General features: G+C 63.0%; 68 protein-coding genes (2 of these 68 cut by a window edge). 29 read left to right on the top strand and 39 right to left on the bottom strand.

The annotated features are described in order from the left end of the window. The 3 genes from ACR0CU_RS17635 to ACR0CU_RS17625 all read left to right on the top strand — a co-directional run. Positions 1–926, top strand: the 3' portion of a protein-coding gene (locus ACR0CU_RS17635; protein WP_480643551.1) for a phosphoenolpyruvate carboxykinase. The gene continues 673 nt to the left of window position 1, outside the view; only the last 926 of its 1,599 coding nucleotides appear in the window; the start codon falls outside the window, past its left edge; it ends in the stop codon at positions 924–926. 348 nt (positions 927–1,274) lie between these two features. Continuing rightward, positions 1,275–1,592, top strand: a complete 318-nt coding sequence (locus ACR0CU_RS17630; protein WP_480643549.1) for a hypothetical protein — start codon at positions 1,275–1,277, stop codon at positions 1,590–1,592. A 32-nt stretch (positions 1,593–1,624) separates the two neighbouring features. Then, a complete protein-coding gene (locus tag ACR0CU_RS17625; RefSeq protein ID WP_254430024.1) occupies positions 1,625–2,167 on the top strand; it encodes a hypothetical protein in 543 nt (180 codons plus the stop codon). 4 nt (positions 2,168–2,171) lie between these two features. Here ACR0CU_RS17625 and ACR0CU_RS17620 read toward each other — a convergent pair whose 3' ends face one another. Beyond that, positions 2,172–2,936 (bottom strand): sulfite exporter TauE/SafE family protein, encoded by a 765-nt coding sequence (locus tag ACR0CU_RS17620; protein ID WP_480643547.1) that lies wholly within the window; start codon positions 2,934–2,936, stop codon positions 2,172–2,174. A gap of 144 nt (positions 2,937–3,080) precedes the next feature. Between ACR0CU_RS17620 and ACR0CU_RS17615 the strand changes: the two genes are divergently transcribed. The 3 genes from ACR0CU_RS17615 (at position 3,081) to ACR0CU_RS17605 (ending at position 5,962) form a co-directional block, all read left to right on the top strand. Next, positions 3,081–4,772: an acyl-CoA dehydrogenase family protein gene (locus ACR0CU_RS17615; RefSeq protein WP_480643545.1), complete on the top strand. Its 1,692-nt coding sequence runs from the start codon at positions 3,081–3,083 to the stop codon at positions 4,770–4,772. A 244-nt stretch (positions 4,773–5,016) separates the two neighbouring features. Beyond that, positions 5,017–5,544 (top strand): hypothetical protein, encoded by a 528-nt coding sequence (locus tag ACR0CU_RS17610; RefSeq protein WP_170448897.1) that lies wholly within the window; start codon positions 5,017–5,019, stop codon positions 5,542–5,544. Positions 5,545–5,569: 25 nt separating this feature from the next. Further along, on the top strand, positions 5,570–5,962 hold the full coding sequence (locus ACR0CU_RS17605; protein ID WP_170448895.1) for an META domain-containing protein: 393 nt from the start codon (positions 5,570–5,572) through the stop codon (positions 5,960–5,962). Here the strand turns inward: ACR0CU_RS17605 and recO are convergent. Beyond that, positions 5,946–6,671 (bottom strand): DNA repair protein RecO, encoded by a 726-nt coding sequence (recO, locus tag ACR0CU_RS17600; RefSeq protein ID WP_170448893.1) that lies wholly within the window; start codon positions 6,669–6,671, stop codon positions 5,946–5,948. The genes ACR0CU_RS17605 and recO overlap by 17 nt on opposite strands. 159 nt (positions 6,672–6,830) lie before the next feature. Between recO and trhA the strand changes: the two genes are divergently transcribed. After that, positions 6,831–7,478 carry a PAQR family membrane homeostasis protein TrhA gene (trhA, locus tag ACR0CU_RS17595; RefSeq protein ID WP_170448891.1) on the top strand — a complete coding sequence of 216 codons (648 nt, stop codon included), beginning with the start codon at positions 6,831–6,833 and terminating at the stop codon, positions 7,476–7,478. 7 nt (positions 7,479–7,485) lie between these two features. On the opposite strand, the gene ACR0CU_RS17590 is transcribed toward trhA, so the two are convergent. Then, on the bottom strand, positions 7,486–7,815 hold the full coding sequence (locus ACR0CU_RS17590; RefSeq protein ID WP_170448889.1) for a DUF1491 family protein: 330 nt from the start codon (positions 7,813–7,815) through the stop codon (positions 7,486–7,488). Further along, positions 7,812–8,720 carry a GTPase Era gene (gene era / locus ACR0CU_RS17585; RefSeq protein WP_170448887.1) on the bottom strand — a complete coding sequence of 303 codons (909 nt, stop codon included), beginning with the start codon at positions 8,718–8,720 and terminating at the stop codon, positions 7,812–7,814. The genes ACR0CU_RS17590 and era overlap by 4 nt, the downstream gene beginning before the upstream one ends. Positions 8,721–8,880: 160 nt before the next feature. On the opposite strand from era, the gene ACR0CU_RS17580 reads away from it, so the two are divergent. Beyond that, the gene (locus tag ACR0CU_RS17580; RefSeq protein ID WP_480643542.1) at positions 8,881–10,263 is read left to right on the top strand and encodes a multicopper oxidase family protein; all 1,383 of its coding nucleotides are present in this window, start codon (positions 8,881–8,883) and stop codon (positions 10,261–10,263) included. A 102-nt stretch (positions 10,264–10,365) separates the two neighbouring features. Here ACR0CU_RS17580 and rnc read toward each other — a convergent pair whose 3' ends face one another. The 9 genes from rnc to folK form a co-directional block, all read right to left on the bottom strand. After that, the gene (gene rnc, locus ACR0CU_RS17575) at positions 10,366–11,046 is read right to left on the bottom strand and encodes a ribonuclease III (RefSeq protein WP_170373281.1); all 681 of its coding nucleotides are present in this window, start codon (positions 11,044–11,046) and stop codon (positions 10,366–10,368) included. Further along, the gene (lepB, locus tag ACR0CU_RS17570) at positions 11,043–11,879 is read right to left on the bottom strand and encodes a signal peptidase I (RefSeq protein ID WP_170342658.1); all 837 of its coding nucleotides are present in this window, start codon (positions 11,877–11,879) and stop codon (positions 11,043–11,045) included. The genes rnc and lepB overlap by 4 nt, the downstream gene beginning before the upstream one ends. Positions 11,880–11,911: 32 nt before the next feature. Then, positions 11,912–12,358, bottom strand: coding sequence for a holo-ACP synthase (gene acpS / locus ACR0CU_RS17565; protein ID WP_093965271.1), 447 nt, complete (start codon positions 12,356–12,358; stop codon positions 11,912–11,914). Continuing rightward, positions 12,355–12,801: an ABZJ_00895 family protein gene (locus ACR0CU_RS17560; RefSeq protein WP_480643539.1), complete on the bottom strand. Its 447-nt coding sequence runs from the start codon at positions 12,799–12,801 to the stop codon at positions 12,355–12,357. Before ACR0CU_RS17560 ends, acpS begins: the two co-directional genes overlap by 4 nt. Before the next feature lie 37 nt (positions 12,802–12,838). After that, positions 12,839–13,585, bottom strand: a complete 747-nt coding sequence (locus tag ACR0CU_RS17555) for a pyridoxine 5'-phosphate synthase (protein WP_170372727.1) — start codon at positions 13,583–13,585, stop codon at positions 12,839–12,841. Beyond that, positions 13,578–14,276, bottom strand: coding sequence for a DUF2062 domain-containing protein (locus tag ACR0CU_RS17550; protein WP_170372725.1), 699 nt, complete (start codon positions 14,274–14,276; stop codon positions 13,578–13,580). The genes ACR0CU_RS17555 and ACR0CU_RS17550 overlap by 8 nt, the downstream gene beginning before the upstream one ends. 16 nt (positions 14,277–14,292) lie before the next feature. Continuing rightward, positions 14,293–16,425 (bottom strand): RelA/SpoT family protein, encoded by a 2,133-nt coding sequence (locus tag ACR0CU_RS17545; RefSeq protein WP_170343420.1) that lies wholly within the window; start codon positions 16,423–16,425, stop codon positions 14,293–14,295. Between the two features lie 26 nt (positions 16,426–16,451). Beyond that, entirely contained in the window at positions 16,452–16,805 is a 354-nt protein-coding gene (gene rpoZ, locus ACR0CU_RS17540; protein ID WP_170343419.1) for a DNA-directed RNA polymerase subunit omega, read from the bottom strand. Between the two features lie 94 nt (positions 16,806–16,899). Beyond that, positions 16,900–17,457, bottom strand: coding sequence for a 2-amino-4-hydroxy-6-hydroxymethyldihydropteridine diphosphokinase (gene folK, locus ACR0CU_RS17535; RefSeq protein ID WP_170342677.1), 558 nt, complete (start codon positions 17,455–17,457; stop codon positions 16,900–16,902). 149 nt (positions 17,458–17,606) lie between these two features. On the opposite strand from folK, the gene ACR0CU_RS17530 reads away from it, so the two are divergent. The 6 genes from ACR0CU_RS17530 (at position 17,607) to ACR0CU_RS17505 (ending at position 21,440) form a co-directional block, all read left to right on the top strand. Further along, positions 17,607–18,179: a LabA-like NYN domain-containing protein gene (locus ACR0CU_RS17530; RefSeq protein ID WP_093965260.1), complete on the top strand. Its 573-nt coding sequence runs from the start codon at positions 17,607–17,609 to the stop codon at positions 18,177–18,179. A gap of 200 nt (positions 18,180–18,379) precedes the next feature. Then, complete coding sequence (ispH, locus tag ACR0CU_RS17525; protein ID WP_170441980.1) at positions 18,380–19,330, top strand: 4-hydroxy-3-methylbut-2-enyl diphosphate reductase; 951 nt, start codon at positions 18,380–18,382, stop codon at positions 19,328–19,330. After that, positions 19,327–19,779 carry a DUF3429 domain-containing protein gene (locus tag ACR0CU_RS17520; protein WP_170370052.1) on the top strand — a complete coding sequence of 151 codons (453 nt, stop codon included), beginning with the start codon at positions 19,327–19,329 and terminating at the stop codon, positions 19,777–19,779. The genes ispH and ACR0CU_RS17520 overlap by 4 nt, the downstream gene beginning before the upstream one ends. Next, positions 19,776–20,360, top strand: coding sequence for a class I SAM-dependent methyltransferase (locus ACR0CU_RS17515; protein WP_170370054.1), 585 nt, complete (start codon positions 19,776–19,778; stop codon positions 20,358–20,360). The genes ACR0CU_RS17520 and ACR0CU_RS17515 overlap by 4 nt, the downstream gene beginning before the upstream one ends. Then, positions 20,353–20,820 (top strand): ribonuclease HI, encoded by a 468-nt coding sequence (gene rnhA / locus ACR0CU_RS17510; RefSeq protein WP_170370056.1) that lies wholly within the window; start codon positions 20,353–20,355, stop codon positions 20,818–20,820. The genes ACR0CU_RS17515 and rnhA overlap by 8 nt, the downstream gene beginning before the upstream one ends. Continuing rightward, a complete protein-coding gene (locus ACR0CU_RS17505) occupies positions 20,817–21,440 on the top strand; it encodes a trimeric intracellular cation channel family protein (protein WP_170370058.1) in 624 nt (207 codons plus the stop codon). Before rnhA ends, ACR0CU_RS17505 begins: the two co-directional genes overlap by 4 nt. On the opposite strand, the gene ACR0CU_RS17500 is transcribed toward ACR0CU_RS17505, so the two are convergent. From ACR0CU_RS17500 to def (ACR0CU_RS17475), 6 genes are read right to left on the bottom strand one after another with little or no spacing between them, the layout of a single operon-like run. Continuing rightward, the gene (locus ACR0CU_RS17500) at positions 21,437–21,997 is read right to left on the bottom strand and encodes a DinB family protein (protein WP_170448883.1); all 561 of its coding nucleotides are present in this window, start codon (positions 21,995–21,997) and stop codon (positions 21,437–21,439) included. The two genes, ACR0CU_RS17505 and ACR0CU_RS17500, sit on opposite strands and share 4 nt — an antisense overlap. A gap of 57 nt (positions 21,998–22,054) precedes the next feature. Then, positions 22,055–22,291 (bottom strand): GlsB/YeaQ/YmgE family stress response membrane protein, encoded by a 237-nt coding sequence (locus ACR0CU_RS17495; protein ID WP_149776373.1) that lies wholly within the window; start codon positions 22,289–22,291, stop codon positions 22,055–22,057. 1 nt (position 22,292) lies between these two features. After that, a complete protein-coding gene (locus tag ACR0CU_RS17490; RefSeq protein ID WP_005981317.1) occupies positions 22,293–22,529 on the bottom strand; it encodes a hypothetical protein in 237 nt (78 codons plus the stop codon). Then, the gene (gene fmt / locus ACR0CU_RS17485) at positions 22,529–23,449 is read right to left on the bottom strand and encodes a methionyl-tRNA formyltransferase (protein ID WP_170448881.1); all 921 of its coding nucleotides are present in this window, start codon (positions 23,447–23,449) and stop codon (positions 22,529–22,531) included. Before fmt ends, ACR0CU_RS17490 begins: the two co-directional genes overlap by 1 nt. Positions 23,450–23,455: 6 nt before the next feature. Beyond that, a complete protein-coding gene (def, locus tag ACR0CU_RS17480) occupies positions 23,456–23,950 on the bottom strand; it encodes a peptide deformylase (protein ID WP_170343410.1) in 495 nt (164 codons plus the stop codon). Next, positions 23,947–24,465 (bottom strand): peptide deformylase, encoded by a 519-nt coding sequence (gene def, locus ACR0CU_RS17475; protein ID WP_005981311.1) that lies wholly within the window; start codon positions 24,463–24,465, stop codon positions 23,947–23,949. Before def (ACR0CU_RS17475) ends, def (ACR0CU_RS17480) begins: the two co-directional genes overlap by 4 nt. A 94-nt stretch (positions 24,466–24,559) precedes the next feature. On the opposite strand from def (ACR0CU_RS17475), the gene ACR0CU_RS17470 reads away from it, so the two are divergent. After that, positions 24,560–25,732 carry a MalY/PatB family protein gene (locus ACR0CU_RS17470; protein WP_480643534.1) on the top strand — a complete coding sequence of 391 codons (1,173 nt, stop codon included), beginning with the start codon at positions 24,560–24,562 and terminating at the stop codon, positions 25,730–25,732. Between the two features lie 20 nt (positions 25,733–25,752). Here the strand turns inward: ACR0CU_RS17470 and ACR0CU_RS17465 are convergent, their stop codons facing one another. Next, positions 25,753–26,106, bottom strand: coding sequence for a hypothetical protein (locus tag ACR0CU_RS17465; RefSeq protein WP_093965240.1), 354 nt, complete (start codon positions 26,104–26,106; stop codon positions 25,753–25,755). 214 nt (positions 26,107–26,320) lie between these two features. Here ACR0CU_RS17465 and ACR0CU_RS17460 point away from each other — a divergent pair, with 214 nt between their 5' ends. Next, positions 26,321–27,310, top strand: coding sequence for a glutathione S-transferase family protein (locus ACR0CU_RS17460; RefSeq protein ID WP_170448876.1), 990 nt, complete (start codon positions 26,321–26,323; stop codon positions 27,308–27,310). Here ACR0CU_RS17460 and ACR0CU_RS17455 read toward each other — a convergent pair. Continuing rightward, a complete protein-coding gene (locus ACR0CU_RS17455; RefSeq protein ID WP_170342693.1) occupies positions 27,292–27,654 on the bottom strand; it encodes a response regulator transcription factor in 363 nt (120 codons plus the stop codon). The genes ACR0CU_RS17460 and ACR0CU_RS17455 overlap by 19 nt on opposite strands. A gap of 182 nt (positions 27,655–27,836) precedes the next feature. Between ACR0CU_RS17455 and cobD the strand changes: the two genes are divergently transcribed. From cobD to ACR0CU_RS17440, 3 genes are read left to right on the top strand one after another with little or no spacing between them, the layout of a single operon-like run. Beyond that, positions 27,837–28,802, top strand: coding sequence for a threonine-phosphate decarboxylase CobD (cobD, locus tag ACR0CU_RS17450; protein ID WP_170448875.1), 966 nt, complete (start codon positions 27,837–27,839; stop codon positions 28,800–28,802). Next, the gene (gene cbiB, locus ACR0CU_RS17445; protein WP_170448873.1) at positions 28,799–29,719 is read left to right on the top strand and encodes an adenosylcobinamide-phosphate synthase CbiB; all 921 of its coding nucleotides are present in this window, start codon (positions 28,799–28,801) and stop codon (positions 29,717–29,719) included. Before cobD ends, cbiB begins: the two co-directional genes overlap by 4 nt. A gap of 14 nt (positions 29,720–29,733) precedes the next feature. Continuing rightward, positions 29,734–30,897, top strand: a complete 1,164-nt coding sequence (locus tag ACR0CU_RS17440; protein WP_170448871.1) for a lytic murein transglycosylase — start codon at positions 29,734–29,736, stop codon at positions 30,895–30,897. Positions 30,898–30,901: 4 nt separating this feature from the next. Here the strand turns inward: ACR0CU_RS17440 and ACR0CU_RS17435 are convergent, their stop codons facing one another. The 5 genes from ACR0CU_RS17435 to ACR0CU_RS17415 form a co-directional block, all read right to left on the bottom strand. Then, positions 30,902–31,399, bottom strand: a complete 498-nt coding sequence (locus ACR0CU_RS17435) for a P-loop nucleotide/nucleoside kinase family protein (RefSeq protein WP_170448869.1) — start codon at positions 31,397–31,399, stop codon at positions 30,902–30,904. A 45-nt stretch (positions 31,400–31,444) separates the two neighbouring features. Further along, positions 31,445–31,807 carry a hypothetical protein gene (locus tag ACR0CU_RS17430; RefSeq protein ID WP_170445888.1) on the bottom strand — a complete coding sequence of 121 codons (363 nt, stop codon included), beginning with the start codon at positions 31,805–31,807 and terminating at the stop codon, positions 31,445–31,447. Positions 31,808–31,861: 54 nt separating this feature from the next. Further along, on the bottom strand, positions 31,862–35,317 hold the full coding sequence (locus ACR0CU_RS17425) for a chromosome segregation SMC family protein (RefSeq protein ID WP_480643531.1): 3,456 nt from the start codon (positions 35,315–35,317) through the stop codon (positions 31,862–31,864). Positions 35,318–35,454: 137 nt separating this feature from the next. Beyond that, positions 35,455–35,859: a hypothetical protein gene (locus ACR0CU_RS17420; protein WP_170448864.1), complete on the bottom strand. Its 405-nt coding sequence runs from the start codon at positions 35,857–35,859 to the stop codon at positions 35,455–35,457. Between the two features lie 44 nt (positions 35,860–35,903). Next, positions 35,904–37,097: an aminotransferase-like domain-containing protein gene (locus ACR0CU_RS17415; RefSeq protein ID WP_170448862.1), complete on the bottom strand. Its 1,194-nt coding sequence runs from the start codon at positions 37,095–37,097 to the stop codon at positions 35,904–35,906. Positions 37,098–37,256: 159 nt separating this feature from the next. Here ACR0CU_RS17415 and ACR0CU_RS17410 point away from each other — a divergent pair, with 159 nt between their 5' ends. Beyond that, the gene (locus tag ACR0CU_RS17410) at positions 37,257–38,033 is read left to right on the top strand and encodes an FCD domain-containing protein (protein WP_170448860.1); all 777 of its coding nucleotides are present in this window, start codon (positions 37,257–37,259) and stop codon (positions 38,031–38,033) included. A 13-nt stretch (positions 38,034–38,046) separates the two neighbouring features. Here the strand turns inward: ACR0CU_RS17410 and ACR0CU_RS17405 are convergent, their stop codons facing one another. From ACR0CU_RS17405 to ACR0CU_RS17370, 8 genes are all read right to left on the bottom strand, one after another. Continuing rightward, a complete protein-coding gene (locus tag ACR0CU_RS17405; RefSeq protein ID WP_480643528.1) occupies positions 38,047–39,285 on the bottom strand; it encodes a glycosyltransferase in 1,239 nt (412 codons plus the stop codon). 102 nt (positions 39,286–39,387) lie between these two features. Further along, a complete protein-coding gene (locus ACR0CU_RS17400) occupies positions 39,388–40,188 on the bottom strand; it encodes an FkbM family methyltransferase (protein ID WP_480643527.1) in 801 nt (266 codons plus the stop codon). Continuing rightward, positions 40,185–41,132 carry a glycosyltransferase family protein gene (locus ACR0CU_RS17395; protein ID WP_170448855.1) on the bottom strand — a complete coding sequence of 316 codons (948 nt, stop codon included), beginning with the start codon at positions 41,130–41,132 and terminating at the stop codon, positions 40,185–40,187. The genes ACR0CU_RS17400 and ACR0CU_RS17395 overlap by 4 nt, the downstream gene beginning before the upstream one ends. A gap of 129 nt (positions 41,133–41,261) precedes the next feature. Then, positions 41,262–41,822: a F0F1 ATP synthase subunit B gene (locus tag ACR0CU_RS17390; protein WP_093965218.1), complete on the bottom strand. Its 561-nt coding sequence runs from the start codon at positions 41,820–41,822 to the stop codon at positions 41,262–41,264. A 5-nt stretch (positions 41,823–41,827) separates the two neighbouring features. Then, positions 41,828–42,379: a F0F1 ATP synthase subunit B' gene (locus tag ACR0CU_RS17385; protein WP_170343394.1), complete on the bottom strand. Its 552-nt coding sequence runs from the start codon at positions 42,377–42,379 to the stop codon at positions 41,828–41,830. Between the two features lie 86 nt (positions 42,380–42,465). Continuing rightward, entirely contained in the window at positions 42,466–42,690 is a 225-nt protein-coding gene (locus tag ACR0CU_RS17380; RefSeq protein WP_005981269.1) for a F0F1 ATP synthase subunit C, read from the bottom strand. Between the two features lie 69 nt (positions 42,691–42,759). Next, on the bottom strand, positions 42,760–43,515 hold the full coding sequence (locus tag ACR0CU_RS17375) for a F0F1 ATP synthase subunit A (RefSeq protein ID WP_093965215.1): 756 nt from the start codon (positions 43,513–43,515) through the stop codon (positions 42,760–42,762). A 2-nt stretch (positions 43,516–43,517) separates the two neighbouring features. Further along, positions 43,518–43,850 (bottom strand): AtpZ/AtpI family protein, encoded by a 333-nt coding sequence (locus tag ACR0CU_RS17370; protein WP_093965213.1) that lies wholly within the window; start codon positions 43,848–43,850, stop codon positions 43,518–43,520. 231 nt (positions 43,851–44,081) lie between these two features. Here ACR0CU_RS17370 and ACR0CU_RS17365 point away from each other — a divergent pair, with 231 nt between their 5' ends. Then, complete coding sequence (locus ACR0CU_RS17365) at positions 44,082–44,417, top strand: ArsR/SmtB family transcription factor (protein WP_170448918.1); 336 nt, start codon at positions 44,082–44,084, stop codon at positions 44,415–44,417. On the opposite strand, the gene ACR0CU_RS17360 is transcribed toward ACR0CU_RS17365, so the two are convergent. From ACR0CU_RS17360 to ACR0CU_RS17345, 4 genes are all read right to left on the bottom strand, one after another. Next, on the bottom strand, positions 44,414–44,827 hold the full coding sequence (locus ACR0CU_RS17360; protein ID WP_170361483.1) for a universal stress protein: 414 nt from the start codon (positions 44,825–44,827) through the stop codon (positions 44,414–44,416). The genes ACR0CU_RS17365 and ACR0CU_RS17360 overlap by 4 nt on opposite strands. A 74-nt stretch (positions 44,828–44,901) precedes the next feature. Next, positions 44,902–45,171: a hypothetical protein gene (locus ACR0CU_RS17355; RefSeq protein ID WP_170448852.1), complete on the bottom strand. Its 270-nt coding sequence runs from the start codon at positions 45,169–45,171 to the stop codon at positions 44,902–44,904. A 57-nt stretch (positions 45,172–45,228) separates the two neighbouring features. Continuing rightward, positions 45,229–46,143 (bottom strand): DMT family transporter, encoded by a 915-nt coding sequence (locus ACR0CU_RS17350; RefSeq protein ID WP_170372685.1) that lies wholly within the window; start codon positions 46,141–46,143, stop codon positions 45,229–45,231. After that, the gene (locus ACR0CU_RS17345; RefSeq protein WP_170367906.1) at positions 46,140–47,018 is read right to left on the bottom strand and encodes a LysR family transcriptional regulator; all 879 of its coding nucleotides are present in this window, start codon (positions 47,016–47,018) and stop codon (positions 46,140–46,142) included. Before ACR0CU_RS17345 ends, ACR0CU_RS17350 begins: the two co-directional genes overlap by 4 nt. 121 nt (positions 47,019–47,139) lie before the next feature. On the opposite strand from ACR0CU_RS17345, the gene ACR0CU_RS17340 reads away from it, so the two are divergent. After that, the gene (locus ACR0CU_RS17340) at positions 47,140–47,721 is read left to right on the top strand and encodes an FMN-dependent NADH-azoreductase (protein WP_170366227.1); all 582 of its coding nucleotides are present in this window, start codon (positions 47,140–47,142) and stop codon (positions 47,719–47,721) included. Positions 47,722–47,794: 73 nt separating this feature from the next. Beyond that, positions 47,795–48,535, top strand: a complete 741-nt coding sequence (locus ACR0CU_RS17335; RefSeq protein WP_170448850.1) for an aspartate/glutamate racemase family protein — start codon at positions 47,795–47,797, stop codon at positions 48,533–48,535. Here ACR0CU_RS17335 and ACR0CU_RS17330 read toward each other — a convergent pair whose 3' ends face one another. Continuing rightward, complete coding sequence (locus tag ACR0CU_RS17330; protein WP_170448848.1) at positions 48,536–49,066, bottom strand: prolyl-tRNA synthetase associated domain-containing protein; 531 nt, start codon at positions 49,064–49,066, stop codon at positions 48,536–48,538. Positions 49,067–49,324: 258 nt separating this feature from the next. Between ACR0CU_RS17330 and ffh the strand changes: the two genes are divergently transcribed. From ffh to bluB, 6 genes are all read left to right on the top strand, one after another. After that, positions 49,325–50,833, top strand: coding sequence for a signal recognition particle protein (gene ffh, locus ACR0CU_RS17325; protein ID WP_170448846.1), 1,509 nt, complete (start codon positions 49,325–49,327; stop codon positions 50,831–50,833). After that, the gene (locus ACR0CU_RS17320) at positions 50,834–51,442 is read left to right on the top strand and encodes a GNAT family N-acetyltransferase (RefSeq protein WP_367647610.1); all 609 of its coding nucleotides are present in this window, start codon (positions 50,834–50,836) and stop codon (positions 51,440–51,442) included. Then, a complete protein-coding gene (locus tag ACR0CU_RS17315; protein ID WP_480643522.1) occupies positions 51,439–51,990 on the top strand; it encodes a GNAT family N-acetyltransferase in 552 nt (183 codons plus the stop codon). The genes ACR0CU_RS17320 and ACR0CU_RS17315 overlap by 4 nt, the downstream gene beginning before the upstream one ends. Beyond that, entirely contained in the window at positions 51,987–52,283 is a 297-nt protein-coding gene (locus ACR0CU_RS17310) for a chorismate mutase (RefSeq protein WP_170448842.1), read from the top strand. Before ACR0CU_RS17315 ends, ACR0CU_RS17310 begins: the two co-directional genes overlap by 4 nt. 70 nt (positions 52,284–52,353) lie before the next feature. Continuing rightward, entirely contained in the window at positions 52,354–52,749 is a 396-nt protein-coding gene (rpsP, locus tag ACR0CU_RS17305) for a 30S ribosomal protein S16 (RefSeq protein WP_093965193.1), read from the top strand. A gap of 12 nt (positions 52,750–52,761) precedes the next feature. Further along, a protein-coding gene (gene bluB / locus ACR0CU_RS17300; RefSeq protein ID WP_170448840.1) for a 5,6-dimethylbenzimidazole synthase crosses the window boundary here: on the top strand, positions 52,762–53,050 show its beginning. It continues 347 nt past the right edge of the window; 289 of the gene's 636 nt are visible here — the first part of the coding sequence; its start codon is at positions 52,762–52,764; its stop codon lies beyond the right edge, outside the window.

Below are 53,050 nucleotides of genomic sequence, written 5' to 3'. Positions count from 1 at the left end.
CGGTGGGCAACCCCGTCGACACCGCCGTTTTCTTCGGCCTGTCCGGCACCGGAAAGACCACGCTTTCGGCTGATCCGGCACGTGTTCTGATCGGCGACGACGAGCACGGCTGGTCGGATCGCGGGACCTTCAACTTCGAAGGCGGATGCTATGCCAAGACCATCAATCTGAGCGCCGAAGCGGAACCCGAGATCTACGCGACCACGTCGAAGTTCGGCACGGTGATCGAGAACATGGTCTTCGATCCCGAGACCCTGAAACTGGATTTCAACGATGACAGCCTGACCGCGAACATGCGGTGCGCCTACCCGCTGGAATACATTTCGAACGCCTCCAAGACGGCGCTGGGCGGGCACCCGAAAAACATCATCATGCTGACCTGTGATGCCTTCGGCGTGCTGCCGCCAATCGCGCGGCTGACCCCGGCGCAGGCGATGTACCACTTCCTGTCGGGCTTCACCTCGAAGGTTGCCGGAACCGAACGCGGCGTGACCGAGCCGCAACCCACCTTCTCGACCTGTTTCGGCGCCCCGTTCATGCCGCGCCGCCCCGAGGAATACGGCAAGCTGCTGCGCGACAAGATCGCCCAGCACGGCGCAACCTGCTGGCTGGTCAATACCGGCTGGACCGGCGGCGCATACGGCGTTGGCAGCCGGATGCCGATCAAGGCCACGCGTGCCCTGCTGACGGCCGCACTGGACGGGTCGCTGGCCGATGCCGAGTATCGCAAGGACGCCAATTTCGGCTTCGACGTTCCGGTGACGGTCCCCGGCGTGCCCGAAGTTCTGTTGGATCCGCGTCGCACATGGGACGATCAGGCCGCTTTCGACAAACAGGCGGAAAAGCTGGTGCACATGTTTGCCGAGAACTTTGAACAGTATTTGCCGTTCATCGACGAAGACATCAAAGCCGTCGCAATCGGCTGAACCGACATGCAGGGGCGCGGTTGCGTGCCCCTGCGCGCACAATAACGGGTCCTTGCAGTTATTTGTTCTTCCTGCAGTTGTAATGTGACATTGGCATGAACAAATTCGTTGCCCGCCTAAAAATCATGCAGTAAATCAAGGACCCATTACAAGGAAATAGCCCGGCGCAAAATGCACCGGGCCGAGACTGAAAAAACCTTTGGGCAGCTCGCGCGCGGACACTCACACTCGCAAGATGAGCAGCCTAATCAAGGCGGTAGTGTATTATCAAGGGGATGAGTGTCAACATGAGATATGCCGTGTGATAGGCGACTATCATGGGTCATTTGACCAAGCGGATATCAACTGGTGGCACTGGTAAAATCAGGAATGGAAATGACCGAGATCTCGAAACTGGCGGAACTGCGCAAGTTGATGCAGAGCATGGAACGCACGTTGGGGCTCGAAGAGCTTTCTCCGGTAGAGCGTGACATTTATTACGCGGCCGACGAATTGTCGAAAGACTCGCGCGAAGTCCGGACCTATGGCCTGATCGAGCACACTTTGGTGCAAAGCATTTCGCGCCCGACCTTCTTCCGCGCCCTCAAGTCGCTGGTACAGAAGGGCTACTTGTCCCAAAGCGGGAACGCCAACCGGGGACGGTATGTCGTCAACGCCCCGCGTTGACCGCTGAGCAATCCTGAAAGAAGCATGACGTGATGCGATCGTGGGCCTCTGACACGTTTTACGCTTCTTTGGCCTATATCGGCGCATCGTTTCTGACATTTTGGGTTTTGATGCCCATGCAGAACGTGTTCTTTCCAGAGTACCCCAGCCGCGCCAGCCTGTTGTTTCTTCCGCACGGCGTGCGGGTCCTTGCGGCGTGGCTCTTGGGGTGGCGTGCGATACTGGCCATGCTGCCCGGTGTCTTTCTGGTTTTCGCGACACTCGGTGGCTCGGACGTTTTTTTGACAAGCCGCCTGCTGGCCATCTTGATTGCGGTCACGACGGCGCCGGCCGTATTCTATTTGTTGAAATGGCTGGGATGGGATCTGTTTCCCGCCGCTGATCGCGCGCCCTGCTGGGCCTGCATCATGGGGGTCGGGGTCATCACGTCAATCCTGGTGTCCGGCCTGACCAACCTGGCTTTTGGCAGCGCGACGGCCGAGTATTTTGCCTTTTTGATCGGCGATCTGTCGGGACTGCTGTTCCTGATGTTCGGACTGTTTTTTGCCTTCCGCTACTTTGAGCGTAAAGGTTGAGCGTTCAACCGAACACCCCCCTGCGCAGCAAGTTCGCACCTGCGATCATCAGAACCAACAAAGTCGCCTTGCGGAACGTGGCCTGATCGATCCGATTATGCATCCGCAAACCCAGCCACATGCCGGCCAAAGCCGGAAGGGTCAGCGCAGCCGAAAACGGCACGGTTTCAGCCCGCAACACGCCTGATCCAATATGCGCCACGACCAGAGCCAAGGCTCCCAAGCCATAGATCACACCCTGAATGCGCAATTGTTCAGATTTGGGGGTATTCAGCGCAGTCAGATAGGCAACGGTCGGAGGTCCCCAAACGCCTGATATGCCGCCAATGAACCCGGTAACCGCACCGACTGCGGCCTCGATCTTCGGCGATTGTTCAGACAGGCTCAGTTTCACGCCCAGCAGTTGGATCGTGGCAAAGAACGTGACGGGAATTCCGATCATCAGAAGGAAAGCCTGCGATGGAACTAGGCTGATCAGTTGAGCGCTCCCCAACAGAAAAACCAGCCCGACGGAAAGAAAGATCCGGAACTGCCGGATCGAAGACATCGCTGCCGCGCGTCCTTCTCTCAAGGCCTGGATCCCGTTCGTCACAACCGTTGGCAGGATCAACCCGGCCAGCGCAAGCTGGGGCGGCAGCATCATGCTGAGCCCCGAAATCAGGACCATCGGCATGGCGAAACCGACCATGCCTTTCACCGCTCCGGCCAGAAAGGCGACCGCGAAGGCAAGGCAGAGTTCGGGCAGGGACATCAAAGAAAACAGATCCATTACCCCTACATATCACCGCAGATTTTCTCTGCATCGCAAAATTCGTTACGTAATTTTTGGACCTTTTCGACGCATTCTGTGAATTTTTGTTGCGCTGCAGTTGCAGCATGATATGACCAGACAACCCAGCAAAGGACGTGATTCATGGCCCATGACGGACAAGATATGACGAACATGACTTCTCAGCCGGTTCTGCCTGATCTTCTGACCCTGACGGGGGCCGCGCTGCCGGCGGTTCAGTCCGTCTTTGAGCGGGCGCGCGATGCGGTGCGCGAGATGGTCTCGGCCGAGGGTCGCGTCTCGGGCGCTTTGGTCGAGGCGCACCAGACCGCCGCGCATGGGCTGGCTTGGCTGGCGACCTACAACCAGTCGCTGCAGCAGATGCAGAAATGGGCCGAGGCGCTGGACGCCCAGGGCAAGTTCGGCGAGATGGAACAGTTGCTGCACCAGATCGCCTTTGGCGAATATCTGCACCAGGTCGCCGGCGGCATCCCGATGAACCAGGGTGAGGTCGTGCGCCTGCAGGATCTGGGGCTGGGCTGGGATGCGCTGTCGGGCTTTCAATGCGCCGAGGTGCAGACTCTGATGGCACAGGCCAATAGCCAGGCCGCGCGCAGCCGTCTGGTTCAGCTGATGCATGACCAATCCGGAGCCACCATGTTCGGCGCCTCGGGCCTTGACGAAGAGCTCGAGATGATCCGCGAGCAGTTCCGCCGCTATGCGCTGGATCGGGTCGAGCCAAACGCCCATGAATGGCACCTCAAGGACGAGCTGATCCCGATGGAAATCATCGAGGAACTGGCCGAGATGGGCGTATTCGGCCTGACCATCCCCGAGGAATACGGCGGGTTCGGCCTGTCCAAGGCGTCGATGTGCGTGGTCTCCGAAGAACTGTCGCGCGGGTATATCGGCGTCGGCAGCCTTGGCACCCGGTCCGAGATCGCGGCCGAGTTGATCATCGCGGGCGGCACCGACGACCAAAAGGCCCAATGGCTGCCCAAGATCGCCAGCGCCGAGATCCTGCCGACGGCCGTGTTCACCGAACCCAACACCGGCTCGGACCTTGGCAGCCTGCGCACCCGCGCGGTCAAGGACGAGAACGGCGACTACCAGATCACCGGCAACAAGACCTGGATTACCCATGCCGCGCGCACCCATGTGATGACGCTGCTGGCACGCACCGATCCCGAAACCACCGACCATCGCGGGTTGTCGATGTTCCTGGCCGAAAAGACGCCCGGCACCGACGACAACCCCTTCCCGACCCCCGGCATGACCGGCGGTGAGATCGAAGTGCTGGGCTATCGCGGCATGAAGGAATACGAGCTGGCCTTCGACGGCTTCCACGTCAAGGGCGAGAACCTGCTGGGCGGCGAGGAAGGCAAGGGCTTCAAGCAGCTCATGGAAACCTTCGAATCCGCGCGCATCCAGACCGCCGCCCGCGCCATCGGCGTGGCCCAAAGCGCACTGGACATCGCCATGCAATACGCGCAGGAACGCAAGCAATTCGGCAAGGCCCTGATCAACTTCCCGCGCGTATCGGGCAAGCTGGCCATGATGGCGGTCGAGATCATGATCGCCCGCCAGCTGACCTATTTCAGCGCCTGGGAGAAGGACAACGGCCACCGCTGCGACCTGGAGGCCGGGATGGCCAAGCTGCTGGGCGCGCGCGTCGCCTGGGCCGCGGCCGACAACGGGTTGCAGATTCACGGCGGCAACGGCTTTGCACTGGAATACAAGATCAGCCGGGTGCTGTGTGACGCCCGCATCCTGAACATCTTTGAAGGCGCCGCCGAGATCCAGGCGCAAGTCATCGCGCGGCGTCTGCTGGCCTGAGCGCCCGCCCGTCGCGGTTTCCCCAACTTGACCCGGCCCAGCGCCGGGTCTTTTGTTTTTACAGATCAAACAGGTTCTCGGGCCCCGATCTTCCGGATTGTTCATCCCTGATCTCGACCGTACGCTCCGGCGGAGAACAAAATATGCCTTGGGTTCCGGCACCGGTTTCGGCTAAGTAGCCTGCGAACCGCATCATGCTGCGCCGCCGCAATGTAGATGCCCGAACAAGCCTTGCGGAGAAACCATGGCGCGCCTTCTAATCCTTGTTCTTGGCCTCTTGTTTGCAGGATGCAGCACGCCGTCCGGGACACCCTCGGGCGATGTTGCCGGTCTGACCCGCGCCATTCAGAACCTCGGCCCTGATGTCGATCCGCAGGAAGCCGCCCGCGCGGCGCAGATCGCCCATGACTATGCGCTGCAGCTGAAGGCCGAGTACCGGGTCACCGATCCGGCGATCATCCACAACGCCAAGGTCATCAACGGTTTTCGCGAGCGCGGGCTGTGCAATGACTGGGCCGAGGACATGCTCAAGCGGCTGCGGCAAGAGAACTTCCGCACGCTGGACCTGCACTGGATCACTTCGCCGCCGACCCCGTTTCGGATCATCCACCATTCCGCCGCGATCAGTGCCAAAGGCGATGGGCCCAATGACGCGATCGTGCTGGACGGCTGGCGCAACGGGGGTGACCTGTTCTGGGCGCCAGTACGCGAGGACACACGCTACAACTGGCGCCCCCGGATGGAAGTGCGCGCCGAACTGCTGGCGCAATGACGCCAAGTCAGGATAGAAAACCCTCATGCTGCGCCTGAGCCTGATCCTGCCCGCCCTTGCCCTGCTGCAATGCGACCGCGACGAGAGCGTCGCCGCCTATGGCGCGGCCGACCGCACCTGGGAGCTGCAGGAGGTGAACGGCCAGCCCTATGAGGCCAGCGCCCTGCTGCGCTTTCCCGAGGAAGGCAAGATTGCCGGAAACGCGCCCTGCAACAGCTACTCGGGCACATTGAACGCGCCCTATCCGTGGTTCGAGATCACCGACCTGACCGCCACCCGCGCCGCCTGCGCCGGGCTTGAGGCCGAAGGGTTCTATTTCGCAGCGCTGCTGGCGATGACGCAGTCCGAGGTGTCGGGCGACGTGCTGATCCTGCGCAACGAGGACGGGCACGAGATGGTGTTCAGAGCCGCCGAGTGAACTGATCGACAAAGCGGGCGCGGGCCTCGGGCAGCGGCGTGTGACCCAGCGATGGCGCCACGCGATGCGCCAGGAAATAGCCGGTCGTGCGCAGCCCGGCAGCGATCTCGTCATCCGGGGCGGCCCCCTGCCCGCGCAGCACCGGCGGCAGAGGCAGCAGGCGGTCGGCCCAATCCCCGGCGCCTTCGGCGCTGACCGCCCGGCCGGTCTTGGGCGAGACATAGGCTAGCCCCTCGGTCGTGCCGGTCACGGCGCAGCGGGTCAGATCCAGCCCAAAACCCAGTTCTTCAAGCAGGGCCAGTTCCCAGCGCAGGTAAGCCAGCGGCCAGATCTCGTCCTGGCCCAGCAGATCCATCAGCTGTTCCGTCTGTCGATAGATGCCGGGGTGCGGTTCGCGTTCGGGCAAGCAGAAGGACAGCAGCGCCACGACCGCGTTCAGCCCCGACAGGGCCAGCCGCCCCGAAAACGCCGCCGCCGCGCGCGAGCGCAACGGCTCGACCTGGAAGGTGCCGATATGTTCCTGCAGCCGCGCCCGCCACAGCACGTCCAACTGCGCGCCGGGTTGCAGGATGGGCGCGATCTTGCGGCTGGCACCCCCGCGCACCACGCCCGCGTGTCGGCCATGGGCTTCGGTGAACACCTCGATGATGGCCGCGGTTTCGCCGTGGCGGCGGGCGGTCAGAAGAATGCCATGGTCGCGCCAGTCCATGCGGGGCCCTTGGGTTGCCTTGAGGTCGCGTCGGACCGCGACGGTAGAGCGCGGCGCGGAAAGAAGCAAATTCAATCGAAGGACGCCGACTGACGTGCCGGAATTGTGGACTTGGACCCGGGGCGATATTACCCAGAACTGGCAGCCACGAGACCAGACATGACCGACGCGACCTTTCCCAGTTTCAACCCTGCCTTCCGCCGCGCGGACATGACAGTGCATGCAGTGGGTCTGGCGTTGATCTTGATTGCGGGCGGCTTGCTGGTGGCTAAGGCGGCAACCCATCTGCAAGCCGCGTTGGTGGCCGCCGTCGTGGTTTACGTCTTGTGTGCGCTGGCGTCGAACCTGGCGTCCTGGGCTTATCACTTTCTACCGCTGCACGAGCGGCGCACACTGCTGCGGCGCATTGATCACGCGGCGATCTACCCCAGCATAACAGGCACCTTCACACCGTTCTTCGTTCTGGCTGGCACGACCTGGACCCTGGGCCTGCTGGTGGTGTGTTGGGCGCTGACGGCGGTGGCGGTCTGGAACAAGATCACCAACGAGACAGTGAAATCGCGCTGGTCGACGGCATCCTACCTGGGGTTGGGCGCGCTGGGGCTGCTGGCCCTGCCCGACCTGCGGGGCGTACCGGTGGCGACGTTGTGGTGCATTCTGGCCGGGTCGGGTTGCTATGTGATCGGAACCGCGTTCTACGCCCGCAAGATGCTGCCCTACCGCTATGCGATCTGGCATATCTGGGTGAACCTGGGCGGGATCGCCATGTTCGCGGGCGTCTGGCTGGCGCTGTCGCCTTTGTGGTAAGGCAGCCCTAGTCCAGCCCTTCCTCGTTCAACAGATGCCGGCCCTGCCGGTCTTCGACCTCGATCACCCAGAGGTCGGGGTCAAAGCTGCGCTGACGGGCAATGGCCTCGTCCACCTCGGCCTCGGGGCCTTTGGCGAGTTCGATCCATTTGCGCGCGCCGCTGAGCAGGTCGAAGCTGCGCTGAAAGGCGATGGCATTTCCGTCGAGCGTGTTGAGCTTGACCAGAACCGCGCCGGCGGTGTCGTCGCCATGCGCCACGACAAAGGCCGGGATCTCGTGCAGGCGCAGCCGGGCCAGATAGGCGTGGACCCAGAACTCGGCCGTCAGGCGGGTCATGCGTTGCCGTCTTTGAAGTCCAGCCCCATTTCCGAGTAGCGCTCGGCCTCTTCCAGCCAGTTGGGCCGGACCTTCACCTGCAGGAACAGGTGGACCTTGCGGTCCAGGAATTCCTCCAACTCGGCCCGGGCCGACTGGCTGACGGCCTTGATCGTCTCGCCGCGCTTGCCCAGCACGATGCCCTTGTGGCCGTCGCGCATGACATAGATGATCTGGTCGATCCTAGCCGAACCATCCTTGCGCTCTTCCCAGTTCTCGGTCTCGACCGTCAGCTGATAGGGCAGCTCCTGGTGCAGGCGCAGGGTCAGCTTCTCGCGCGTGATCTCGGCCGCGATCATGCGCAGCGGCAGATCGGCGATCTGGTCTTCGGGATAAAGCCAGGGGCCTTCGGGCAGATGCTGGGCCAGCCAGGCACGCAGGTCCTCGACGCCGTGGCCCTTCTCGGCCGAGATCATGAAGGTTTCGGCAAAGGAGAAGCGGTCATTCAGGTCGCGAGTCAGTGACAGCAGCGCGGGGGCTTCGACCCGGTCGATCTTGTTGATCGCCAGTGCCACCTTACGGCCCTGCGCGATCTCGGACAGGCCATCCAGGATGCGCTCGACGCCTTCGGTGATACCGCGATGCGCTTCGACCATCAGCACGATGATGTCGGCATCGGCCGCGCCGCCCCAGGCCGCCGCGACCATCGCGCGGTCAAGCCGGCGGCGGGGTTTGAACAGGCCCGGCGTATCGACGAAGACCAGTTGCGCATCACCCTCCATGGCGACGCCGCGGATCCGGGCACGCGTTGTCTGCACCTTGTGCGTCACGATCGAGACCTTGGCCCCGACCATGCGGTTCAGAAGGGTGGATTTGCCTGCATTGGGCTCTCCGATCAGGGCGATGAATCCGGCGCGTGTCGTCATTGTGTGGTGATCCTGTTTTCAAGTGCGCATCCCTATCGCAGAAAGGCACAGCGGGCCAGAGGCATTTGTCGCATTGCCGGGCCGGTACAGGAATGGCAGGACAGGCGCACAGGCCAAGCCGATCCCAGCCAGGCCGCGACCCGCATCTTGAGGATCAGGCATGAAACGACGGGAGTTTCTTTTATCGGGCGGCGCCGCAATGGGGGCCGCGGGCTTGGGTGGACTTGCATTCGCGTCCAATAGCTCCGATCAGGAACTGGTGGTTCAAAGCGCCAGTTACATGTTTCGAGACCAGCCTACGCACGGATTGGTCAGCCTGAGCCCCGACGCTCCTCCGCCCATCCTTTTTGGACGTCAGGGTGAAGCGATGAGACTGACGGTCAAAAACACTCTGTCCGATTATACCTCGATGCACTGGCACGGGATGCGCATCCGCAATGATATGGATGGCGTGCCTTATTTGACCCAGATGCCGCTGGGACAAAACGAAAGCTTCACCTACGAGTTCACACCCCCAGACGCCGGAACCTACTGGTATCACCCGCACTGCATGACGATGGAGCAGATGGCGCACGGCCTGACCGGAGTGATGGTCATCGCCGGGCCTGAAGACGTCGGGTTCGACAGCGAGCAAGTGATCAACCTGCGAGACTTTCGCCTGGACGAGACGGGGGCATTTCTGCCCGCCTACACCCAGCGGGGCGCGGCCAGAGCCGGAACTTTCGGCAATGTGCAGACCGCGAACTGGCACCAGCATCCAGTCTATGACCACTCTGCCGGCAGCCTCGTGCGGCTGCGACTGCTCAATTCGGATACGACCCGGATCTACAAATTGCACCTGACGGGCGGAAACGCGCAGATCATCGCGTGGGACGGTCACCCGGTCACCGCCGAACTGCCGATGCCGAGTGCAGATGATCCCTTGCTGGTGGGCCCCGGTCAGCGTGTGGACTTTGCCGTTGCGATGCCAGACGGCGAAGGGGCGCAGGTCGACCTTGTGGCCAAACTGCCCGGTCAGCCCTTGAGGACGATGGCCAGCCTGCGATCGGTCGGGCGATCCGCGCACCGGGGCCTGAGAGAACTGAAGCCTTTGCCGAAGAACCCGGTCGCCCTGCCCGATCTCGGCAACGCTCAGGTGCACGAATTCGTCTTCGGCTGGACGCCAGAAGGTGAACTGCCGGACAATGGGTTCTGCGGGTCTCTTGGATACAATTTCTGGTCGATCAACCGGGTTCCCTGGCCCGGAGATGCTGCTGCGGACGTCGGGCCACTGGCGACGCTGGAACTGGGCAAAAGCTATGTCTTGAGGCTGCGCAATGAATCTCCGAACCTGCATCCGATCCATCTGCACGGGCTGGTCTTTGTGCCGTTGCGATCAAACCTGCGAGAATTGCCGCCGCTGGTGACGGACACCATGCTGCTGTTGAAAGACGAGGTCGTCGAAATCGGGCTGGTCGCAGACAATCCGGGCGACTGGGCCTTTCACTGCCATGTGATCGAACACCAGAAGACCGGGCTGACCGGGTTCTTGCGGGTCGTTTGAGCGGCAAGGTCTAGCCGTTGCAGACGTGGTTCGTGATAGGTGGACAGCCCTCGCGGACATTCCCGGACAGATCAAGAGCAGGTAACACCGCGATCGAAGAGATCAGCTTGTCACACGATCCAGCAGAGCCTGCGCGGCCGCCTGTTCCGCCTGACGTTTGGAGCCGGCGGTTGCCTGGGCCTCGGATCCGTCCTGCAGGCGGGCCGCGATGGTGAAAACAGGGGCGTGATCCGGGCCGCTGCGCGAAATCTCGACATAGGCGGGCGGTTTCTGCCCGCGCGCCTGCGCCCATTCCTGAAGCGATGTCTTGGCATCGCGCGCATCCGCTTCGACCGTGTGAATCCTGTCACCCCACAGCGACAGGATCACTTTCTGCGCCGCCTCAAAACCGGCATCGCGATAGACCGCGGCGATAACTGCCTCCATCGCGTCGCCCAAAAGCGCCTGCTTGCGGCGCCCGCCCGACAGCATCTCTGACCGGCCCAGCTTCAGAACCGCGCCGATATCGATCTGGCGGGCAACGTCGGCACAGGTTTCCTTGCGCACCAATGCGTTAAAACGGGGGGCCAGTTGGCCTTCGGTGGCCTTCTGATCGGCCTCGAGCAAAGCGGTGGCCATCACAAGCCCCAGCACACGGTCACCCAGAAACTCGAGCCGCTGGTTGTCCGGACGTGTCGAAGACGAGACCGACCCGTGCGTCAGCGCCCGAACCAGTAGTTCAGGGTTGGAAAACCTGTGTCCAAGGCGTTTTTCGAACGCCTTCATGTCGGTCGACAGCTTCAATTGACCGCCTTGAAGAACCGGTCACCGCGCCAAGTCCAGAAAAACAGCATCGAACGCCCGGCGGACGAGAACATGATGCGGTCGGCTCGACCGATCAGGTTTTCATAAGGAACGTAGCCGACGCCGCCTGCGACCTGCGGCACGCGGCTGTCACTGGAATTGTCACGGTTGTCGCCCATGAAGAAGTAGTGCCCTTCCGGCACGGTGTAGACACCCGTGTTGTCAGTGCTCTGATTGCCGATATTCAGGATTTCATGCGACACGCCGCCCGGCAGAGTTTCGATCATCCGGGTCTTTTCACAGGTGCCGCCCACGCCGACCGGGCCATTTTCACAGCGGGGCCGAAGACGTTGAGGCCCTTGCGGCTCGGCGATTTCGGTAAAAGTGCCATCCGGGGTCTGCTTGGCTTCGGTGCCGTTGATGTAGACCACGCCATCCTTGATCTGAATCTTGTCTCCGGGCAGGCCGATCAGGCGCTTGATGTAGTCGCGCCCCGAAACCGGATGGCGGAACACGATGACGTCGCCCCGCTCGGGTTCGCCGCCCAGCAGTCGGGTATTGTCGCCCCCCATCCAGCCGCAGATGTCCTCGGCATCGACATCGAGGCCGACGCTGGGGATGATCAGACTGGGGCAGGACGCGTAGGAATAGCCATAGGCCATCTTGTTGACGAACAGGAAATCACCGATCAGCAGCGTGGGTTTCATCGACCCCGACGGAATCCAGAACGGCTGAAAGAACAGAGTGCGGAAAACGCCCGCGATCAGCAGGGCATAGACGATGGTCTTGATCGTCTCCCAGATGGCGTTTCCGGATTTGGCTTGCTCGGCCATACTGCTCTCCAGTCCTTGCTCGGCTCGGGGGGTTACATGCGGCGCGGTCGCGGGGGTGTCAAGGCCGCTGCGTCGGGATCACCAAGCGGGCGCGCCTCGATCACCACGAAGGCCTGCGCCCATGGATGATCGTCGGTCAAGGTGACGTGGATGATCGCCTCGTGCCCTTCGGGCGTCATTTCCTTCAGCCGTTCGGCGGCCCAGCCGGTCACATGCATCACGGGCTGACCTGTGCGCAGATTGGTAACTGCCATGTCCTTCCAGGCGATGCCCATACGCAGCCCCGTGCCCAGCGCCTTGGAGCACGCCTCTTTTGCGGCCCAGCGCTTGGCGTAGGTTCCGGCCGTATCCCGCCGGCGCTCGGCCTTGCGCTGCTCGGTCTCGGTGAAGACACGGTTGCGGAACCGGTCACCGAACCGATCGAGTGTGCCCTGAATGCGCTCGATATTCGCAAGATCCGTACCAATGCCGAGTATCATGAGTGCGTCTCTTTCTTTGCCCTTTCAAGAGCCTTGAACGCAGACCGGGCGCCCACCCACAGGAATAGTCGCGAAATGAGAAACGCCACGACAAAGGCTATCGTGAAACCGATCACCAAAAAGTTCACCGGGATACCGGCCAATCCCTCGGACATGCCTGGAACGACAAGAAAGAACAGCCCAGCCATGACCAGGTTAGCCAACATGCCGACGATGCCCATCCATAGTGCGGCGCTCCACATGTCGCCGCTGCCCGGCATGGTCTGGTGCGTCTGAACCTGTCGGTGTCCTTCGAAAGTCGCGGCGGCCAAAAAGGGGATGAACGGCAGGAAACTGCTGGACAAGTCAATTCCGAACACCGCCGAAACGCCAAACAAAACAGCCGGGACCGCGATCGATGTGATCACGAAGACGACAAGAAACCTGGGAGTTTTCAAGCGCATCGGAAGATCCAGAAGAAGGAGGCTTCAAGGCAGTGGCTCATTGGCGCGCCTCATCCATCAGGCGGCGCATTTCCTGAATGGCTGGGGTGAGGCCCCGGAAGATGGACTCGCCGATCAGGAAATGACCAATGTTCAACTCGCGCACTTCGGGAAAGGCGGCAACGGGCTGGACCGTGTCATAGGACAGGCCATGGCCGGCATGCACTTCAAGGCCCAGCGAATGGGCAAAGGTGGACATCTTGCGCAGCGCCTCCAGTTCGCGTTCCGCATCGTCCACCCGACCGTCGGCATGGGCGTCGCAATAGGCACCAGTGTGCAGCTCGATCACTTCGGCGCCGATGCGGTGGGCGGCCTCGATCTGCTTGGGGTCTGCGGCGATGAAGATCGACACCCGGCAACCGACGTCACGAAGCGGCGCGATGAAATGCGCCAGACGGTTTTCCTCGCGCGCGACTTCCAGGCCACCTTCGGTGGTACGTTCCTCGCGCTTCTCGGGGACGATGCAGACGGCGTGCGGCTTGTGGCGCAGAGCGATCTTCTGCATCTCATCCGTAGCCGCCATTTCAAAGTTCAGCGGAACCGAAAGAACTTCCATCAGCCCGTCGATATCGGCATCCGAGATATGCCGCCGGTCTTCGCGCAGGTGCGCGGTGATGCCGTCGGCCCCGGCCTCTTCGGCAAGTCTTGCGGCGCGAAGCGGGTCGGGATAGGCGCCGCCACGGGCGTTGCGCACGGTGGCGACATGGTCGATATTCACGCCCAGGCGCAGAGGGGTGTCAGACATCCTTCGAATCCTTTTTGTTCGCGTCGCCCGAGCCTATCGGGTTTGGTCGGAGAACGGCAGAGCTTGCTTCGGCCAAGCGTTTGATTTCTTCGAACTTCGCCTTGATCTTTGCGCGGCGGCGCATCTGATAGGTTCGGATCACCGGCAGGCTGATATAGGTGCAGATCACGCCGGCCACGATGCCGGGAATGATGCCCCCGATCATGTAGGGAAAGAACACGTCGTCATAAAACTGCGACAGCCCGTGCCAGTCAGCGACCCGATCGGAAAACATCGCCAGGAAGTTATCCTTGAGGTCCCCCATCGCGCTGGCAAATTTGCCCATCAGCCCCTTGGTGTCGCCCTCTTCGTACTCGGTGCCCAGCAGGAAATGCCCAGTTTGCAGGCAGACTACGCCGATCGGAACGTAGGTCAGCGGGTTGCCGAAGAACGTCCCGCTCAGGGCGGCAAGGATGTTGCCGTTCAGCAGCCGGGCCAAGACCGCGGCAACCAGAAAATGAAGGCCGTAGAATGGGGTGAAGGACGCGAACACCCCGGCCCCTACCCCACGGGCAATGCGTTCGGGCGAGTCCGGAAGACGACGGACGCGGTGTTTGACATAGTGGAAGGCGCGGGTCCAACCGCCGCGAGGATAGACCAACTCGGACAGGACCTGGAGTACCGAGCGGCGATCACGGCGCTTGAAAACCACTCCTGATCACCCCTTCTCAGCCAGCTGCGACCGCAGCGCTTGTCATGTCCCGATACCGTTCGACCGCAGCCACGTCACTTTCCGCCTCGAGCATCAGCATCAGCGAATGCAGCTGTTCAAGATCCCGCACCTCGATACTGATAAGCAGACGATAGAAATCTGGCTTCCGGTCCACGAATTCCAGGTTCGAGATATTGGCCTTTTTCTCGCCGATCAATGTGCAAATACGTCCCAGCACGCCGGCGTCGTTGCCGATGGTCAGCTCCAACGTGGCGCCATAAGCGGCCGGGTGCGTGCCGGTATGCCAGTGAAGGTTCACCCACCGTTGCGGCTGATCCTCGAATTCGGCAAGGCGATCGCAATCGATGGAATGCACCACCACGCCCTTGCCCCGAGACGTGATGCCCACGATGCGTTCGCCCGGCAAAGGCTGGCAGCACGGCGCGCGTTCAAACCCCTGCCCCGGCTCAAGCCCGATCACGGCGCGACGCAAGGGGATTGCTTCGCCCTCGTCGCGGGTCAGGTCGGGATAGACCGCGGCCACTACATCATGGGCGGTCAGTTCGGCACTGCCGACGCGGGCCAGCAACTCATCGCTGTTCTTGATGCGCAGGTGTTTGGCGGCGGTTTCCAATGCCTTGTCGGTCGCCTTGCGGCCAACATGTTCGAACCCCGCGCGGACCAGTTCGCGTCCCAGTTTGATGAACCGTTCACGGTCAACCTCGCGCAGGGCGCGGCGGATGGCGGTGCGGGCCTTGCCGGTCACGGCAATCTCAAGCCAGGTCACCTGCGGGGTCTGGCCGTCGGCGGTGATGATGTCGACCGATTGGCCATTCTTGAGCCGCGTCCACAGCGGCACACGGATACCGTCCACCTTGGCTCCGACACAGGCATGGCCGATACGCGTATGGATCGCGTAGGCGAAATCGATCGGGGTCGCCCCGCGCGGCAGTTTCACCACGTCGCCCTTGGGGGTGAAGCAGAAGACCTGGTCCGAATACATCTCGAGCTTCACCGCCTCGAGGAAATCTTCGTGGTCTTCCTCGGTATCGAACTGCTCGGTCAGGTTGGCGATCCACTTGGCCGGATCGACCGCAAAGGGGTTTTCCGTCCGCACACCGTCACGATAGGACCAGTGCGCGGCCACACCTGTCTCGGCGACATCATGCATCTGACGGGTACGGATCTGCACCTCGACCCGCTTGCCGTCACGGCCCGAGACCGTCGTATGGATCGAGCGGTAACCGTTCGATTTCGGCTGGCTGATATAGTCCTTGAACCGCCCCGGCACCGCGCGCCAGCGCTGGTGTATGGCCCCAAGGGTGCGATAGCAGTCTTCTTCGGTCTGGGTAATGATGCGGAAGCCATAGATGTCGGACAGGCGCGAAAAGCCCTGATCCTTTTCCTGCATCTTGCGCCATATCGAGTAGGGTTTCTTGGCGCGACCAAAGACTTCGGCCTCGATCCCCGCTTTCTCAAGCTCGTGCCGCATGTCGCCGGTGATCCGGTGAATCACGTCGCCGGTTTCGCGCTGCAGCGTGATGAAGCGGCGGATGATCGACTGGCGGCCTTCGGGATTGAGGACGCGGAACGCCAGGTCCTCAAGCTCTTCGCGCATCCACTGCATGCCCATCCGGCCGGCCAGCGGCGCGTAGATGTCCATCGTTTCGCGCGCTTTCTGCACCTGCTTTTCAGGGCGCATTGCCTTGATCGTGCGCATATTGTGCAGGCGGTCGGCCAGCTTGACCAGGATCACCCGCAGGTCCTTGGACATGGCCATGAACAGTTTGCGGAAGTTCTCGGCCTGCTTGGTTTCGCGACTGGAAAGCTGCAGGTTGGTCAGCTTGGTGACGCCGTCGACCAGCATCGCCACCTCGTCACCGAACAGTTCGGCGATCTTGGAATAGCTTGCCTTGGTGTCCTCGATCGTGTCGTGCAGCAGCGCGGTGATGATCGTGGCATCGTCCAGGCGCTGCTCGGTCAGAATGGCGGCAACTGCGACGGGATGCGAAAAATAGGGCTCGCCCGAGTGCCGGAACTGCCCTTCATGCATCTGCATTCCGAACTCATAGGCCCGGGCGATGCGATCGGCATTTGTCTTGGGGTTGTAGTTGCGGACCAGCGCAATCAGGTCTTCAACAGAAATCATCCGGTCCGCACCTTCGCTTGCAGGGCTTACCCCTGCCCCTGGGCCTCCATCAGGGCACGCAGGAGTTTCTCTTCGGACATGTCGTCATCTGCCGGCTTGTCCGACTCTGCACCCATCAACAGCGCCATCTGATCTTCTTCGGGCTCGTCGACCTCGATCTGTGTCTGGTTGGCCTCGATCAGACGTTCACGCAGCTCGTCCGCCGTCTGGGTTTCTTCGGCAATCTCGCGCAGAGCCACGACGGGGTTCTTGTCGTTGTCGCGGTCAACGGTGATCGATCCGCCAGTGGAAATCTCGCGCGCACGATGGGCGGCAAGCATCACCAGTTCGAACCGGTTCGGTACCTTGTCTACGCAGTCTTCGACCGTCACGCGGGCCATGAGGCGCTCTCCACAAATGAATCCGTGTCAGGAAGGGGTTTATCTAAGCGCGATTCTCTGCCTTGACAAGCGGGAAATGCCCAGCATTGGCGGCTCAGAGGGGGGTTACGGCGGCAACCTCGTCCGCAGGCAGCTGTCCGATCATTTCCCGGACGGTCAAATCCAGCACCGGATGGCGCCAATCGGGCGCGACGTCAGCCATTGGAACCAGCACGAATGCCCGGTCCTGCAGGCGCGGGTGCGGCACTATCAGTTGTTCGGGCGCGGATCGCACCTGCTGGTCCATCGGCAAATCCAACCAGCGGCGGTATCCGTCCAGGTCCGGCAGAACGCGGTCGTCCCAGCAGACAAGATCAAGATCAAGTGTGCGCATACCCCAACGCTGAACCCTGGCGCGGCCGAACTCGGCCTCGACCTCGTGCAGCAGGTCCAGAACACCGCGCGGATCCAGTTCCGTCTCGATCACAGCGGCTGCGTTCACGTAGTCCGGGCCGGCGCCCGCAGGGAAGCAGGGGGTCGAAAACAGCCGGCTTTTGGCCCGAATCACCAGCCCCTTGGCCTCCATGACCTCGAGAGCCTGCGCGAGTGTCACCTTGGGCCCGTTTCCTCTCAAGGTGAGATTTGCCCCCAACGCCACGACCACTTTTGACATGGATTTGACCACTTTTATCCCCGTATTCCGTTCAGAGAATACTTGCGATACAGGTCAAATAGCCTATTTTAAAGGCATCAATGCGCGAATTTATTTTTTTTCACTCACAGACACCTCCGCGCGTTGAGCGATACCGGAAGGACAAATTAATGTTTTACAAGGACGAACGGCTTGCGCTGTTCATCGACGGCTCGAATCTGTACGCCGCCGCAAAAGCACTGGGGTTTGACATCGATTACAAGTTGCTTCGCCAGGAATTCATGCGTCGAGGCAAGCTTCTCAGAGCCTTCTACTACACAGCGCTGCTAGAAAACGACGAATACTCACCGATCCGTCCGCTTGTCGATTGGCTGCATTACAACGGCTTCACCATGGTGACCAAGCCGGCCAAGGAATACACCGACAGCATGGGGCGCCGTAAGGTCAAGGGGAACATGGACATCGAACTGACCGTCGATGCCATGGAGCTTGCGCCGCGCGTGGATCATATCGTGCTGTTTTCGGGTGATGGGGATTTCCGCCCGCTGATTGCCAGCCTGCAACGTCAGGGCGTGCGCGTGTCGGTCGTCTCGACCATCCGCAGCCAGCCGCCGATGATTTCGGACGAGCTGCGTCGTCAGGCCGACAATTTCATCGAGCTTGACGACCTGCGCGACGTGATCGGACGCCCTCCGCGGGACGTGTCCGATGAACCGCGTACGGTAGCCGTCGCAGGAAAATAAGAACTCCGCCATCCACCACTCACACATGTGGAGCAATAGCGCGGTCAGGACTTCGTGTCCTGACCGCGCTTCTTTAATCAAGAACCCGTGCTCAAACGGGTATTGGCTAACAGGACTTCATGTCAGCATGGTGACAAGGCTGTCCTGACTGGACCAACAGGTGGAAAAGCCTTACCTGTCCCTTTCAAGGAGACAGACGCATGACCAAGCCCCCCCTGACCCTGTATCTGGCCGCCCCGCGCGGGTTCTGCGCTGGCGTGGACCGCGCGATCAAGATCGTGGAAATGGCCCTGCAGAAATGGGGCGCGCCGGTCTATGTCCGGCATGAGATCGTGCACAACAAGTTCGTCGTGGACGGGCTGCGCGCCAAGGGTGCCGTCTTTGTTGAAGAGCTGGACGAATGCCCCGATGACCGGCCGGTGATCTTTTCCGCCCATGGCGTGCCCAAGTCGGTGCCCGCAGCCGCAGCCGCGCGCGAGATGATCTATGTCGACGCCACCTGCCCGCTGGTGTCCAAGGTCCATATCGAGGCCCAGCGCCACGCCGAGGCCGGGTTGCAGATGATCATGATCGGGCACAAGGGCCACCCCGAAACCGTCGGCACCATGGGCCAGCTGCCCGAGGGCGAAGTTCTGCTGGTGGAAACGGTTGACGATGTGGCCGGGGTGCAGGTCCGCGACCCCGAAAAACTGGCCTTTGTCACCCAGACTACCCTGTCGGTGGACGACACGCGCGATATCGTGGCCGCGCTGCAGGACCGGTTCCCGGCCATCGTCGGCCCGCACAAGGAAGACATCTGCTATGCCACCACCAACCGGCAGGAGGCAGTGAAGACCGTTGCGCCCAGGTCGGATGCGCTGCTGGTGGTGGGTGCGCCCAACTCCTCGAATTCGCGCCGCCTGGTCGAGGTGGCGTCCAAGGCGGGCTGCACCTATGCCCAGCTGGTGCAGCGCGCCACCGACATCGACTGGCGCGCGCTCGAAGGGATTTCCAGCATCGCCATCACCGCCGGTGCCTCGGCCCCCGAAGTTCTGGTAAACGAGGTGATCGACGCCTTCCGCGACCGCTATGACGTGACCGTCGAAACCGTCGAAACCGCCACCGAGAATGTCGAGTTCAAGGTGCCCCGCATTCTGCGCGTGCCCGCATGAGCGGCATCCCCCGCGCACCATTGGTTCTGGGCCTGGCCGGTCTGATCCCCTTCGTCTGGGGCGCGCTGACCTACCTGAGCGGAGACCTAAATGATTGGGGCAGCCGCGCGCTGGGCCCCCGGTTCGTGGGGCCCTATGTGCAGCTGTTTTATGGCGCTGTGATCCTCAGCTTCATGTCCGGCGTTCTGTGGGGCTTTGCCACCAAGACCTCGGGCAACCGGGCGGCGCTGTGTTATGTGCTGTCGGTCCTGCCGGCGCTGTGGGCGTTCTTCACCACCGGCGGCGGGCCGGTCGACGCGGGCACCAACCTGATGATCGGCTTTGCCGGGCTGCTGGTGTTGGACGCGCTGTTCTGGTCCTGGGGCCTGACACCGTGCTGGTGGATGAAACTGCGGCTGCTGCTGAGCGCCGTCGTGCTGGCCTGCCTGGCCGTTGGAGTAGTCCTGTGAGCGACAAACGAACCATCGACGCCTACACAACCCGTGTGGACGACTATCTGAAAGTGCCGCTGCCGCCCGAACAGATCGAAGCGCGCGCAGCCTTTGCGCAGGCGGTCGGCGACGGGCTGGTGCTGGATCTGGGGTCGGGTCCGGGTGCGGACAGCGGTTTCTTTCTGCGCCAGGGGCTGCGGGTTCGGGCGCTGGACGCCACACCGGCCTTTGTCGAACACGCCCGCGCAAATGGCGTGGACGCGCATCTGGGCACGTTCGACGACGTGACCGAAACGGCCGAATACGATGGGGTCTATGCCAGCTTTTCCCTGCTGCACGCCACGCGCGCCGAATTCCCGCGACACCTGGCCGCCATCCACCGGACCCTGAAGCCGGGCGGCGTGTTTTTTCTGGGCCTAAAACTCGGCACCGGAGAGCATCGCGACGAACTGGACCGCTACTACACCTATTTCACGCGCCCCGAGATCGAGACCGCAATGATCGAGGCCGGGTTCGTCATTGACCGTGTCACCACCGGTATGGGAAAGGGGCTGTCCGGATCTTATGACGGTTTCATTCTGGTGCTGGCCCATGCCTGATCTGTTTGCCTATACCGATGGTGCCTGTTCGGGCAATCCCGGCCCGGGGGGCTGGGGCGTGCTGCTACGAGCGATGGATGGAGAAACCGTCCTGAAAGAGCGCGAGCTGAACGGCGGTGAGGCCGAGACCACCAACAACCGGATGGAGCTGCTGGCCGCGATCAGCGCGCTCGAAACATTGGAACGGCCCTCGAAAATCACCATCGTGACCGACAGCGCCTATGTGAAAAACGGGGTGACGGGCTGGATCCACGGGTGGAAGCGCAACGGCTGGAAGACAGCAAGCAAGAAGCCCGTCAAGAACGTGGACCTGTGGCAGCGGTTGGACGAAGTCCAACAGCGCCATGACGTGACCTGGGAATGGGTCAAGGGCCATGCCGGCCACCCCGAAAACGAACGCGCAGATGAGTTGGCACGCGCGGGCATGGCCCCGTTCAAGCCGAAAAAGGCCCGCACATGAGCGGTCTGGCCCTGCTGGACTATGCCTCGGTTCTGGTCTTTGCGCTGACCGGGGCGCTGGTGGCCAGCCGGGCGCAGCTGGACCTTGTGGGATTTGCCTTCATCGCCTGTCTGACGGCGGTGGGCGGTGGCACGGTGCGTGATCTGCTGCTGGATCGGCACCCGGTCTTCTGGGTGGGCCAACCTGACTATATCCTGATCGCGGTGGCGGCGGCGGTGGTCGTGTTTTTCACCGCGCACCTGGTCGAAAGCCGCTACAACTGGTTGGTCTGGCTGGACAGTTTCGCGCTGTCGATCGCCGCGGCCGCGGGAACGGGCGCGGCGCTGGCGCTGGGTCAGTCGGGCGTGATCGTGGTGCTGATGGGAGTGACCACCGGCTGCCTGGGCGGGCTGATGCGCGACGTGGTCTGCAACGAGGTACCGCTAGTGCTGAAACAGGGCGAGCTCTATGTCTCGTGCGCCTTCACCGGGGCGCTGGTGGCCGTGGTGGCCACACGTCTGGGGCTGGAGACGCTGCTGGCACTGGGCCTGTGCGCGCTGTCCTGCTGGGCGCTGCGGGCCGGATCGCTGCTGTTCGGCTGGCAGTTGCCGGTCTACAAGGCACGCCCGCCACGAAGCTAGAGGCCGCGCCAGACCTCTTCCTCGGTCAGGTTGAGAGATTTGAAGTCTTCGGCCCGCAACGATCTGTCAGCCTCCCACTCCATGAAGAACTCATCCAATTGCGGCGGAGCGATCTTTGTGTCCGAAAGCATCGAATGCACTTGTCCCCGATGGTGAATCTGGTGCTGCAGCAAGTGCAGGATCGTGCGGTCGTACCGCTCGACTTGCAATACGTCCCCACGTGGAATCCTGACGCGTGCAGTTTCATCCAAAACCTTCTCATCACGGCAAACATCCACGAAACGTTGGTCGATGGCGCGTTGGTGCGCCGAAAGCTCGGGCAAGTCGGGATAGGGAGTTTCCGGGTCGAAGGCGTCCAATCCCATTGGCCGGCCTTCTAGAGCGGTGACGTAGAAAAGATCAACCGTATAAATGTGATTGAGAGTCTCGATGATGGACGGGAAGAAACCAGTACGGTGCTTCGCCAGTTCCTCGGGGGGCAATTGCGCGCAAGCCTCCAGAACTCGGTGGTTGGCCCATGCGTTGTTATAAGCTTGTGGCAAGAAATAGTTTTTCATTGCCGATGCCTAGTTGATTGCCAAAGCACTGTCTAGCGTGGCCTGCGGCCTGCCGCATCAACGCCGGAAATAGGTCTTCCAGATCCAGATTAGCAGCAGCGCGCCCAGCACCGCGCCGACGAATCCGGGCATCCAGCCCATGACCGTCAGCAAGGCGCGCATGATCAGCCCGCCCACCACGGCCCCGGCGATACCGATCAGCAGGGTGGTGGGGATGTCCGCCTCGATCCGCATCAGGCGTGTGGCCAGAAATCCGGCTGCGGCGCCGATGACGATCAGAGCAAGGACGGGCATCTCATTTCCTCCAATGCGTGGGCACGATGATCAAGGCCCCCACCGACGAGATCACCGCATCCAGCCCCGGCGGTCCAAAGCTGATTCCGAACATGATGCGGATGAAATAGAACAGGAACGCCCCGCCCACGCAGATGATGATGGATTGCAGATACCCGTTGTGGGTAAAGCCCGTCACCTCGGACAGATAGCCGACGATGCCGGCAATCACGACGGTGCCCATCATCACCATGAACATCAGGACGTCTCCGAGCCGAGGCGGGTTCCGGCCGGGATCGGCCAGCCCCGCAGGAAGATTTCCCTATCCTGCGCCGCCTTGCCCGCCCGTTGCAAGCGCAGCAGTTCGACTGCGCCGGTGCCGCAGGCCACGCGCAGCGCGTCGTCCAGCGCCACGCCCGGCATGCCCTGCCCGTCCGACAGGCGCGAGGCGAGCAGCTTGACGCGCTCGCCCTCAATCTGAGTCCAGGCGCCGGGAAAGGGCGACAGGCCGCGGATCTGGCGATCGACTTCGACAGCTGGGCGCGACCAGTCCACGCGGGCCTCGGCCTTGTCGATTTTTGCGGCATAGGTCACGCCGACCTCGGGCTGCGGTTCGGGAGTCAGCTCGGGCAGGCGGTCCAGAGCCTGCACGATCAGATCGGCGCCCATCGCCGACAGGCGGTCATGCAGCTGGGCGGTGGTTTCCTCGGGTCCGATCGGGGTGGCCTGACGCAGCAGGACGGGGCCGGTGTCCAGGCCGGCCTCCATCTGCATGATACAGACGCCGGTCTCGGCATCGCCCGCCATGATCGCCCGGTGGATCGGCGCGGCCCCGCGCCAGCGCGGTAGCAGGCTGGCGTGGATGTTCAGGCAGCCATGCCGGGGTGCGTCCAGAATCGGCTGCGGCAGGATCAGCCCATAGGCCACGACCACGGCCACATCGGCCTTCAGCGCAGCAAAGGCAGCCCGTTCCTCGGGCGATTTCAGCGAGGTGGGATGGCGCACCGGCAGGCCCAGCGCCTCGGCGCGGGCATGCACCGGCGTGGGCCGGTCCTTCTTGCCGCGACCGGCCGGACGCGGGGGCTGGCAATAGACGGCGGCGATCTCGTGCCCGGCCCTCACCAGCGCATCCAGCACTGGCACCGAAAACTCGGGCGTTCCCATGAAGATGACGCGCATGCCGCCCTACCCCGCCTTTTTCGCCTTGCGCAGCAGCATGTCGCGTTTGACCTTGCTGAGACGGTCAAAATACATCCGGCCGTTCAGATGGTCGATCTGGTGCTGCACGCTGGTGGCTTCGATGCCGACGAAATCGCGTCTGTCGATCTCGCCTTTTTCATTGAGGTATCGGACCGTCACCGCACGCGGACGTTTGATCTTGGCCGACACGCCCGGCAGGTTCGGGCTCGCCTCGTTATGCTCGCGCAGCTCGATCGAGCTGTGCAGGATTTCGGGGTTGGCCAGGCGCACCGCGCGGCCACGCTCGGCCGAGCCGTCCACGACCGCCAGCCGCAGCATCACGCCGATCTGGGGCGCCGCCAGACCGACGCCGGGCATCGCCTCCATCGTGTCGATCATGTCGTCCCAGATGGCGCGGATTTCGTCGGTGATCTCGGTCACCGGCTCGGCCTTGGTGCGCAGGCGCTTGTCGGGCCACGGCAGGCAGGGACGGACGGTCATGCGCGGGCCAGCTCGCGCTTGAGCTTTACCATCTTGCGGGTGATCATCTGACGTTTCAGCGGCTTGAGATAGTCGATGAACAGCTTGCCGTTCAGGTGGTCGATCTCGTGCTGCACGCAGGTGGCCCAGAGTCCGTCGAAGGTTTCGCGCTGCGCCTTGCCGTTCTGGTCCATCCAGGCGACCTCGACCTCGGCCGGGCGGGTGACCTCGGCGAACTGATCGGGGATCGACAGGCAGCCTTCCTCGTAGACGCTGGTTTCGTCCGAGGCCGAGATGATCTCGGGGTTGAACATCACCAGCGGGCGGGGGGTGGCGCCTTCTTCTTTGACGCAATCCAGCACGATCAGCCGTTCCAGCACGCCGATCTGGGGCGCGGCCAGCCCGATGCCCGGCGCGTCATACATGGTTTCCAGCATGTCGTCGGCCAGCGCGCGCAGCTCGTCCGACAGGTCGTCCACGGGCGCACAGACCTTTTTCAGGCGGGGATCGGGATGGATCAGGATGTTGCGTTTCATGGGGCTGATTTAGGTCATCGCGCGCGTGGCCGCAACGCCCCCCTTGCGCCGGGCGAATTTCCCGATAGCTTTCAGGCCAACGAATGGAGCAGACATGACTTTCAACGACCTCATCGACCGCCGGGGCACCTTCAGCTCGAAATGGGACAAGATGGAGCAGCTGTTCGGCGTCTCGCCCGAGGACGGGCTGGCCATGTGGACCGCCGATTCCGACTATGCCACCGCGCCCTGCGTGATCGAGGCGGTGCGCCGTGCGGCGGATCACGGCGTGTTCGGCTATTCCTGGCAGCACCCGGCCTATCTGCAGGCGGTGCAGTGGTGGATGCAGAACCGTCACGACTGGGCGATCGACACCGATTGGATTCTGACCTCGCAAGGTCTGGGCAACGCCATCGCGCTGAGCCTCGATGTCTGGACCGAGCCGGGGGACGGGGTGGTGATCTTCACGCCCGTCTATCACGAGTTTGCGCACAAGGTGAACAAGACCGGCCGCCGGGTGGTGGAATGCCCGCTGGTGCGGGCCCGCGACACCTATGAGATCGACCTGGACGACGCACAGTCGCGGCTGGACGGGTCGGAACGGATGTTGATCTGGTGTTCGCCACAGAACCCGTCGGGGCGGGTCTGGACACCGGACGAGCTGCGCGCGGTGGCAGCCTTTGCCGAACGCAACGGGCTGATCCTGATCTCGGACGAGATCCATCACGATCTGGTCTATCCCGGGCACAAATTCGTGCCGATGGACGTGGCCGCGCCGGATGCACGGCCCTGGACGGTGACGCTGACTGCAGCATCCAAAACCTTCAATATCGCAGGCCAGCGCACCGGGAACATGATCATTCCCGACGACACGCTGCGGGCGCAGATGCGTCACCGGCTGAACACGTTGGACTATGACCCCAGCGCACTTGGCGTGGCGATGATCACCGCGGCCTACACGCCCGAAGGCGCCGAATGGGTGGATGCCCAGATCGACCACCTGAACGGCAACCGTGCGCTGTTCGATGCGACGATTTCCGAGATCCCCGGCCTGTGGTCGATGCCTTTGCAGGCAACCTACCTGGCCTGGGTCGATTTCTCGGGCACCGGCATGGATCACGCCGAATTCGTGCGCCGTCTGCGCGAAGATGCGCGGATCGCAACGTCATCCGGCCCGGGTTTTGGAACGGGAGGCGAGACCTTCGAACGGTTCAATCTCGCCACTCAGCGGGCGCGGGTCGAGGACGCGTGCGCCCGTTTGAAACTAGCTTTTTCTGACCTTCAATAAGGCCGCGCGAACGGTCTGCCCTAGTCGTCTTTACCAAGAAGGGCGATTGGGGCATCCGGCGCGCGATAGAAATCCAGTGGCGCCTTGTCCGCCGCTACGGTGCTGCGCTTGAACTCATATCGCATCTGGCCGCCGTCTTCCTCGTCAGCGACGATCAGGCATTGATACAGGTGGTTGGCGCCATCAAAAATATCGACCAGTCCACGCAGACGCGGTGTTGTCTCGGCCTCTACGGCGAAACCATCCTTCCACAATTTGAGGATTCTGTAGGTATTGTCGCCCATTTCCACCCGCAGGCGGCTGGACTTTTTGAGCGATGCGATTCGGGCCGCATCCAATTCGGCGCTAATTTCCTTGGAAACATAAGTACTCATCAAAATTCCCCCCAAGCTATGCTATCTATTGTGGGGGTATCTTCGTAAAAATCCAGTGAAGTCCGACCGTTGACGCGGACCTGTGGGCGATTTGTTGCACAGACATCCCGGGCGGCACTGTGCGACTGCGCAGAGATGCTGCGCGCCGTCGGCGATGTGAACTGCGGCGCTGTCGCACTAAGCTTTGTCCGGACTCGGAAACGGAGGATCCAAGATGGGCCTGTTGGTCGACGGCACCTGGCACGACACCTGGTACGACACGAAATCCACCGGCGGAGCGTTCAAACGTTCGGCGGCCCAGTTTCGAAACTGGATAACGACCGATGGCAGTGCGGGTCCCTCGGGCAAGGATGGTTTCAAGGCTGAAGCCGGGCGATATCACCTGTATGTCAGCCTGGCCTGTCCATGGGCGCACCGGACGTTGATCTTCCGCCAGCTCAAGGAACTTCAGGACCTGATCACCGTATCGGTGGTTCATCCGGACATGCTGGACCGCGGATGGACTTTCCAGACCGACGATCACGGCGCCACCGGCGATGCTTTGTATGGGCTGGACTATGCCTATCAGGTCTACACACGCGCCGACCCGAACTACTCGGGCCGGGTGACGGTGCCGATCCTGTGGGACAAGGTGCAAGAGACCATCGTGTCGAATGAAAGCTCGGAAATCATCCGCATGTTCAATTCGGCCTTCGACGAAATCACCGGCAACACCGACGACTACTGGCCCGCCGAGATGCGCGACGCGATCGAAGAGGTCAATGCGAGGGTCTACTCAAACGTGAACAACGGCGTCTACAAATCCGGCTTTGCCACCTCGCAGGAGGCCTATGACGCGGCCGTGCACCCCCTGTTCGACACGCTGGATTGGCTGGAAGATCGGCTGTCCACGCACCGATACCTGATGGGGGATCGCCTGACCGAGGCCGACTGGCGCCTGTTCACGACCCTGATCCGGTTCGACCCGGTCTATCACCTGCATTTCAAATGCAACCGCAGGCGGCTGATCGACTATCCCAACCTGTGGGCCTACACGCGCGAACTGTATCAATGGCCGGGCGTGGCGGGCACGGTGAACCTGCACCATATCGTGCGGCACTATCACTACAGTCACGACAGCATCAATCCGCACCGGATCATCCCGATCAACCCCACCCTGGACTATTGGGAGCCGCACGGACGCGATCAGCGACCCGCGGCGTAGTGCTCGACCATGGCCGCCAGATCCTCGGGCGGCGTTCCGCTCTGGACATAGGCGCAGGCGTTGGGGCTGTGGGCAAAGATCGACCCGTCGGAAAAAAACGTGGTGTTGGTGACGAAAATCACCCGGGCATCCGGGCGGCGGTAGCTGGCGAAATCGGCGACCGCCAACGCGCTGCCTGAATCCAGAACCAGATCCAAGATTATGATGTCGAAGGGCGTGCCATACAGTGCAAGGATCGCTGCCTCCTGGCTTTCGACCAGAGAAACCTCAGCCCCCTGCCGTTCCAGGTGCCGCTGCCAGACCCGACCCAGGTCGGGGTTACTCTCAACAATCAGAACTTTCATTTGCAACAACCTCGGCACTTGATAAGGTGAGTGGTGCCGACCCCCATAAGCTGTGATCACGTTATTTCGTTAACAAAGGGTTAACGGTCGCTCCAGCGCTCCTCTATGAACCGGATTTGCTTGTAAAAACGGCGTAAATCCGCTTGAAGCGGGGTAATTTCGGCGTTTTGGACGATTCCGGCATGACTGACCGCACTGACGACTTGAACCCGCGCGGCAAGCGTGACCACGGCGGTGGGTTGGACGACGCCATTGCCCGTCATGGCGGCGAGCGAGGCGATTGGATCGACCTGTCGACCGGGATCAACCCGCAACCCTACCCTGTCGAGGGGCTTTCGTCTGACGACTGGACCGCCCTGCCGGATCACGGGGCCTTTGCCCGGCTCAGCAATGCGGCCCGTCGCTTCTGGGGGGTGCCGGAGAGCGCGGCAATCCTGCCCGCACCGGGGGCCTCGGCCCTGATCGCGCGGATCCCGGCGCTGGCCCCCGTCGGTGCGGTCCAGATCACCATGCCCACCTACAACGAACACGCCGCCGCCTTTGCCGCGCAGGGCTGGACGGTGCAGCCCGACGGCCCGGCGCAAGCGCGGGTGATCGTGCATCCCAACAATCCCGACGGCCGGATCTGGCAGGCCGAGGACGCCCATGCGCCGCTGACCGTGATCGACGAAAGCTTTTGCGACGTGACGCCCGATGCCTCGCTGATCAGCCTGTCCCAGCGCCCCGGCGTGATCGTCCTGAAAAGCTTTGGCAAGTTCTGGGGCCTTGCGGGCCTGCGGCTGGGCTTTGCCATCGGGCATCCCGACCTGATCGCGCGACTGAACGATCTGACCGGCCCCTGGGCGGTGTCCGGCCCGGCCCTGCGCATCGGCGCGCAGGCCCTGAATGACACGACCTGGGCTGAAACCACGCGCGCGCGACTGGCCCGTGATACGGAACGGCTGGATACGCTGATGACCGGCAAGGGCGCGCATTTGGTCGGCGGCACCACGCTGTTCCGCCTGTATGAAGTGGACGATGCCGCCGCCTGGCGGGACCGGCTGGCACAAACCCATATCTGGAGCCGCATCTTCCCCTATTCTGACCGGTTCCTGCGGCTGGGCCTGCCGCCCGAGCATGGCTGGTCGCGGCTCGAGGCGGCGCTGTGAGCACCGCCCTGACGCTGGCCCTGGCGATGCTGCTGGACGCCGCATTGGGCGAGCCCGATTGGTTGTGGTCGCGTCTGCGGCACCCGGCGGTGCTGATGGGCAACGCCATCGGCTGGCTGGACCGCCGCCTGAACCGCGGCACGCATCGCAACGCCAAGGGCATGTTCGTCGCCCTTCTGCTGGTCTTGGGCGGCTGGGTGATCGGTGCGGCGCTGGCGTGGCTTGGCTGGGTGGCCGAGGTCGTGGTCTGCGCGATCCTGTTGGCACAGAACTCTCTGGTGGCGCATGTCCGCGCCGTGGGCGTCGCGCTGCGGCAGTCCCTGCCCGAGGGACGCGCGGCGGTGGCGATGATCGTGTCGCGCGACACCTCGCAGATGACCGAGGCACAAGTTGCGCGCTCGGCCATCGAGAGCGCCGCCGAGAACCTCAGCGACGGGTTGATCGCCCCGGCTTTCTGGTTCCTGCTGGGCGGCTTGCCCGGTTTGCTGGTCTACAAGGCGGTGAACACCGCCGACAGCATGATCGGATACCGCAACGACACGTACCGAGACTTCGGCTGGGCCGCCGCTCGGCTGGACGATCTGCTGAACCTGATCCCGGCGCGGCTGACTTGCCTGATGATCGTGGCCCTGTCGGGGCAGTGGCGCCAATGGCGGGCCATCGTCGCAGACGCGCAGCGCCACATCTCGCCCAATGCCGGCTGGCCCGAGGCCGCCATGGCCCGCGCGCTGGACGTGGCACTGGCCGGGCCGCGCAGCTATGACGGGCAGGTGCGCGATCTGGCCTGGGTCAACGGCGAAGCCCGGCGCACGATCGGCGCGACAGAGGTTTTCCGCGCATGCGGGATCCTTTGGCAGGTTTGGGGGCTTGCGTTGGCGGGGCTGACGGTGTGGGTTGTTCTGAACACGGTTTTCTGAGGATGGTTTTCGTCATGCGCTTTGTCCCGGGCCTAGTGGCCGCTTGCCTGTTCGCCTCCCCGGCCCTTGCCCAATGTGGCGGCGGCTTCAACGCCTTTGTTCGCGGACTGAAGGCCGAAGCGGCACAGCAGGGGTTCGATACGGCCACGGTCGATGCGTTCTTCAACGGTGTGCAGCAGGACCCCAAGGTGCTGAAGGCCGACCGCGCGCAGGGCGTGTTCCAGAAACCGTTCATCGAATTCTCTCGCCGCCTGATCTCGCAGGACCGGATCAGGCGCGGCCAGGCGATGGCGCAGAAATACGACGCCGTGTTCGACCGGATCGAGGCCGAATACGGCGTGTCGCGCGGGGTCCTGCTGGCCTTCTGGGCGTTCGAGACGGATTACGGCGCGTTCCAGGGCGATTTCAACACCCGCAATGCGCTGGTGACGCTGGCCCATGATTGCCGCCGGCCCGAGCTGTTCCGGCCGCAGATCTTTGCCGCGATCGAGCTGTTCCGGAACGGCGATTTCGACCCGAACCGCACCACCGGCGCATGGGCGGGCGAGATCGGCATGGTGCAGATGCTGCCCCGTGACATTCTGGAAAACGGCGTGGACGGTGATGGCGACGGGCATGTGCGGTTGAAAACGTCGGCCCCCGACGCGCTGATGTCCGGCGGCAAGATGCTGTCGCATCTGGGCTGGCAGGCGGGTCAGCCCTGGCTGCAGGAGGTCACCGTGCCCGCACAGATGGACTGGTCGCTGAGCGGGCTGGGCAAACCGCGCCCGGTGTCGGACTGGCAGGCGATGGGCGTGCAGGCGCGCAGCGGGTCGCTGGCCGACCTGCCGGCCTCGCTGATCCTGCCGCAGGGGCGCAAGGGGCCGGCCTTTCTGGCCTATCCGAATTTCGATGTCTATTTCGAGTGGAACCAGAGCTTTGTCTATGTCCTGACCGCGGCCTATTTCGGAACGCGCCTCGAAGGCGCACAAGTCTATGCCGCGGGCAACCCCGATCCGGGCCTGACCGGCGCGCAGATGAAACAGCTGCAGGCGAAACTGCAGGCGCGCGGCCACGACGTGGGCAAGATCGACGGCATCTTGGGGGCCGGAACGCGCGCTGCAGTACAGGCTGAACAGGCTCGGCTGGGACTGCCTGCGGACGCATGGCCGACGGTTGATTTGCTGAACCGACTCTAGCCGCTCAATCCGTTGGGTCGTGGAACACCAGCGTGAATCCTTCCTCAGGCGTCGGTTCCGCGTAATGCTTGGAAAACCGGCGGAACTGTTCTTCGGTCGCGGCAAAGGCGTGGTCGCCCGCTGCGTTACGTGCTTGCAGTCGGGCCAGACAAACGGCGTCGGGCGTGGTCAGCACATGCATCTGATGCGCTGTATCGGTCTGATCCAGAATTTCGCGCATCCAGGCGCGGGTTTCGACCGTGTTGGCCGGGAAATCCAGAACAACCGACATGCCCGCCTCAAGCAGAGTCGTGACATGCGGACCCATCGCCGCCCGCAGACGCGTGGAACAGCGCAGATAGTCGGCACCTGTCACCATCTGATCGGCAAAAAGCGGCTTCAGCCAGGCGTCCTCGGAAATCAGAACTGTGCCGGGCTGCCTCGCGAGCTGGGCGGCAAGCGTCGATTTTCCCGCGGCGATCTTGCCGCAAAGCATGTGCAGGGTCGGAGCGGGTCGGGTCATCGGTCGATTCCTGGTTGGGCACGGCGGGTGAAGGAGAGGCCCCGATCACTCGGGTCGCACCGGGTAACGTTCACCTTTTTCGGTGATCAGGATCAACCGGCCATTGTTGCGCACGTACAGATCGCAGCGGTCGAACCCGTTGCGGTACTGCACACAGATGCTGCCATCAGCGGCGATTCTGTAGGTTCCGAAGGCCGTTCCGCCGCCATTGACCGCCGAATAGGTATAGGAATAGGCCCCACCGGCCGAGTATTTCGACTGCCCGTCGTCATAGAAAGTCAGCGTTCGCCCGGCCAGCGCGTTCAGTTCAGCGGGGCTCAGAGGGATATCACCGGGGCGTACAGCCCATTCGGCAGCCCAGAGCGGCGAGGCGGCGCAGGCCGCGGCGATCAGCAACACGTGTTTCATGCAGCCAGCCTAGCCCGGCCCGGCCCGATCGCGGAATAACGTTGCAGTGAGCGGTCAGGCGACCATCTGCTCGGCCTTCTTCAGATCGACCGAGACCAGTTGGCTGACGCCCTGTTCCTGCATGGTCACGCCGAACAGACGGTCCATCCGCGCCATGGTCACCGCGTGGTGGGTGATGATCAGGAACCGCGTGTCGGTCTGGCGGCACATCTCGTCCAGCAGATCGCAGAACCGGGTCACGTTGGCATCGTCCAGCGGCGCGTCGACCTCGTCCAGAACGCAGATCGGTGCCGGGTTGGCCAGGAACACGCCGAAGATCAGCGCGGTGGCAGTCAGGGTCTGTTCCCCGCCCGACAACAGGCTGAGGGTCGACAGCTTCTTGCCCGGCGGCTGGCACATGATCTCGAGCCCCGCATCCAGCGGGTCGTCGCTCTCGACCATCACCAGATTGGCCTCGCCACCACCGAACAGATGCTTGAACAGCATGGCGAAGTTCGCGTTGACCTGTTCGAATGCAGTCAGCAGGCGCTCGCGGCCCTCACGGTTGAGGCTGGCGATGCCGCTGCGCAGCGCCTTGATCGCCTCTTCCAGATCGGATTTCTCGCTGTTGAGCGTGTCGAACTCCTCCTGAACCTCCTTGGCGTCTTCCTCGGCCCGCAGGTTCACCGCGCCCATCGCGTCGCGCTGGCGCTTGTGGCGGTTCACCTCAGCTTCCAGGGCATCGGCGGCGGGCATGTCGTCAGGGTTCACGTCCAATTGGTTCAACAACTGGTTCGGGGTCAGTTGCTGATCCTCGGCGATGCGCTCGGCAGCGGCGGCGACACTTTCCTTGGCCGCCTCGAACCGCGCCTCAGCCGCGGCGCGGGCTTCGCGCGCCTCCGAGGCCTTGCGCTCGGCCTCGCGCTCGGCCAGCACGGCCTCGCGTTGCAACGCTTCGGCCTGGGCCAGCTTGTCGGCGGCCTCGGCGCGGCGGGCCTCGGCGGCCTCGATCATCTCGTTCAGCTCTTCGCGTGCCTCGGCGATCTCGGCGGGCGCGGCCATCGCCTCGGTCAGCTCTTCCTCGGAACTGGCTTTGCGCTCGGCCAATTCGGCGATGCGCTTCTCGGCTGTTTCCAGACGGTGTTTCCAGCCGCTCAGGTCCTTGGCCACCTCCTGTGCGCGGCGGGTGCGGGCCTCGCCCTCGCGGCGCAACTCGTCATGGGTCGAACGGTGCGTCAGCATGGTGATCCGCGCGGCCTCGACCGTCTGCTTGATGTCCTCGACCCGGGCACGGGCGGTGTCCAGATCGCCCAGCTCGGCCAGCGCGGCCTCGGCCTCGCGCAGCTGGGCGCGGGCCGCCATTGCATCCTGCTTGTGGCGGTCGACCGCAAGCGTCAGGTTCTCCAGCTTGCCCTGCGCCAGGTTGCGGTCGGCCTCGGCTCGGCTGAGCGCGCGGGCGGCTTCGGCCATGCGCTGATCGGCGGCGCGGCGGGCCTCGCGAGCGCGGCGGTCGGCCTCGGTAACTTCGGCCAGTTGCCGCGACAGGGCCTCGTGCGCGGCGCGGGCGCCATCGGCCTGTGCTTCGACCTGCGCCAACTGCTGTTTCAGCGCCTCAAGCTTGTTGAGCTGCTCGAGCCGCAGCGCCGCAGCGCTGGGGGCATCTTCTGCCCAGGCGCGGAACCCGTCCCAGCGCCACAGATCGCCCGAGCGCGATACCAGCCGCTGGCCGGGATTCAGCAAGGGTTGCAGCCGCGCGCCCTGATCTGCGTCGATCAGGCCGATCTGCGCGATGCGACGGCTGAGGCGGTCCGGCCCCGAGACGTGCAGCGCCAGCGGCTCGGCCCCGTCCGGCAACGGCTGATCGGCATCATAGCCCGGCACCTGCACCCAGCCTGACGGGCCATCGCCTTCGACCAGCGGGGCGCGGAGGTCATCCGCCAGCGCGGCCCCCAGCGCCTTTTCAAAGCCCGGCTCGACCCGCAGCAGGTCCAGCACCTGCCCGCCCTCGGCCGTGTCGCGCTCGACCAGCTTGGCCAGCGCGGTGGTCTCGGCCCGAATCGCGCCCAGCTCGCCCTCGGCCTCGGAGCGTTGGGCGCGGGCCTCGGCCTCACGCGCCTGCGTTTCACCGCGCAGCTCGTCGGCGGCGGCCAGCGCTTCTTCAGCGGCTTCGGCGGCGTCGCGGGCCTCTTCCTCGGCCGCTTGCGCGGCCTCGAACGCTTCGTCGGCGCGGGTCAGGGCGGCGCGGGCCTCGGCAACGGCCGCGCGGGCCTTTTCCTCTTCGGCCTCGGAGCGTGCCAGCGTCTTGCGGCTGTCCTCGACCAGGCGCTGCGCCGATTGGTGACGCGCGACCAGACGGGCGGTGTCCTCGGTCTCCTGCGCCAGCAGATCCTCGCGTTCCTGCAGAACCGCGGCGGCCTCTCGGGCAATTTCGGCGGCTTCGGCCAGCTTGTCGTCATGGCCCTCGGCAGCCTTGGCCAGTTCGCGGGCCTCCCATTCCAGCCGTTCGATCATCTCGCCGGCGTCGCGGTTCAAACCGGTTTCCCGCTCGATGTCGCGGCCCAGCTGCTGGATGCGGGCGGTCAGGGTTTCGATGGTCTGGCGCGCGCGGGTTTCCTGATCGGACAGCTGATCGCGCTGTACCTGCTGGCGCTGCAGGACGGCGGCGGCGATGGCTTCCTCCTCGCGCAACGGAGGCAGGGTTTCTTCGATCTCGGCGCGTTTCGCGCTGGCGGCGCGGGCCTCGGCCTCGGCGCGCGCGGCTTCGGTGGTGCGGTCGCGCAGACGCTCTTCGGCCTGCTGGCGGGCCATGTCGGCCTCTTTCCAGCGGCGATACAGCAACATGCCTTCGGCCTGGCGCAATTGCTCGCCGATCTCACGATACCGCGCGGCCTGACGGGCCTGGCGCGCCAGCTGCGCCAGCTGCGTGCCCAACTGTTCAAGCACGTCATCGACGCGGGTCAGGTTGGCCTCGGTGCCCTTGAGCTTCAGTTCGGCCTCGTGCCGGCGCTGGTACAGGCCCGAGATGCCGGCGGCCTCTTCCAGAATGCGGCGGCGGGCGCGGGGTTTGGCGTTGATCAGCTCGGCGATCCGGTTCTGCCCCACCAGCGCGGGTGAATGCGCGCCGGTCGAGGCATCGGCGAACAGCATCTGCACGTCGCGGGCGCGCACGTCCTTGCCGTTGGCCTTGTAGGCGCTACCCACGTCGCGGGTGATGCGACGCACGATCTCGATCTGATCGCTGTCATTGAACCCGGCCGGGGCCAGACGTTCCGAGTTGTCCATGGTCAGGACGACCTCGGCGAAGTTGCGCGCCGGACGGGTGGCGGCACCGGCAAAGATCACATCCTCCATTGCACCGCCACGCATCGATTTGGGGCGGTTCTCGCCCATCACCCAACGCAGCGCCTCGAGCAGGTTGGACTTGCCGCAGCCGTTGGGCCCCACCACACCGGTCAACCCGTCCGCGATGATCAGATCGGTCGGATCGACGAAGCTTTTGAAGCCGGTGAGTTTGAGTTTGGTGAAGCGCAAAGGCCGATTTCCATGATTCCCGTTCCCTGAAAGTCTGGACAAGGGAATGGCCGCGAGTCAACGAAGTTGCGCAGGATATGGGATATTGGGCCGAGTTATCCACAATATCTTGCTGATTTGGGCGGAATAGCGCGGATTCAATAAGGCGAACACTCGAACACCTGGTATCCGGTGTCCGACCCGCTGTCATAGGTTCCGAAGTCAATGCATTCATAGTTGGTCGGCGTGACCGCAGCCAGCAACAGCCGGTCCGACGCCCTGCGGTCGCAGGCGAGGATGCCCACGGTCACCGCCGCGTCACCCAACACGTCAGCGACCGGACAGCTCGAGACCTGCGCCATGGCCAATGCGGCCCGATCCCGGATCGGCCCCAGCCGCGGGGCATATTGGCTGTTGACGCGGACCGCCTCGGCCAGGTCACCGCGCAGGCGCACGTCGAACACGCTGCCGTTCACGGCCACGCGGGTCGCGGGCAGGTCGCGGAAATGGGGCGTGCCGGCCGAGCAGCCGGCCAGCACCAGCAAGGCGAAGAACCGGATCATGCCGCAGCTTTGCGGCAAAATGGTTAACGAAAGCTTTCCCGCGCTCAGCCGCGCAGGACCGTGCCCAACCGGGCGATACCCTCAGCAATCGTGGCCTCGTCCGAGTTGGAGAAACTCAGCCGGATCGTGTTGGCACCGCTGCCATCGGGATGAAAGGCCTGTCCGGGCACAAAGGCGACCTTGACCGTCTCAAGCGCGCGGGCCAGCAGCTGCGCGCCATCCGAGCCGGGCGACAGGGTCAGCCAGATGAACATGCCCCCCTCGGGCCGGGTCCATTGCACGCCTTCGGGCATGTGCCGATCCAACGCCGCCAGCATCGCGTCGCGTCGCGCACGGTAGGCTGCGCGCACCTTCGGGATGTGGCTGTCGAAACAGGTTTGGGCCACTTGGTGCACGGCCATCTGGTTGATGGTGGCCGAATGCAGGTCGGCGGCCTGTTTCATCAGCACAAGCTGCGCGATGACGGGCCGCGCCGCCACGACCCACCCCACCCGCAGCCCGGGCGACAGGGTCTTGGAAAAACTGCCGCAATAGATCGTCCGGCAGGCTTGCAGAACGCCCTTCCGCGCCAGTTCCAGCGCGAGGATCGGCGGTATCGCCTGCCCGTCATAGCGCAGGGCCTGATAGGCGCCGTCCTCGATCAGAGCGCAGTCCAACTCCTCGGCCAGATCCAGAAGGGCCTCGCGCCCTTGCCGATCGACGGTCTCGCCGGTCGGGTTGGCAAAGTCGGGGGACAGATAGGCGTATTTGACCGCCCCCGGCCCCGCGGCGGCCCGGTATTGCGCCGCGCCCGCATTGCCGCCTGCGCGCAACCGGTCAAAGCGTGGCTCATAGGCGTTGAAGGCCGCCAAAGCCCCCAGATAGGTCGGCCATCCGACCAGCGCCGTGTCGCCCGGTGACAGAAACAGCTTGCCCAGATAGTCCAGCGCCTGCTGCGAGCCCGAGGTGATCAGAACGTCGTCGGGGCCGCAGTCGATGCCGATCTGGCGCATGTGGCCGGCGATCCATTCCCGCAGCGGCATATACCCTTCGGACACGGAGTATTGCAGCGCCTGCGCCCGACTGTCGGCGCCAAGCGCCTGATGGAATGCTTGGGCAAAGGCCTCGGCCGGAAAAAGCGCCGGATCGGGGATACCGCCGGCAAAGGAAATGATGCCGGGTTGGTCCAGCAGTTTCAGCAGCTCTCGGATTTCGGATGCCTTCATGCGCGCGGCGCGCGTTGCAAATAACTGGTGCATGGGCCGAGCCTCCTCCGCTGGGTCGGACTGACGCTATGACCTCTGCGCTTAAAGTCAATAATACTGACCTAGTGTTTCAGCCAATGTGATCGCGGCCCGTTCTTGCGCGGGCCGGGCATGTGTGGTCATATGATTTGACCAATTTTCAGCGATGATCCGATGCCCTTTCAGAAAGTCCAGACCGAGAAACTGTCCCTGGCCGTGGTCAAACAGATCGAGTTGCTGATCCTGCGCGGGATCCTGCGCCCCGGCGAACGCCTGCCGTCCGAGCGCGAGTTGGCCGACCGGCTTGGCGTGTCGCGCCCATCGCTGCGCGAGGCGATCTCGCAACTGCAGGAGCAAGGCCTGCTGACCGCCAAGGCCGGGTCAGGCATCTATGTGGCCGAGGTTCTGGGCTCGGCCTTTTCGCCGGCGCTGATCCGTCTGTTCAGCAGCCATGACGAGGCTGTGTTCGATTACCTGTCGTTCCGGCGCGACATGGAAGGGCTGGCGGCCGAACGCGCCGCGCGGCTGGGCTCGGACAGCGACCTGAAGGTGATCCAGGCGATCTTCGACAAGATGGAGGCCGCCCATGCCCGCAACGCGGCCGATGACGAGGCCCATCTGGACGCGCAGTTCCACATGGCCATCATCGAGGCCAGCCACAACGTGGTGATGCTGCATATGATGCGGTCGATGTTCGATCTGTTGCGGCAGGGCGTGTTCTACAACCGCCAGATCATGTTCCACCAGCGCACGACGCGCGACGCGATCCTGAACCAGCACAGGGCAATCAACGAAGCGCTTCAGGCCCGCGACCCCGAAGCCGCCCGGCAGGCGGTGGAACAGCACCTTAGCTTTGTCGAACGCTGCATGGAAGACCAGCAGAAGGCCCGGCGCAACGAACTGATCGCGCGGCAGCGGCTGGAACATGAGGTTGGCAACTCGAGCGGTTGAGGTCCTCCGCCTCTCACTGCGCCTTCAACCCCAGTGTTTCATAAAGGCGCCTGTACTGCTCGGCCACGATTGGCATCGCGTAGCTCTGCAGGGCATGTTTGCGCGCGGCATTCCCGTCGCGCTTCTGCCCTTGAACCTGGCAGGAACGCTGATCATCGATCACCCCCTTTAGGCAATCCGCCAAGCCCCGCGCATCAAACGGCTCGGCCAGCCGCCCGCACCCGGGGTTCGGGACCAGATCGGGCAATCCGCCGATCTTGAACCCGACGATCGGAATACCGCAAGAAAGCGCCTCCACGCCGGTGTTGGGCAGGTTGTCTTGTCGGGACGGCAACGCAAAAACGTCCGCGCACGCGTAAACAGACCGCAGTTCCTCGGGCACTGAATGTTGTCCAGTGAAATGAGCCGGAAAGGGCAGATCTACCTCATGCGCATCCGCGCCGAATATCAGAACGCGGATATCAGATCTTTCCTGTTTCAGAATCGACAAAGCTTCCTTGAGGTGCAGAAATCCTTTGCGCGGATCGCTGTCGCCCCCCATGGCCCCAAAACCGATGACAGCAGAATCGCGTGGCAGACCCAATCGGTCTCTGGCCGCGTCTCGGTCGGTGGGGCGCCAGACGTCGGTGTCGATTGCGTTGGGAATGACAGAGACGGGCCAGTCCTGAGTCAAGGCGCTTTGCCGGGCGCAATCCGCCAGCCAGCGGCTGGGTGCAACAAGATGGAACGGCCGCGTCCAAAACCGCTGTTTTGTTTTCCAAACACGGCGGTTCAGCCTGCTCGCTCGGCTATCCTGCTGGGTCGCGTAACCGTTTCTCCAGGCGTCGCCCTCAGAGTAATGCTCCACCCCACATAACGGCCACATGTCATGCATGGTCCATACAACCGGATGAGACAGGTTTCCGATCTCGCGGATCGACATCAGATCCGAATTGACCCAGTGCAGGTTCAGAATTTGCGAGGGCTGTTTGTTCAGGTACTGCGCCAAACCCGAACGGACCTGACCTAGCGAAATCAAACCCGAGAAATCCGCTTCATGCCGGCGCCGGATACTGCGCGCTATTTCCCGTTGGATCATTCGTCCCAGACCCTTGGCCGGCTTGAACGTCGTGATGCCCGGCCCTTCCTGACCTCGCGCAACGGTCATGATCGAATTCACGCCGCTGGCGGTTAGGGCCATATGCAGCCTGTGCGCCGCAATCGCCGCGCCCCCTTCAGAACTACTGAAACTGATGTGATTTACCTTGAGCACCGCGACTCCATTTGTCCGGCGTAGAATCTCGTCGCGAGCCCCAGAGTCACGACGTTTTGTTCCACCTGTTTTCTAGCGCATGAAATACGCGAAAGAAGCACGTCAGGGCTGTTCCTCGTGCAGGTACAAATAGTCGGTACTGCCATTTCCATATACGCAAACATACCCTGCCGCCCTAAGTGCCTTGTCTGCGGAGTCAACACGCTGAAAGCCTTTCTTGCTAGGCCGGTTGAGTTCGTCGTATTCGACGCAGATCTGCCGGGGCCGCAACCCGTCTGCGAGTATTTGCTCAATAACCTCGACTTCCGCGCCTTCTATGTCGAGCTTCAACAGCTGGACTTTCTCGACCGGAATTGCGTGATCGTGCAGTATTTCCCGCAATGTACCGGCCAGGACCATCAGGTGATCGGTATTCTGACGATATTCGTTTTGGAAGTTCACGATCGAGTGTGAAACATGCTCTGGGTTCTCGGGAAGAAAGAAACGCAGTGTTTCGTTGCGGCACCAAAGGGCGCGATCGACCATTACAAGATTGTCTTCACTGCAGTTGCTAAGGTCGTAGGCTTCAACCGGCTGTGAACCACTTGAAACGTAGCCCGTTTCACCCCTTTTACCGAAACGCTTTTTCATCGCGCTGAAATGGGCCACGGCCCGAGGTGTCGGATCGATAATCACGACCCTTGCATTGTAGCGGTCCGCAAACTCGACGTCGAAGGACGAGTCCTCCCCAAGACCAGCGCTGACGATCGTGCAGCCCTGCAGACTGTCGTCCTCGAGGAAAGTCCAGCCACCATAGTCAGAGCCGAGAGTGACGAGGCGCAAACCGTGCCTGGCCCGAACCGACTGCAGCCTGTGCCGCTTGTAGCGCTTTTCGCGAAGCCAGTTTCTTACACGCTTTATCATCTTTCCCTCGTGGACATGAGCCTGCCGACAAAACTGTTCAGCTTGCGCCTGATCTTATCCAGTTTGCCGGGTTTGGTCAGGTAATACAGTTTTACCCGCTCCACCGAATCGGTATTTTCCGAGATTTGGGCAGGTAGGTCCGGCGAAAGTTCGGCGTTCAGGCGGCTGCGCGTGTAGGATTTGTTCACCACACCATGACTGCCGGTTCCATCAAAACCGATGTTCTCAACATAGGAAAAATACGGGGACAGGCACAATCCGCGATTCCGGAAAATGGTCGCGTACCAGAAAACCGCCCATGTGTTCAGCTCGCCGGTCTCGTTCGCCAGAACCTGTGACCAATAGTCCTGTGCCCCGTCGAGGTTGAAGCGGGCGATGTCCGCTTCTGAAAACTCATCCACCAGCGCGTCAGGGTCGCGGCTGTAATGCGCCCAACGGTCCGCCCAGGTTGCCCATCCCCAGCAGCTCATGAAACGCCACAGATATGCGCCCTGCGCTCGGCGAAAGGCAGGCACGTCCTCATTGTAGCCGGCAATATGCCAGACCGCGTGCTCGTCCTTGTAGCGGTCCAGCGCAAGGTTCATATAATGCAGAAAGGCTGGCGACGTGAGTATATCATCCTCGAGAATGATCGCGCGGCCGTGCTCGGCCATCATCTGCGAAACACCCTCTTCGATCGAGACGGCCAGCCCTGCATTCTGGTCACGTCGGCGCAGCTCGATACTGGCGAAGCCCTGCTGCGTTTCGGCGACCTGCGCAACAGCGTCGACAATCGGCTTCTCGGCATCATTGCGGGGGCCGTCGATGAATACGGTCAAGGATGTCGACGCGGCCAAGGGCGATTGGGCCAGGGCATCCAACGTCCGCCGCGTGTGTTCGGGTCGGTTGAACGCGAACACGCACACAGGGGCGGGATCAACAATCTTGGTATGTCCGGATGTCATCGTACCTCACCGAAACGCCACAAGCTGACTGCCCTGAATCAACAGACAATGACACGGGCTACAAGCAAAAAACCCGAAAGCAGGTAGCTTTCGGGTTTTGGAAATTGAGATTGGCTCACGCCGAACAGCTCAGTGCAGCTTGTCACCGACCTCGGAGATCGCCGAGTCAATCAGCTTGTTGGCTTGCGCCGCAGTCATCTGCTTGGCCAGCACGGACTTGGCCGCCGCAACGGCCGCAGTAACAGCCTGGTCGCGCACTTCCTTCACCGCCGAGGCCTCGGCCGATGCGATTTGATCCTGTGCGGCAGCCAGGCGACGCGCGATGGATTTCTCCAGATCCGCCTTTGCCTGTTCGGCAGCCAGAACCGAATCTTCCTTCGCCGCGGCCACGATGGCTTCGGCCTGAGTCTGCACTTCGCGCTGCTTGCGCTCGTATGAGGCCAGCAGGCTGCGCGCTTCTTCATGCAGGGCACGGGCCTCGTCCAGCTCGGCCTTGATGCCTTCGGCGCGGTTGTCCAGCGCCCCGCCGATCATCGACGGAACCTTGAAATAGAACAGGACCGCGATGAACACGATGAAGCCCAGCGTCACGACGAAGTCGGTGTTCGCCAGCGAGAAGAACGGGCCGCTTGCGGCCAGCGCCGGGCTGGCGAAGCCTGCGGTCAGGATAAGAGCAAGTGTATTCCGCATGTCACTTATCCTTTCATCTGTGCGCTGACGGCACTGCTGATGGCTTTGGCATCCGCCTCGCCGCCCAGCGCAGTCACCAGTTCGGCCGCCGTATCGTTGGCAACCTGTTGAATGCTTTCCAGCGCTCCGGCACGGATTTCGGCAATTGCCTTCTCCGATTCTGCCGCCTTGGCCGCGATTTCCGCATCTGCCTTGGCAATCGCATCATCCAGGTCCGCCTGGATTTCGGCGCGCGCTTCGGCTGCGATCCGCTGAGCCTCGGCACGGGCATCGGCCAGCGCCTTGTTGTAGGCCTCTTCGGCCTCGACCGCCTTGGCCTTCAGGTCTTCGGCCGCAGCCAGGTCATTTGTAATGGTCCCCTGACGCTCGGCCAAGATCGCCGCGATGCGCGGCAGGGCCACGCGGGACAGGACCAGAAAGATGACGACCAGCGTAATGACCAGCCAGAAGATCTGGTTGGGGAACCAATCGAAGCAGAGCTGCGGCATCCCGATGGCCGAGCCATGGGAATCGACGCATTTGCCGACTGCTTCTGCAGCTATGGGTTCTGTCGCCATGATGTCCTCCGTCGGAACGTTGTCTTTACAACAGGTGGGCCGCTATGGCTTGGGCCCACCTGCGCGTAAGGATCAGGTTCCGCAGATTATACGGCGAACATCAGCAGCAGCGAGACCAGGAATGCGAAGATCCCCAGGGCTTCTGCGAATGCGATACCGATGAACAGGGTTGCGGTCTGCGAAGCAGCCGCCGAAGGGTTGCGCAGAGCGCCGGCCAGGAAGTTGCCGGCCACGTTGCCCACCCCGATTGCGGCCGCGCCGGAACCGATTGCTGCCAGGCCTGCGCCGATGTGTGCGAGATCGCCTTCCATGATGTATCTCCTTACGAATTGGAAGTTTCGATTTTGGGTTATCGTTCCTGTGCCGGGGTCACGCCCCGATCAGTGATGCGGATGCAGAGCGTCCTTCAGATAAACACAGGTCAGAATGGTGAATACGTAGGCCTGAATGAAGGCCACTAGGACCTCGAGACCGTACATCGCGGTGATCGCCAGAACGGACACGGGCGAGATCACGGCGACCGCGGCGAAGCCGGCGAAAACCTTGATCACGGCGTGGCCGGCCATGACGTTGCCCGCAAGACGAATGGAGTGGCTGACCGGGCGCACGAAGTACGAGATAAGCTCGATGATCGCCAGGATCGGGCGCAGCGCCAGCGGCGCGCTGGACACCCAGAACAGGCTGAGGAACCCGGCGCCATTCTTGACAAAGCCCAGAACGGTCACGGTCAGAAACACGGCCAGCGCCAGCGGAATGGTGACCGCGAAATGCGATGTCGTGGTAAACGAGGTCGGGATCAGGCCGAGGAAGTTCGCGGTGACGATGAACATGAACAGGGTCATGACATAGGGGAAGTATTTGACGCCTTCCTTGCCACAGATGTCTTCCAGCATCTTGTAGATGAAGCCGTAGGCCAGCTCGGCGATCGACTGCATGCGGGTCGGGACGATTGCGCGCTTCGAGGTGCTCAGCACCAGCAGGCCGATGATGGCCAGAACCGCGAAGAACAGCCACAGGGTCACGTTGGTGGGCGTGTACCAAGCCATCTCACCGCCGAAAAGCGGCTTGACGATGAACTGGTCCATCGGATGGAAAACCAGGCTGCTGCCTTCTGCTGCGGTGGTCTCGGTCGCCACGTTCAGTCCCTCTCGTCCTTCTCGGCCTGTGTCGAGGCCGCTTGTTTCTCTTGAGCTTCTTGCGCGCTGCGGAGCATGACCTTCACGCCCGCGACAAGGCCCAGCAATGTGAACAGCACCAGGAAGATCGGGATCGTCCCGAACAGGCTGTCCAGCCCGTACCCGATGCCAAATCCGATCCCCAGACCGGAAACCATCTCGATGACCATCCGCCAGGCCAGTTCGCCCCCGGATATGTCAGCGTCCGCACGAGGTTTCGGCGCTTTGGCCTTTTTTGCCGCGTCGATCTTGGCCTCAAGCTGCGTCAGGCGCTGCTTTGGGTCGTCATCGGTCACGGGCGTTTCCCTCGCACAGTCTTGGCGCAGTTGCTATGCGGCCTCGCGCGCAGAGTCAACGCTGTTGATGGCTCCAATTGACGCAGCTTAAACGTTTGTTTTCTAATGCATATTAAGGGGGCACGTTGTCTGCCGATCGGGTCACGGACAATCCATTCCGCTGGAAGCACCGGATTCCGCATATTCAACCAAATGGTTGACCAAACTTTCCCGCTGTGGTTCAGCGGGATCATGTCCGATGACCTCGATACCGTCTTTGCGGCCCTGGCCGACCCCACGCGGCGCGCCATTCTGGCGATGCTGCTCGAGGATGACATGGCCGTCACCGACGTGGCCGAGCCGTTCGAGATGTCACTGGCGGCGATCTCAAAACACTTGACGATCCTGACCCGGGCCGGGCTGATCAGCCAGGAAAAGCGCGGCCGGGTGAAATGGTGCAAGCTGGAACCCAACGCGTTGCGCGCGGCCTCGGTCTGGATGCAAGGGTTCGGGCAGTTCGAACCCGTGAATCTGGACGCGTTCGAGCGGTTCCTGGAAAACCAGCTTTCCGCGGGGGACGAGGTCTAGCGCACTACGAAGACCGACATGCTGGCATGTTTGGCCAGATATCCGGCATGACTGGACAGTATAAAGTCGGTAATCCGCGGCGCATGGGTGCCCACCACGATCAGGTCGGCACCGATCTCTTCAGCGGTGCGGGCCAGGTCACCATCCACTTCGACCGCCACATCCACCGAATGAATGTTGCGGAAATCAACTTGCGCTCCACTGGCTTGGGACAACTCGTCCGCCAGATCGGACAGATGGTCCTTGATCGCGGATTCGGTTTGCGTGGGGTCGCCGGGCTGATTGCTTGTCACGCTGACGATGGTTATCCGCGCCCCCTGCCACCGGGCGACTTGTGCCGCAACCTCGGCCGCCTTGCGCACTTCGGGTGGCAGATGCAGATCGACGGGAAACATTATGTGTTTGAACATCAGTCCCTCCTTTCACGCCGACAGCTTAGCGGGTTTGACACAACCGGCCCTTGATGTGGCTCAACCCAAGAGGATCAGCCTTGCTGGCTGTACTCGACCCCTGTGACCACGCCGCTGGGATCGGCGCGGCACAGCCAGGGTGCCTGAGCGCCGGCCACTGCGACTCGTGTGACGGTTCCCGCCGGTTCGGCAGTTGTCGACAGAGCCTGGACATCCGCGGGGCTCCGGTTTGCCTCAGCAGCCACCAATGCCTCGCAGCTGGCTTGAAGGGTTGAATTGTCTGCGGTGTCCTGCGTACATCCAAAAACCAGCATTAGCGTGGCCGAGGCAATCAATCTGTGCATGTTCCGATCCTTTCGGAGTTTGCCCCACCCTGCCACGAACGGGCGCTTTGGCAAAGGTCAGTCCGGCGCGGTTTGTTGCCGAGCCATCCCCAGGTCATCCCCTTTCAGCAGCAGCACAAGGGCAAGGATCGTCAGCCCGATCCCGACTAGAACCAGAAGGCCTGGCGCCGGCTGGCCCAGCGCGATCTGCCAGATGATCACCCAGCTGGGCGTCAAGTAGGTATAGGCCATGACCTTGGCCGACGGCAGCAGCAGCGTGGCGTACTGCAACAGAACGAAGGTGGCTGCGCTGGCGCAGATGGCGACGTAGAACAGGCCGATCCAGACGATCGCCGGCAGGTTGGCCCAGTCGGTCGCGCGGATGTCGGACCAGCCGAACACCGTCAGCACTGCGCACCCGGCCACCAGAGTGCCGAAGGTGAACACGACCGGCGGCTCGCCCCGGTTCAGCTTGCGCACCATGGGCGTATAGATCGCATGGGCCACGCAGCCCCAGAAATAGATGATTTCGCCCTGCCCGATCTCGAAGGCGCGAAAGGCCAGCCAATCGGCGCGGAACACCACCCACAGCGCGCCAACTGCGCCAACGCTCAACGCAAGAGCCATGTGCGGGGTGGTGATCTGGCGCAGCAACACCCACCCCGCCACCGCCGACAGGATCGGCGTCAGGGTGAACACCGCCGCCGCGCTGACCGGCGGCGCGGTTTTCAGCCCGTAGAACATCAGCACGAAATAGGCCGAGAACAGCCCGCCCAGCACCAGATACCGCCACGGCGCGCGCGCCGCGCTGCGCGGCAAACCGGTCGTCATCAGCGCCGCTATGCCGATCACCACGCCGGCAATCGCGAAGCGCGCGGCGTTTAACGCCGCCGGCGCGATCTCGTTGGCGATCATCGAACCCAGCGAGAAACTGCCCGCCACCAGCGCCGAGAACACCAGCATGGCCAAGTGGCCACGCGCCTGCGGGCTCATGGCAGCCAGTCCTTGGCCTGCTCCTTGAGGAATTTGAGAAAGGTCTGCACCTTGTTGGTGCGGTGCAGATCCACATGGGTTACCAGCCACAGATTGCCGGCCCATTCCGGCAGCGGCTCCATCACTTCCTGCAGCTGCGGATGGCGGGCGGCCTCCCACCGGGCCATGAAGCCGATCCCCGCCCCGGCCAGTACCGCCTCGGCCACGGTGAAGTTGTTGGAACAACGGAAGGTGATCGCCTCGGCCGGAACATTGGCGCGCAGCCAGCGTGAAAAGGGCGCGCGGCTGTTTTCATCATCCGCCCCGACGAAGGCGTGGTTGGGGAAATCCTCGACGCCCGCGGGCAGGCCGCGCCGCGCGATGTAGTCCTGACTGGCATAAAGCCCCACCTCTTGCGTCATGAAGGGCTGCACCACGTTGTCCGGCTGGTCGGGGGCCGCACCGGCGCGGATCGCCACATGCGCCTCGCCATATTCCAGGCGGAACAGGCGGTCGCCGGTAAGATAGCGCACGATCAGGTCGGGATGGTCCTGCTGGAACGCGGTCAAGGTGGGTACCACCAGCGGCGCCAGCGAGGCCAGCGAGGTCACCACCAACTCGCCCGAGACATCGTCTCCACGCCCCTTCAGCCGCCCGACCAGTTGGTTGAACTGATCCTCGGTGGCCTGGGCCACGCGCAGCAGATCTTCGCCCGCCTCGGTCGGGGTGTAGCCGCGCGCGTGGCGCTGGAACAGCTTGACCTTCAGCCGGGCCTCGATCGCGTCGATATGGCGGATCACCGTGGCGTGGTGCACCCCCAGAACCTCGGCCGCGCCGCTAACCGTGCCCATGCGCGCAACCTGATAGGCGGTGCGGACCTCGTCCCAATTGTCCATGACAAAACCAATTCTGTGCAATTTCCAACAATGTCTGTTGATTTATCCCAGTTTCGTTCGCTCACGCAATACTCATATTGGGCTCAGACGCAAAATCCGAACCCTGAGAAGGATCCACGCCATGACAAAGACCATCCTGCATATCGACGCCTCGGCCCGCCGCACCGGCTCGGCCACCCGCGACCTGTCGGCCCGCATCGTTCAACACCTGGGCGCCAGCCGCATCATCCGCCGCGACCTAGCCACACCCCTGCCCCTGCTGACCGAGGACTGGATCACCGCCAACTTCACCCCCGCCGATCAACGCGACGCGACCCAGCGCGACCTGCTGGCCCTGTCGGACGAGTTGGTCAAGGAACTGCAGCAGGCCGACACGGTGGTGATCGGACTGCCGATCTACAACTTCTCGGTCCCGGCCGCCTTCAAGGCCTGGATCGACCTGGTCGCCCGCGCGGGCCTGACGTTCTCATATACCGAGAATGGCCCCAAGGGCCTGCTGGAGGGCAAGCGCGCCATCCTCGCCATCGCTTCGGGTGGTACCGCAGTGGGGTCCGAGATCGACTTTGCAACCGGATACGCCCGCCATGTTCTGGGCTTCATCGGCATCCATGACGTGGATGTGGTGGCCGCTGACCGCATGGCGCTGGACCCGGAAGCAACTCTGAGCAACGCCCAGAAAGCCGTGGCCGAACTGGCCGCCTGATCCGGCCACTGGCCATCCCCGGTCAAACCGTCCAATCTGTCCCCGAGCGGGATCGGCAGATTGGACGGTTGTCATGAAGAAGATCGGAATTCTGGGCGGGGTCGGCTGGACGTCGACAATAGACTATTACCGCGCCATCGCCGAGGGCGCGGGGCGTCATTTTGCAGACCGTGGGCACGGATCACCGCTGCCTGTTCCTCCGATGACCATCGAGTCCGTCACCCAGGCCAAAACCCGCGCGCTGCGTGGAACCGCCGGCGACGAAGCAAGCTGGTCCGCGTTCGATGCCGTTTTCCGCGAAGCACTGCTGACGCTTGAGCAGGCGGGATGTGATTTTGGCATTATCGCCTCGAACACACCTCACGCCCGTTTGCATGCGATCCGGCAGGGCGTGACCATGCCGATCCTGAGTATCTTTGATGCAACCGCCGTGGCCACCAAAACGACAGGCGCCAAAAGCGCGCTGGTGCTGGGAACCTCGGTCACGATGCAAGCGCGCCACTATGCGGAACGGCTGGCGGCTGAAGGCATCACAGCCAATGACCGACTTCCCGAGGACCAGATCGCGGAAATGCAGGCCTTGATCGACACCGAGTTCTATGGCGGTGCCTCAGCCAATGCCCGCGGCGGTCTGCTGGCATTCTGCAACCGGCACGCCGCCCCAGGAACCGCGATCCTGCTGGCCTGCACGGAATTGCCGCTGGCCTTTCCCCAACATCTTGATGACCCGGTTTTCGAGGCCGACGGGCACCTGTTCGTCAACCCCTCGGCCGCCCATGTCGCCGCCGCGTTGAAAGAGGCGCTGAGCGATTGATCAGGGCAGCCAGGTGACCTCGCACCCGATCCGGTCGAAGAAGGCCATCAGGTCTTCGCGCGCCATGGCCACCGTCCGGTCGTTGACCAATGGATGCATATAGATCACGTCCGCGCGCTGCGCCGCGTCGTCCATGAAGAACCGCACATCGTTGCCCACGCCGTTGATCATCGCCAGCGGGCTGACCGCGCCGGGACGGATGCCAAGGTTCTGCATCAGCCGATCCGCCGACCCGAAGGACAGGTTGCCTACACCCAGTTCGGCGCCCAGCGCCTTGAGGTCGATCTCGCGGCTCTGTTCCAGCGTTACCAGGTAGTTCCGCTTTTTCTTGTCGCGCAGATACAGGTTCTTGAGCCGCAACGCGTTTTCGCCCGGCACCATGAACTGATCCTCGACCGCCTTCGACTCTTCGACCGTCCGCAGCGGGACGTGGCTGTGCAGGCGATAGGGCAGCCCCCAGTCGTCCAACTGCGCCAGCAAAGCGTCCGAACTGAGCGGCAATGAGTCCTGAAAGGCGGATGAGGCGTCCATGGTCTTCTCCCGAATATTGCGCCAGTGATGGCCGACGGGGCCACACGATGCAACCCGGCAGGCGCGGATGGTTGACTCAGGCAGCTAATGGGCCTAAACGCCAACGCAACATCCGGAAGCGTCTGTTCTTCCGGTCCCTTGAGTCGTTCAGGGATCGCCCCCCACCAGCGAGTTTCGCCCGTGGGGGCGTTTGTGCATTGACCCGTCCGCCCCTATCTATGGGGCGCCAACCGACAACCGGCAAAGGAGGCCGAAGGCATGTTTGAAAATCTATCCGAACGCCTCTCTGGCGTCTTTGACCGGCTGACCAAACAGGGCGCCCTGTCCGAGGAAGACGTCAAAACCGCCCTGCGCGAAGTACGCGTGGCGCTGCTCGAGGCCGACGTCTCGCTGCCAGTGGCGCGTGCGTTCGTCAAAAAGGTTCAGGAACAGGCGACCGGCCAGGCGGTGACCAAGTCAATCACGCCGGGCCAGCAGGTCGTCAAGATCGTGCACGACGCGCTGGTCGATACCCTGCGCGGCGAGGAAGACCCCGGCAAGCTGAAGATCGACAACCCGCCCGCGCCGATCCTGATGGTCGGCCTGCAGGGCTCGGGTAAGACGACGACCACCGGCAAGCTCGCCAAGCGCCTGAAAGAAAAAGAGGGCAAGAAGGTCCTGATGGCCTCGCTGGACGTTTACCGCCCGGCGGCGATGGACCAGCTGGCGGTGCTGGGCTCCCAGATCGGGGTGGACACCCTGCCGATCGTGCCGGGCCAGAAACCGGTGGACATCGCCAAGCGCGCCAAACAGCAGGCCACGCTGGGCGGCTATGACGTCTACATGCTCGACACAGCGGGCCGTCTGCACATCGACGAGGTCCTGATGGACGAGGTCGAGCAGGTCCGCAACGTGGTCGACCCGCGCGAGACCCTGCTGGTGGTTGACGGCCTGACCGGTCAGGTCGCCGTCGAAGTGGCCGAGGAGTTCGATGCCAAGGTCGGCATCTCGGGCGTGGTCCTGACCCGGATGGACGGTGACGGCCGCGGCGGCGCGGCGCTGTCGATGCGCGCAGTGACCGGCAAGCCCATCCGCTTCGTCGGTCTGGGCGAGAAGATGGATGCGCTGGAAACCTTCGAGCCCGACCGCATCGCGGGCCGGATCCTGGGCATGGGCGACATCGTCTCACTGGTCGAAAAAGCCCAGGAGACCATGGAGCTCGAGCAGACCGAGCGCATGATGAAGCGCATGATGAAGGGTCAGTTCAACATGAACGACCTGAAGATGCAGCTGGAACAGATGATCCAGATGGGCGGCATGCAGGGCATGATGGGCATGATGCCGGGCATGGGCAAGATGGCCAAGCAGATGGATCAGGCCGGGCTGGACGACCGGATCCTGCGCCAGCAGATCGCCATGATCCAGTCGATGACCAAGAAGGAACGCGCCAACCCCGCGCTGCTGCAGGCCAGCCGCAAGAAACGCATCGCGGCCGGTTCGGGCATGGAGGTCAGCGACATCAACAAGCTGCTCAAGATGCACCGGCAGATGTCGGACATGATGAAGAAGATGGGGAAGATGGGCAAAGGCAAGATGCTGAAACAGGCCATGAAAGGCATGTTCGGCAAAGGCGGCCCCTCGCCCGAAGAAATGGCCGCGAGCATGGACCCCAAGGCGCTGGAAGCCGCGGCCAAGGCAATGGGCGGCAAGATGCCCGGCGGCATGCCCGGCATGGGCGGCGGCATGGCCCTGCCCCCCGGCCTGAGCGGATTCGGAAAGAAAAAGTAAGTGACTGCGCCCGTCGCATATCCCTGGGAGGCTCCGGCCACCGGCCCCACTGCCGCGCTGTGTTCGCGGCTGGCTGCGGACTTGCCGCGGCTGGAGACCGCGCGGCTGGTGCTGCGCGCGCCGCGGCTCGGGGATTTCGACACCTATGCCGACATCCTGATGTCGGACCGTGCCAAACACATGGACGGCCCGTTTGACCGGCAGGCGGCTTGGCTGGATTTCTCGCAATACGTCGCGGGCTGGCTGCTGCGCGGGGCGGGAATGTGGGCCATCGAGGACCGCGCGGGCGGTCAGGTTCTGGGCTTCGTGACGATCGGCATGGAATTCGGTGACCGCGAACACGAGCTGGGCTATCTGCTGACCGAAGCCGCCGAAGGGCGTGGCATCGCAACCGAGGCAGCCGAAGCCGCCCGCGACTTTGCGCTGGGGCCGCAGGCCCTGCCGTCACTGGTCAGCTATGTGGACCCCGACAACGCAGCCTCGGCCCGCGTGGCCGAGCGCCTGGGCGCCCAGCGCGACCTGCAGGCCGAGGCCGGGTTCGACCAGTCGGTTCTGGTCTATCGCCATCTGCCCGGCGACAGCGATGGCGGGATGGAGGCCTACGCATGACGACCTTCACCATCCCGACCCTTGAGACCGAGCGCCTGATCCTTCGGTCACCGCATCCGGACGACCTACCGGCCATGACGGCCTTCTACGCGACCGAGCGCAGCCATATGGTGGGCGGACCCAGGGATGCGGCGGGCTGCTGGAACGGACTGGCGAACCGGCTTGGCCACTGGGCGCTGCGCGGCTATGGCATGTGGCACCTGACCGAAAAGGCCAGCGGTACTTTCGTGGGCTGGACCGGCATGATCTATGTGCCGGGCTGGGACGAACCCGAGCTGGGCTGGACCCTGATGGAACAGGCCGAGGGCAAGGGCCTGGGCTTCGAGGCCGCGCAGGCCGCCCGCGACCATGCGGCGCGCCATCAGGGGCTGAACGGCGTCATCAGCTACATCGCCCACGCCAATGACCGCTCGCGCGCCCTGGCCCAGCGCCTCGGCGCCACCTACGAGCGCGAGGGCGAAGTGCTGGGCAAGTCCGCACAGATCTGGCGGCACCCGAAACTCGACACGTCAACGACCGATCTGACCACCGAAAGGACCGGCCAATGAACAATCCCGTGACGCGGGCCGCGGCCTTGCTGAAACACCACCGCGAAAGTATCGACCGGCTGGATGCGATCCTGGTCTATACGCTGGCCGAGCGGTTCAAGCACACGCAGGCCGTTGGCAAGCTCAAGGCCGAACACGAACTTCCCCCGTCCGATCCCTCGCGCGAGGCCGCGCAGATCGCACGGCTCGAAGACCTGGCGAAAGAGGCGGATCTGGACCCCGATTTTGCCAAGGCTTTCCTGAATTTCATCATTCAGGAAGTCATCCGACACCACAAGAAACACCAGAAGTGAACCAGAGGTTCAACAAACACCAGAAATAGCCGGAGCAATCCGGCCAACGCCATCCAAAGGAGATACCACAATGGCAATGAAAATTCGTCTGGCCCGTGGCGGCTCGAAAAAGCGCCCCTTCTACCGCATCGTTGCAGCGGACAGCCGCATGCCGCGTGACGGCCGCTTCATCGAGAAGCTGGGCACCTACAACCCGCTGCTGCCGAAAGACAGCGAAGAGCGCGTGAAGATGAACATGGAGCGCATCCAGTACTGGCTGGACCAGGGCGCGCAGCCGACCGACCGGATCGCCCGCATGCTGGAAGCCGCCGGCGCCAAGGAGAAAGCCGAGCGCAACAACCCTCAGAAGGGCACCCCGGGCAAAAAAGCCCAGGAGCGCGCCGAAGAGAAAGCCGCCAAGGCTGCTGAAGCCGCAGAGGCTGCTGCCGCTCCGGCCGAAGAAGAAGCTGCTGCTGCAGAAGAGTAAACAGGCGGGCGCGTGCAGGATCAGGCTTTCACCGAAGATTTCCGCACGCAGTTCGATCTGTTGATGCGGCTCCGGCGCGATGTACGCCGGTTCCGCACAGACGCGGTGGACGAGGCAGTGCTGACGCACTGCCTCGACGCGTTTCAGCTGGCCCCTTCGGTGGGACTGAGCGAACCGTGGCGCGTGATCCGCGTCGAAAGCCCTGCGGCCCGGACCGCGGCGCTGGAGAACTTCAAGGCGGCCAATGACGCGGCGCTGGCGGGCTACTCCGGTGACAGAGCGCAGTTGTACAGCCAGCTGA

The organism is Ruegeria sp. BC2 (genome assembly GCF_056539245.1).
This window is presented reverse-complemented; position numbering and strand designations above follow the sequence as displayed.

Excerpts from the sequence above, each read along its gene's own strand:
- ACR0CU_RS17625 (WP_254430024.1), top strand. The coding sequence starts at position 1,625 with ATGCGATCGTGGGCCTCTGACACGTTTTACGCTTCTTTGGCCTATATC.
- ACR0CU_RS17620 (WP_480643547.1), bottom strand. The coding sequence starts at position 2,936 with ATGGATCTGTTTTCTTTGATGTCCCTGCCCGAACTCTGCCTTGCCTTC.
- ACR0CU_RS17615 (WP_480643545.1), top strand. The coding sequence starts at position 3,081 with ATGGCCCATGACGGACAAGATATGACGAACATGACTTCTCAGCCGGTT.
- ACR0CU_RS17610 (WP_170448897.1), top strand. The coding sequence starts at position 5,017 with ATGGCGCGCCTTCTAATCCTTGTTCTTGGCCTCTTGTTTGCAGGATGC.
- ACR0CU_RS17605 (WP_170448895.1), top strand. The coding sequence starts at position 5,570 with ATGCTGCGCCTGAGCCTGATCCTGCCCGCCCTTGCCCTGCTGCAATGC.
- recO (WP_170448893.1), bottom strand. The coding sequence starts at position 6,671 with ATGGACTGGCGCGACCATGGCATTCTTCTGACCGCCCGCCGCCACGGC.
- trhA (WP_170448891.1), top strand. The coding sequence starts at position 6,831 with ATGACCGACGCGACCTTTCCCAGTTTCAACCCTGCCTTCCGCCGCGCG.
- ACR0CU_RS17590 (WP_170448889.1), bottom strand. The coding sequence starts at position 7,815 with ATGACCCGCCTGACGGCCGAGTTCTGGGTCCACGCCTATCTGGCCCGG.
- era (WP_170448887.1), bottom strand. The coding sequence starts at position 8,720 with ATGACGACACGCGCCGGATTCATCGCCCTGATCGGAGAGCCCAATGCA.
- ACR0CU_RS17580 (WP_480643542.1), top strand. The coding sequence starts at position 8,881 with ATGAAACGACGGGAGTTTCTTTTATCGGGCGGCGCCGCAATGGGGGCC.
- lepB (WP_170342658.1), bottom strand. The coding sequence starts at position 11,879 with ATGGCCGAGCAAGCCAAATCCGGAAACGCCATCTGGGAGACGATCAAG.
- acpS (WP_093965271.1), bottom strand. The coding sequence starts at position 12,358 with ATGATACTCGGCATTGGTACGGATCTTGCGAATATCGAGCGCATTCAG.
- ACR0CU_RS17560 (WP_480643539.1), bottom strand. The coding sequence starts at position 12,801 with ATGCGCTTGAAAACTCCCAGGTTTCTTGTCGTCTTCGTGATCACATCG.
- ACR0CU_RS17555 (WP_170372727.1), bottom strand. The coding sequence starts at position 13,585 with ATGTCTGACACCCCTCTGCGCCTGGGCGTGAATATCGACCATGTCGCC.
- ACR0CU_RS17545 (WP_170343420.1), bottom strand. The coding sequence starts at position 16,425 with ATGATTTCTGTTGAAGACCTGATTGCGCTGGTCCGCAACTACAACCCC.
- rpoZ (WP_170343419.1), bottom strand. The coding sequence starts at position 16,805 with ATGGCCCGCGTGACGGTCGAAGACTGCGTAGACAAGGTACCGAACCGG.
- folK (WP_170342677.1), bottom strand. The coding sequence starts at position 17,457 with ATGTCAAAAGTGGTCGTGGCGTTGGGGGCAAATCTCACCTTGAGAGGA.
- ACR0CU_RS17530 (WP_093965260.1), top strand. The coding sequence starts at position 17,607 with ATGTTTTACAAGGACGAACGGCTTGCGCTGTTCATCGACGGCTCGAAT.
- ispH (WP_170441980.1), top strand. The coding sequence starts at position 18,380 with ATGACCAAGCCCCCCCTGACCCTGTATCTGGCCGCCCCGCGCGGGTTC.
- ACR0CU_RS17520 (WP_170370052.1), top strand. The coding sequence starts at position 19,327 with ATGAGCGGCATCCCCCGCGCACCATTGGTTCTGGGCCTGGCCGGTCTG.
- rnhA (WP_170370056.1), top strand. The coding sequence starts at position 20,353 with ATGCCTGATCTGTTTGCCTATACCGATGGTGCCTGTTCGGGCAATCCC.
- ACR0CU_RS17505 (WP_170370058.1), top strand. The coding sequence starts at position 20,817 with ATGAGCGGTCTGGCCCTGCTGGACTATGCCTCGGTTCTGGTCTTTGCG.
- ACR0CU_RS17500 (WP_170448883.1), bottom strand. The coding sequence starts at position 21,997 with ATGAAAAACTATTTCTTGCCACAAGCTTATAACAACGCATGGGCCAAC.
- ACR0CU_RS17495 (WP_149776373.1), bottom strand. The coding sequence starts at position 22,291 with ATGCCCGTCCTTGCTCTGATCGTCATCGGCGCCGCAGCCGGATTTCTG.
- ACR0CU_RS17490 (WP_005981317.1), bottom strand. The coding sequence starts at position 22,529 with ATGTTCATGGTGATGATGGGCACCGTCGTGATTGCCGGCATCGTCGGC.
- fmt (WP_170448881.1), bottom strand. The coding sequence starts at position 23,449 with ATGCGCGTCATCTTCATGGGAACGCCCGAGTTTTCGGTGCCAGTGCTG.
- def (WP_170343410.1), bottom strand. The coding sequence starts at position 23,950 with ATGACCGTCCGTCCCTGCCTGCCGTGGCCCGACAAGCGCCTGCGCACC.
- def (WP_005981311.1), bottom strand. The coding sequence starts at position 24,465 with ATGAAACGCAACATCCTGATCCATCCCGATCCCCGCCTGAAAAAGGTC.
- ACR0CU_RS17470 (WP_480643534.1), top strand. The coding sequence starts at position 24,560 with ATGACTTTCAACGACCTCATCGACCGCCGGGGCACCTTCAGCTCGAAA.
- ACR0CU_RS17465 (WP_093965240.1), bottom strand. The coding sequence starts at position 26,106 with ATGAGTACTTATGTTTCCAAGGAAATTAGCGCCGAATTGGATGCGGCC.
- ACR0CU_RS17460 (WP_170448876.1), top strand. The coding sequence starts at position 26,321 with ATGGGCCTGTTGGTCGACGGCACCTGGCACGACACCTGGTACGACACG.
- ACR0CU_RS17455 (WP_170342693.1), bottom strand. The coding sequence starts at position 27,654 with ATGAAAGTTCTGATTGTTGAGAGTAACCCCGACCTGGGTCGGGTCTGG.
- cobD (WP_170448875.1), top strand. The coding sequence starts at position 27,837 with ATGACTGACCGCACTGACGACTTGAACCCGCGCGGCAAGCGTGACCAC.
- ACR0CU_RS17440 (WP_170448871.1), top strand. The coding sequence starts at position 29,734 with ATGCGCTTTGTCCCGGGCCTAGTGGCCGCTTGCCTGTTCGCCTCCCCG.
- ACR0CU_RS17435 (WP_170448869.1), bottom strand. The coding sequence starts at position 31,399 with ATGACCCGACCCGCTCCGACCCTGCACATGCTTTGCGGCAAGATCGCC.
- ACR0CU_RS17430 (WP_170445888.1), bottom strand. The coding sequence starts at position 31,807 with ATGAAACACGTGTTGCTGATCGCCGCGGCCTGCGCCGCCTCGCCGCTC.
- ACR0CU_RS17420 (WP_170448864.1), bottom strand. The coding sequence starts at position 35,859 with ATGATCCGGTTCTTCGCCTTGCTGGTGCTGGCCGGCTGCTCGGCCGGC.
- ACR0CU_RS17415 (WP_170448862.1), bottom strand. The coding sequence starts at position 37,097 with ATGCACCAGTTATTTGCAACGCGCGCCGCGCGCATGAAGGCATCCGAA.
- ACR0CU_RS17410 (WP_170448860.1), top strand. The coding sequence starts at position 37,257 with ATGCCCTTTCAGAAAGTCCAGACCGAGAAACTGTCCCTGGCCGTGGTC.
- ACR0CU_RS17400 (WP_480643527.1), bottom strand. The coding sequence starts at position 40,188 with ATGATAAAGCGTGTAAGAAACTGGCTTCGCGAAAAGCGCTACAAGCGG.
- ACR0CU_RS17395 (WP_170448855.1), bottom strand. The coding sequence starts at position 41,132 with ATGACATCCGGACATACCAAGATTGTTGATCCCGCCCCTGTGTGCGTG.
- ACR0CU_RS17390 (WP_093965218.1), bottom strand. The coding sequence starts at position 41,822 with ATGCGGAATACACTTGCTCTTATCCTGACCGCAGGCTTCGCCAGCCCG.
- ACR0CU_RS17385 (WP_170343394.1), bottom strand. The coding sequence starts at position 42,379 with ATGGCGACAGAACCCATAGCTGCAGAAGCAGTCGGCAAATGCGTCGAT.
- ACR0CU_RS17380 (WP_005981269.1), bottom strand. The coding sequence starts at position 42,690 with ATGGAAGGCGATCTCGCACACATCGGCGCAGGCCTGGCAGCAATCGGT.
- ACR0CU_RS17365 (WP_170448918.1), top strand. The coding sequence starts at position 44,082 with ATGTCCGATGACCTCGATACCGTCTTTGCGGCCCTGGCCGACCCCACG.
- ACR0CU_RS17360 (WP_170361483.1), bottom strand. The coding sequence starts at position 44,827 with ATGTTCAAACACATAATGTTTCCCGTCGATCTGCATCTGCCACCCGAA.
- ACR0CU_RS17355 (WP_170448852.1), bottom strand. The coding sequence starts at position 45,171 with ATGCACAGATTGATTGCCTCGGCCACGCTAATGCTGGTTTTTGGATGT.
- ACR0CU_RS17350 (WP_170372685.1), bottom strand. The coding sequence starts at position 46,143 with ATGAGCCCGCAGGCGCGTGGCCACTTGGCCATGCTGGTGTTCTCGGCG.
- ACR0CU_RS17345 (WP_170367906.1), bottom strand. The coding sequence starts at position 47,018 with ATGGACAATTGGGACGAGGTCCGCACCGCCTATCAGGTTGCGCGCATG.
- ACR0CU_RS17340 (WP_170366227.1), top strand. The coding sequence starts at position 47,140 with ATGACAAAGACCATCCTGCATATCGACGCCTCGGCCCGCCGCACCGGC.
- ACR0CU_RS17335 (WP_170448850.1), top strand. The coding sequence starts at position 47,795 with ATGAAGAAGATCGGAATTCTGGGCGGGGTCGGCTGGACGTCGACAATA.
- ACR0CU_RS17330 (WP_170448848.1), bottom strand. The coding sequence starts at position 49,066 with ATGGACGCCTCATCCGCCTTTCAGGACTCATTGCCGCTCAGTTCGGAC.
- ffh (WP_170448846.1), top strand. The coding sequence starts at position 49,325 with ATGTTTGAAAATCTATCCGAACGCCTCTCTGGCGTCTTTGACCGGCTG.
- ACR0CU_RS17315 (WP_480643522.1), top strand. The coding sequence starts at position 51,439 with ATGACGACCTTCACCATCCCGACCCTTGAGACCGAGCGCCTGATCCTT.
- ACR0CU_RS17310 (WP_170448842.1), top strand. The coding sequence starts at position 51,987 with ATGAACAATCCCGTGACGCGGGCCGCGGCCTTGCTGAAACACCACCGC.
- rpsP (WP_093965193.1), top strand. The coding sequence starts at position 52,354 with ATGGCAATGAAAATTCGTCTGGCCCGTGGCGGCTCGAAAAAGCGCCCC.